The 57,671-nt window shown below is 71.5% G+C and carries 48 protein-coding genes; 17 read left to right on the top strand and 31 right to left on the bottom strand.

From position 1 onward, the window contains the following. Positions 1-702: 702 nt before the first annotated feature. The 3 genes from CX1_RS03195 to CX1_RS03185 are packed head-to-tail and all read left to right on the top strand — an operon-like array spanning position 703 to position 3,399. A complete protein-coding gene (locus tag CX1_RS03195; protein WP_046650812.1) occupies positions 703-1,599 on the top strand; it encodes a MetQ/NlpA family ABC transporter substrate-binding protein in 897 nt (298 codons plus the stop codon). Further along, entirely contained in the window at positions 1,589-2,698 is a 1,110-nt protein-coding gene (locus tag CX1_RS03190) for a methionine ABC transporter ATP-binding protein (RefSeq protein WP_046650813.1), read from the top strand. The genes CX1_RS03195 and CX1_RS03190 overlap by 11 nt, the downstream gene beginning before the upstream one ends. Continuing rightward, positions 2,695-3,399: a methionine ABC transporter permease gene (locus CX1_RS03185; protein WP_046650814.1), complete on the top strand. Its 705-nt coding sequence runs from the start codon at positions 2,695-2,697 to the stop codon at positions 3,397-3,399. Before CX1_RS03190 ends, CX1_RS03185 begins: the two co-directional genes overlap by 4 nt. On the opposite strand, the gene CX1_RS03180 is transcribed toward CX1_RS03185, so the two are convergent. After that, positions 3,396-4,427: a sucrase ferredoxin gene (locus CX1_RS03180; protein ID WP_060925278.1), complete on the bottom strand. Its 1,032-nt coding sequence runs from the start codon at positions 4,425-4,427 to the stop codon at positions 3,396-3,398. The genes CX1_RS03185 and CX1_RS03180 overlap by 4 nt on opposite strands. 149 nt (positions 4,428-4,576) lie before the next feature. Between CX1_RS03180 and CX1_RS03175 the strand changes: the two genes are divergently transcribed. Next, complete coding sequence (locus CX1_RS03175) at positions 4,577-5,278, top strand: AMIN-like domain-containing (lipo)protein (RefSeq protein WP_046650816.1); 702 nt, start codon at positions 4,577-4,579, stop codon at positions 5,276-5,278. Between the two features lie 74 nt (positions 5,279-5,352). Here the strand turns inward: CX1_RS03175 and CX1_RS03170 are convergent, their stop codons facing one another. The 3 genes from CX1_RS03170 to CX1_RS03160 all read right to left on the bottom strand — a co-directional run bounded on the left by CX1_RS03170 (position 5,353) and on the right by CX1_RS03160 (position 8,796). Continuing rightward, positions 5,353-7,059 carry a Y-family DNA polymerase gene (locus tag CX1_RS03170; protein WP_060925277.1) on the bottom strand — a complete coding sequence of 569 codons (1,707 nt, stop codon included), beginning with the start codon at positions 7,057-7,059 and terminating at the stop codon, positions 5,353-5,355. Between the two features lie 16 nt (positions 7,060-7,075). Then, entirely contained in the window at positions 7,076-7,768 is a 693-nt protein-coding gene (locus CX1_RS03165) for a hypothetical protein (protein WP_156425052.1), read from the bottom strand. A gap of 719 nt (positions 7,769-8,487) precedes the next feature. After that, positions 8,488-8,796 (bottom strand): antibiotic biosynthesis monooxygenase family protein, encoded by a 309-nt coding sequence (locus CX1_RS03160; protein ID WP_060925374.1) that lies wholly within the window; start codon positions 8,794-8,796, stop codon positions 8,488-8,490. A 217-nt stretch (positions 8,797-9,013) separates the two neighbouring features. Here CX1_RS03160 and CX1_RS12255 point away from each other — a divergent pair, with 217 nt between their 5' ends. Beyond that, complete coding sequence (locus CX1_RS12255; RefSeq protein ID WP_146780647.1) at positions 9,014-10,018, top strand: hypothetical protein; 1,005 nt, start codon at positions 9,014-9,016, stop codon at positions 10,016-10,018. Here CX1_RS12255 and guaA read toward each other — a convergent pair. The 4 genes from guaA to guaB all read right to left on the bottom strand — a co-directional run bounded on the left by guaA (position 9,907) and on the right by guaB (position 16,370). After that, on the bottom strand, positions 9,907-11,475 hold the full coding sequence (guaA, locus tag CX1_RS03155) for a glutamine-hydrolyzing GMP synthase (protein WP_046651377.1): 1,569 nt from the start codon (positions 11,473-11,475) through the stop codon (positions 9,907-9,909). The genes CX1_RS12255 and guaA overlap by 112 nt on opposite strands. Before the next feature lie 102 nt (positions 11,476-11,577). Further along, the gene (locus tag CX1_RS03150; protein ID WP_060925373.1) at positions 11,578-13,299 is read right to left on the bottom strand and encodes a GMC oxidoreductase; all 1,722 of its coding nucleotides are present in this window, start codon (positions 13,297-13,299) and stop codon (positions 11,578-11,580) included. 344 nt (positions 13,300-13,643) lie between these two features. Next, on the bottom strand, positions 13,644-14,783 hold the full coding sequence (locus CX1_RS03145) for a GuaB3 family IMP dehydrogenase-related protein (RefSeq protein WP_046651378.1): 1,140 nt from the start codon (positions 14,781-14,783) through the stop codon (positions 13,644-13,646). Between the two features lie 57 nt (positions 14,784-14,840). Further along, positions 14,841-16,370 carry an IMP dehydrogenase gene (guaB, locus tag CX1_RS03140; protein ID WP_046651379.1) on the bottom strand — a complete coding sequence of 510 codons (1,530 nt, stop codon included), beginning with the start codon at positions 16,368-16,370 and terminating at the stop codon, positions 14,841-14,843. A 109-nt stretch (positions 16,371-16,479) separates the two neighbouring features. On the opposite strand from guaB, the gene CX1_RS03135 reads away from it, so the two are divergent. Further along, the gene (locus CX1_RS03135; protein ID WP_231129683.1) at positions 16,480-16,857 is read left to right on the top strand and encodes a DUF5319 domain-containing protein; all 378 of its coding nucleotides are present in this window, start codon (positions 16,480-16,482) and stop codon (positions 16,855-16,857) included. A 5-nt stretch (positions 16,858-16,862) separates the two neighbouring features. Here the strand turns inward: CX1_RS03135 and CX1_RS03130 are convergent, their stop codons facing one another. Both CX1_RS03130 and shbA read right to left on the bottom strand, forming a co-directional pair. After that, positions 16,863-17,903 (bottom strand): hypothetical protein, encoded by a 1,041-nt coding sequence (locus CX1_RS03130; protein WP_060925275.1) that lies wholly within the window; start codon positions 17,901-17,903, stop codon positions 16,863-16,865. Positions 17,904-17,905: 2 nt separating this feature from the next. Then, positions 17,906-18,499: an RNA polymerase sigma factor ShbA gene (gene shbA / locus CX1_RS03125; protein WP_046650023.1), complete on the bottom strand. Its 594-nt coding sequence runs from the start codon at positions 18,497-18,499 to the stop codon at positions 17,906-17,908. A 508-nt stretch (positions 18,500-19,007) separates the two neighbouring features. On the opposite strand from shbA, the gene CX1_RS03120 reads away from it, so the two are divergent. After that, complete coding sequence (locus tag CX1_RS03120) at positions 19,008-19,325, top strand: WhiB family transcriptional regulator (protein ID WP_046650024.1); 318 nt, start codon at positions 19,008-19,010, stop codon at positions 19,323-19,325. Positions 19,326-19,464: 139 nt separating this feature from the next. On the opposite strand, the gene groL is transcribed toward CX1_RS03120, so the two are convergent. Together groL and groES are read right to left on the bottom strand one after the other, a co-directional pair. Further along, on the bottom strand, positions 19,465-21,072 hold the full coding sequence (gene groL / locus CX1_RS03115; RefSeq protein ID WP_046650025.1) for a chaperonin GroEL: 1,608 nt from the start codon (positions 21,070-21,072) through the stop codon (positions 19,465-19,467). A 12-nt stretch (positions 21,073-21,084) separates the two neighbouring features. After that, entirely contained in the window at positions 21,085-21,384 is a 300-nt protein-coding gene (gene groES / locus CX1_RS03110; protein ID WP_046650030.1) for a co-chaperone GroES, read from the bottom strand. Positions 21,385-21,669: 285 nt separating this feature from the next. On the opposite strand from groES, the gene CX1_RS12250 reads away from it, so the two are divergent. Then, positions 21,670-21,840 carry a hypothetical protein gene (locus CX1_RS12250; protein ID WP_156425051.1) on the top strand — a complete coding sequence of 57 codons (171 nt, stop codon included), beginning with the start codon at positions 21,670-21,672 and terminating at the stop codon, positions 21,838-21,840. Positions 21,841-21,853: 13 nt separating this feature from the next. Here CX1_RS12250 and tsaD read toward each other — a convergent pair whose 3' ends face one another. The 7 genes from tsaD to CX1_RS03075 form a co-directional block, all read right to left on the bottom strand. Continuing rightward, positions 21,854-22,993, bottom strand: a complete 1,140-nt coding sequence (tsaD, locus tag CX1_RS03105) for a tRNA (adenosine(37)-N6)-threonylcarbamoyltransferase complex transferase subunit TsaD (RefSeq protein ID WP_046650026.1) — start codon at positions 22,991-22,993, stop codon at positions 21,854-21,856. Positions 22,994-23,002: 9 nt separating this feature from the next. Then, positions 23,003-23,473 carry a ribosomal protein S18-alanine N-acetyltransferase gene (gene rimI, locus CX1_RS03100; RefSeq protein WP_174520147.1) on the bottom strand — a complete coding sequence of 157 codons (471 nt, stop codon included), beginning with the start codon at positions 23,471-23,473 and terminating at the stop codon, positions 23,003-23,005. A gap of 83 nt (positions 23,474-23,556) precedes the next feature. Continuing rightward, on the bottom strand, positions 23,557-24,444 hold the full coding sequence (gene tsaB / locus CX1_RS03095) for a tRNA (adenosine(37)-N6)-threonylcarbamoyltransferase complex dimerization subunit type 1 TsaB (RefSeq protein WP_082719126.1): 888 nt from the start codon (positions 24,442-24,444) through the stop codon (positions 23,557-23,559). A gap of 5 nt (positions 24,445-24,449) precedes the next feature. Further along, positions 24,450-24,971 carry a tRNA (adenosine(37)-N6)-threonylcarbamoyltransferase complex ATPase subunit type 1 TsaE gene (gene tsaE / locus CX1_RS03090; protein ID WP_046650027.1) on the bottom strand — a complete coding sequence of 174 codons (522 nt, stop codon included), beginning with the start codon at positions 24,969-24,971 and terminating at the stop codon, positions 24,450-24,452. Between the two features lie 104 nt (positions 24,972-25,075). Further along, entirely contained in the window at positions 25,076-26,128 is a 1,053-nt protein-coding gene (locus CX1_RS03085; RefSeq protein WP_046650028.1) for an alpha/beta fold hydrolase, read from the bottom strand. A 9-nt stretch (positions 26,129-26,137) separates the two neighbouring features. Continuing rightward, positions 26,138-27,382, bottom strand: coding sequence for an alanine racemase (gene alr / locus CX1_RS03080; RefSeq protein WP_082719125.1), 1,245 nt, complete (start codon positions 27,380-27,382; stop codon positions 26,138-26,140). A gap of 5 nt (positions 27,383-27,387) precedes the next feature. Next, positions 27,388-29,286 carry a bifunctional ADP-dependent NAD(P)H-hydrate dehydratase/NAD(P)H-hydrate epimerase gene (locus CX1_RS03075; RefSeq protein WP_046650029.1) on the bottom strand — a complete coding sequence of 633 codons (1,899 nt, stop codon included), beginning with the start codon at positions 29,284-29,286 and terminating at the stop codon, positions 27,388-27,390. Between the two features lie 152 nt (positions 29,287-29,438). Here CX1_RS03075 and CX1_RS03070 point away from each other — a divergent pair, with 152 nt between their 5' ends. The 5 genes from CX1_RS03070 (at position 29,439) to CX1_RS03050 (ending at position 35,753) form a co-directional block, all read left to right on the top strand. After that, positions 29,439-30,233 (top strand): MerR family transcriptional regulator, encoded by a 795-nt coding sequence (locus tag CX1_RS03070; protein WP_169793205.1) that lies wholly within the window; start codon positions 29,439-29,441, stop codon positions 30,231-30,233. Further along, on the top strand, positions 30,220-31,194 hold the full coding sequence (locus tag CX1_RS03065; protein ID WP_169747335.1) for an ABC transporter ATP-binding protein: 975 nt from the start codon (positions 30,220-30,222) through the stop codon (positions 31,192-31,194). The genes CX1_RS03070 and CX1_RS03065 overlap by 14 nt, the downstream gene beginning before the upstream one ends. Next, positions 31,191-32,789: an ABC transporter permease gene (locus tag CX1_RS03060; RefSeq protein WP_046650374.1), complete on the top strand. Its 1,599-nt coding sequence runs from the start codon at positions 31,191-31,193 to the stop codon at positions 32,787-32,789. Before CX1_RS03065 ends, CX1_RS03060 begins: the two co-directional genes overlap by 4 nt. Positions 32,790-32,937: 148 nt before the next feature. Further along, on the top strand, positions 32,938-34,776 hold the full coding sequence (locus CX1_RS03055; RefSeq protein ID WP_060925272.1) for an acyltransferase family protein: 1,839 nt from the start codon (positions 32,938-32,940) through the stop codon (positions 34,774-34,776). A gap of 89 nt (positions 34,777-34,865) precedes the next feature. Further along, on the top strand, positions 34,866-35,753 hold the full coding sequence (locus CX1_RS03050) for a DMT family transporter (protein ID WP_046650372.1): 888 nt from the start codon (positions 34,866-34,868) through the stop codon (positions 35,751-35,753). 86 nt (positions 35,754-35,839) lie between these two features. Here CX1_RS03050 and glmS read toward each other — a convergent pair whose 3' ends face one another. Further along, complete coding sequence (gene glmS / locus CX1_RS03045; protein ID WP_060925271.1) at positions 35,840-37,714, bottom strand: glutamine--fructose-6-phosphate transaminase (isomerizing); 1,875 nt, start codon at positions 37,712-37,714, stop codon at positions 35,840-35,842. A 116-nt stretch (positions 37,715-37,830) separates the two neighbouring features. Between glmS and CX1_RS03040 the strand changes: the two genes are divergently transcribed. After that, a complete protein-coding gene (locus CX1_RS03040; protein WP_046650371.1) occupies positions 37,831-38,688 on the top strand; it encodes a dienelactone hydrolase family protein in 858 nt (285 codons plus the stop codon). Between the two features lie 73 nt (positions 38,689-38,761). Here the strand turns inward: CX1_RS03040 and CX1_RS03035 are convergent, their stop codons facing one another. The 4 genes from CX1_RS03035 to glmM all read right to left on the bottom strand — a co-directional run bounded on the left by CX1_RS03035 (position 38,762) and on the right by glmM (position 42,320). After that, positions 38,762-39,058 (bottom strand): hypothetical protein, encoded by a 297-nt coding sequence (locus tag CX1_RS03035; RefSeq protein WP_146780649.1) that lies wholly within the window; start codon positions 39,056-39,058, stop codon positions 38,762-38,764. Next, a complete protein-coding gene (locus CX1_RS12600) occupies positions 39,058-40,422 on the bottom strand; it encodes a hypothetical protein (protein WP_176572983.1) in 1,365 nt (454 codons plus the stop codon). Before CX1_RS12600 ends, CX1_RS03035 begins: the two co-directional genes overlap by 1 nt. Continuing rightward, positions 40,419-40,760: a hypothetical protein gene (locus CX1_RS03025; RefSeq protein ID WP_146780651.1), complete on the bottom strand. Its 342-nt coding sequence runs from the start codon at positions 40,758-40,760 to the stop codon at positions 40,419-40,421. The genes CX1_RS12600 and CX1_RS03025 overlap by 4 nt, the downstream gene beginning before the upstream one ends. Positions 40,761-40,976: 216 nt before the next feature. After that, the gene (gene glmM, locus CX1_RS03020; RefSeq protein WP_060925268.1) at positions 40,977-42,320 is read right to left on the bottom strand and encodes a phosphoglucosamine mutase; all 1,344 of its coding nucleotides are present in this window, start codon (positions 42,318-42,320) and stop codon (positions 40,977-40,979) included. A gap of 227 nt (positions 42,321-42,547) precedes the next feature. Here glmM and CX1_RS03015 point away from each other — a divergent pair, with 227 nt between their 5' ends. Continuing rightward, positions 42,548-45,052, top strand: coding sequence for an excinuclease ABC subunit UvrA (locus CX1_RS03015; protein WP_046650885.1), 2,505 nt, complete (start codon positions 42,548-42,550; stop codon positions 45,050-45,052). A gap of 593 nt (positions 45,053-45,645) precedes the next feature. Here the strand turns inward: CX1_RS03015 and rpsI are convergent. The 6 genes from rpsI to eccCa form a co-directional block, all read right to left on the bottom strand. Next, complete coding sequence (gene rpsI / locus CX1_RS03010; RefSeq protein WP_052753262.1) at positions 45,646-46,215, bottom strand: 30S ribosomal protein S9; 570 nt, start codon at positions 46,213-46,215, stop codon at positions 45,646-45,648. Next, positions 46,212-46,655: a 50S ribosomal protein L13 gene (gene rplM / locus CX1_RS03005; protein ID WP_082719124.1), complete on the bottom strand. Its 444-nt coding sequence runs from the start codon at positions 46,653-46,655 to the stop codon at positions 46,212-46,214. Before rplM ends, rpsI begins: the two co-directional genes overlap by 4 nt. A 352-nt stretch (positions 46,656-47,007) precedes the next feature. After that, positions 47,008-47,298 carry a WXG100 family type VII secretion target gene (locus CX1_RS03000; protein ID WP_046650824.1) on the bottom strand — a complete coding sequence of 97 codons (291 nt, stop codon included), beginning with the start codon at positions 47,296-47,298 and terminating at the stop codon, positions 47,008-47,010. Between the two features lie 52 nt (positions 47,299-47,350). Further along, the gene (locus CX1_RS02995) at positions 47,351-47,680 is read right to left on the bottom strand and encodes a WXG100 family type VII secretion target (RefSeq protein WP_046650825.1); all 330 of its coding nucleotides are present in this window, start codon (positions 47,678-47,680) and stop codon (positions 47,351-47,353) included. Between the two features lie 261 nt (positions 47,681-47,941). Next, positions 47,942-49,351 (bottom strand): type VII secretion-associated protein, encoded by a 1,410-nt coding sequence (locus tag CX1_RS02990; RefSeq protein ID WP_082719061.1) that lies wholly within the window; start codon positions 49,349-49,351, stop codon positions 47,942-47,944. Further along, the gene (gene eccCa, locus CX1_RS02985; RefSeq protein ID WP_052753263.1) at positions 49,338-53,081 is read right to left on the bottom strand and encodes a type VII secretion protein EccCa; all 3,744 of its coding nucleotides are present in this window, start codon (positions 53,079-53,081) and stop codon (positions 49,338-49,340) included. Before eccCa ends, CX1_RS02990 begins: the two co-directional genes overlap by 14 nt. Positions 53,082-53,441: 360 nt before the next feature. Between eccCa and eccD the strand changes: the two genes are divergently transcribed. Both eccD and CX1_RS02975 read left to right on the top strand, forming a co-directional pair. Further along, positions 53,442-54,818 carry a type VII secretion integral membrane protein EccD gene (gene eccD, locus CX1_RS02980; protein ID WP_060925266.1) on the top strand — a complete coding sequence of 459 codons (1,377 nt, stop codon included), beginning with the start codon at positions 53,442-53,444 and terminating at the stop codon, positions 54,816-54,818. Between the two features lie 44 nt (positions 54,819-54,862). Further along, positions 54,863-56,107, top strand: a complete 1,245-nt coding sequence (locus CX1_RS02975) for a S8 family serine peptidase (RefSeq protein ID WP_052753264.1) — start codon at positions 54,863-54,865, stop codon at positions 56,105-56,107. On the opposite strand, the gene eccB is transcribed toward CX1_RS02975, so the two are convergent. Next, the gene (gene eccB, locus CX1_RS02970; protein WP_060925265.1) at positions 56,076-57,371 is read right to left on the bottom strand and encodes a type VII secretion protein EccB; all 1,296 of its coding nucleotides are present in this window, start codon (positions 57,369-57,371) and stop codon (positions 56,076-56,078) included. The two genes, CX1_RS02975 and eccB, sit on opposite strands and share 32 nt — an antisense overlap. Positions 57,372-57,671 lie beyond the last annotated feature (300 nt).

Genomic DNA, 57,671 nt, shown 5'->3' with positions numbered 1-57,671 from the left:
CGCCATCACGCAACGACGATGACGAATGAATTAACGTTGTTGCGCACCCGTTACACACACCTCAACATCACTTTTCGCCACCCGAAAGGGCTGCGCCTAAGCCACGGTCGCAGATGTCAATCAGCGGGCCTCGAATACCACCGCCGACACCCCAATGGGGAAATCGTTTCAAAGCAGCTAGTTAACCTCCGCAAAAGGCCAGCAGATGGAGGAATTAGAGACAATCGACCCACAAGGAGTCATACCAGCCTTGACACTCGCTTAGCACCCCACAGGATCCGCACTCCCAGCGTCGAACTGCGCCAGTCGCAGCTTTCGCCGAAAGCCCCCCCCCTGACCGCCCACGACTGCGATAGCGATTTCCCGCTAAACCCCTCTCCAGTACGGCACGAAGACACTGGACCCACCGCAGCACCGAGAAATTGCATTGCCTACAACCCAACGAAGCGACTCCGTCTCACGTCAACCACGCCGACATGATCGGTTGTGGAACAATGCACCTGACCTGGCCTTATGATCGAACAACTCCCTTTTTCAGCGCCGCTGAGACGTCCACTAGCGGCCACACTCGAGTAATTCACAAGCCGCACCCCCTGCGCCACTTTCCGTCCGATCCGCCCAGGGTGCTACGCTGATCCCACAACAAGACAGCTTGGTCTATTCGCGAACTGCGCGACGGGCCCCCACTGCAAGGAGAAGCACATGGCATTGCGACGATTCACAGCCGGCGCCGTCGCCCTGGCCTTCGCGGCCACCGGCCTGGTGGCCTGCGGCAACGACGAGGCCGCCGAGCCGCTCGCCGAGGGCGACACCATCCGCATCGGCACGACGGACTACCAGAAGGAAGCCTGGCGCGTGTTTGAACAGAAAGTTGCGGAAGCCGGCATCGACATGAAAATCGAGCCGTTCAACGAGTACGCCCCGGTGAACACCGCCCTCGACGAGGGCGACCTCGACGTCAACCTGTTCCAGCACATCAAGTACTTGGCGCAGTACAACGTCGGTTCCGACGCGGACCTGACTCCGATTGCATCCACCGAGATCGTTCCGCTGGGCCTGTACTGGACCGGCGGCGACAAGGTCGAGGACATCGCCGACGGCACCGAGGTGGTCATCCCCAACGACTCCACCAACCAGGGCCGCGCCCTGAGCGTCCTGGCGAAGGCGGGCCTCATCGAGCTCAAGGGCGGCTCCGTCAACCCGACGCCGCTGGACATCGACACGGAGAAGTCCCGCGTCAGCGTCACCCCGATCGACGCCGCCCAGACTCCCGCCGCCTACGGCGAGGGCACCCCGGCCGTCATCAACAACACCTTCCTCGATCGCGCGGACATCGACCCGAACTCGGCGATCTTCAAGGACGACCCGAACGACAAGGCCGCCGAGCCGTACATCAACGTTTTCGCCACCACCCAGGCCAACAAGGACAATGAGCAGCTGAAGAAGCTCGCCGAGATCTGGCACAGCCCGGAGGTCACCGAAGCCGTCGCCCGCGACTCCCGCGGCACCTCCATCCCGGTCAAGCGCCCCGTCGAGGACCTCGAAGCCATCCTCGAGGCGGCCGAGAAGGATGCCCGCGAGAACCCCGATGCCGAGTAATCACGGCACGCCCGACCAGCTCGACGCACCCGCCGCCGGCGGCCCCGCCACCGCGGACCGCCGGCCCGGCACCCGCGTCGAGCTGCGCGGCGTTTCCAAGGTCTTCGGCTCCGGCAAGTCCGCGACCCGCGCCCTCGACGACGTGACGCTGTCCGTCGAGCCGGGCGGTGTCCTGGGCGTCATCGGCTACTCGGGCGCCGGCAAGTCGACGCTGATCCGTCTGGTCAACGGCCTGGAGTCCCCCACCTCCGGCAGCGTGCTGCTCAACGGCACGGACATCGCCGGGATGAAGGAAAAGCAGCTGCGGGCGGTGCGCCGGGACATCGGCATGATCTTCCAGCAGTTCAACCTCTTCACCTCCCGCACGGTGGCCGGCAACGTCGCCTACCCGCTGGAACTGGCGGGCATGGGCCGCGCCGAGCGCAAGGCCCGCGTCGCCGAGCTCCTCGAGTTCGTCGGCCTCGGCGACCGCGGCGATTCCTACCCGGAGCAGCTGTCCGGCGGGCAGAAGCAGCGCGTCGGCATCGCCCGCGCGCTGGCCACGAACCCGTCGCTGCTGCTCGCCGACGAGGCCACCTCTGCCCTCGACCCGGAGACCACGGCGGATGTCCTGGAGCTGCTGCGCGAGGTCAACCGCACGTTCGGCGTGACCATCGTGCTGATCACCCACGAGATGTCGGTGGTGCGCGCCATCGCCGACCACGTCGCGGTGATGGAAAACGGCCGCGTCGTCGAGCACGCCTCCGTCCACGACCTGTTCGCGCACCCGACCACCGAGGTCGGCCGGCGTTTCGCCGCCACCGCGCTGCGGGACCGTCCGGAGGGCCGGGAGCTTGATTCGGCGAAGGGTTCGCTTGGCGACGCCACCGCCGCGCTGGTCACCGTCCGCGTCGACGACGACGTCCCCCTGGGCCGCGTGCTCGACATCGCGCGTGCCGAGGGGCTCGACGCCACCGTCGCGCACGGTTCCGTGACCAACGTGCAGGCCCGGTCCTTCGGCCGGTTGACTCTGCGCCTCAGCGGCGACGACGCCGCCGCGGCAGCCGGACGGGTCGTCGTGAAGCTCAACGAATTCACCGAAAGCGAGGTGATCCGATGATCGCCGCCACCTACGCCCCGGCCACCGAGATCCTCGCCCGCGACACCAACTGGGACCAGCTGCGGCCGCGCATGTTCGAGGCCTTCGGCGAAACCCTGTGGATGGTCGGCGTGACCATGATCGTCGGCGGCTTGATCGGGCTGGCGCTCGGCGTGCTGCTGTACGTCTCGCGCTCGTCGGGCGTCCTGCCGTCGGGCCCGCTGTACACGCTGCTCAACGTGGCCGTGAACTTCGTGCGCCCCATCCCGTTCATCATCCTGGTCACCGCCGTCGGCCCGCTGACCAAACTCGCGGTGGGCAAGACCATCGGCACCGAGGCGGCGATCTTCGTCATGGTCATCGCCGCGTCCTTCGCCGTGGCCCGCCTGGTGGAGCAGAACCTCATGGCCATCGACCCCGGCGTCATCGAGGCGGCGCGCGCGATGGGTGCCAGCCCCTGGCGGATCATCCGCACGGTCATCGTCCCCGAGGCTCTCGGCCCGCTGATCCTTGGCTACACCTTCGCGTTCATCGCGGTGGTCGACATGTCCGCCATGGCCGGCTACATCGGCGGCGGCGGGCTCGGCGACTTTGCCATCGTCTACGGCTACCGCGCCTTCGACTGGAACGTGACGCTGGTGACCACCCTGGTGATCATCCTCATCGTCCAGGCCGCCCAGCTGCTGGGCAACTTCCTGGCGAAGAAGGTCATGCGCCGCTAGATCCGCGCCGCGGCCAACGCCCTCCAGCCCTTCTTCGGGCCGGGGGCGTCACCGCAGGAGGACACCACGCCCTCGGTGACCGTCTTCCCCAGCGCCACCCCGAACGTCCGGCCGCCGTCGAACTCCACGACGGCGGCCGCGGCGGCGGCGGGGGCGTGCACCAGCACCCCGCGCAGGCGCTCGATCATCTCCGGCGAGTGGTGCTCCACCCCATGATCGGCCAGCACCGCGTCGGCGGCGTCGGACACGGTCACCGCCGCCACGGCATCCAGCGCCCACTCCCCCGCCTCCTCGCGCGCCGCGAGTTCGGCGACCTGCCCGCGGGCGTCCCACACCCCTCGGCCACGGCAGCCGCCGGAATGGAGGACGCCGGACGAGGCGTCGTGAAGCATCTGGTTCGTCTCCACCGCCGACAGCCGCCCGTACGAGTAGTTCCACGGCAGCAGCACCAGCGCCGGCGCGAACCGGTGGCCCTTGGAATGCGATGTCTCCCACACCACGTCCGGGTGGACGTTGTTGAGCGCCTGCGCGATCGGCCGGCCCTTCACCGCGCAGCAGCGGTCGCGTTTGCCGTGGGTGCACACGAGCAGCAGAGGCTTGTCGACGACCCGCGCCCCCTCCGTCGGCCGCCCCAGGCGAATGTCGAGCGAAAGCATCTCCTCGACGTCGCAGACCTGGCGCACCTCCAGGCGCGGGGACGTGATCGCGGCGGCGGCATCCGGTTCAGCCCCATCCGCGCCCGCCCCATCCGGCGCGGGAATCTGCGGCGGGCAGTGCGCCACGTACATGGTCACGCCGTCGCAGGGGATCTGGCCCAGGCGCCCCGGCTTGCGGATCAGCTGCAGCGAACCGCCGCGCTCCGCCAGCCACTCCTTGATGCGGGCGGTGAGCTCGTCGCCGAAGACCCCGCCGTCGAGGATGTCGTGGCTCCAGCCGTACTGGTGCTCGAGCGCGATGAACAACGTGCCCGCCTTCGCCGTGCCCGGCAGCGGCTCATGTCCCAGGTCAGAGCACACGGAATCCGTCATGGGATCAGCCTAACAAGGTGACGCGTCTCACGTTCGAGGCCCCCGTCAGGTAACCGTTTCACAACACTTTGCACACCGGCCGCCGCGACCTGGGGTTTTACAGGTTGGGCCAATTGCCAATCAAATCAGGCTTACCTACGGTCAGATGCATGAAGTCCCACCCCCGCACCTCGACCCGTTCGAACCGCGCCGCACTGCGTACCGCGGCGGCGGTGATCGCCGCAGGCTCCCTGGCCTTCGGTGCCGTCGCCTGCGCGCCCGGCGACGACGCGAACCCCGAAAATGCGGTGTCGATGCGATCGGAAGACGCGACGTCGTCCGCCGGCGTCTCGGGCAACGGCACTTCCGGGACCAGCGGCTCCAACGGCGGCGGTTCGCCGGCGACGCTCGAGTCGGATCCCGCCCCGGCGGGCGAGTTCTCCGCCGCCCCGGCCGAGGCCACGCCCGCGGATGGTTCCTACCTGGGCATCAAGGACGTGCGCATCGGTTCCCACGACGGCTTCGACCGCATCGTCATCGAGTTCATCGGCGAGGGCGAGCCGGGCTACTGGGTGCGTTACGAGGACATGCCGACCCAGCAGGGCAGCGGCAACCCGATCAGCGTCAGCGGCGCCCACAAGTTGGCCATCGACGTCCGCGGCACGGGCTACCCCTTCGACTTCAACCTGGAGGATTACCCGGTGGGCCCGGTGAAGCCGGAGGGCACGTCGGCCATTTCGGAGGTCCGCGGGTTCGGCACCTTCGAGGGTTCGACCCAGTACGTGGCGGGCATCGACGGCGAGCGCCGCCCGTTCAAGGTGTTCAAGGCGCAGAACCCGACCCGCCTGATCATCGACATCGAGACCGGCTAGTTTTTCGCCGCTTTTGCTTTACGACGCCCCGGCGCCCGGATTTCCGGCGCCGGGTCCGTCATTTGCCGGGCCCCTCAGCCGTATCTCCCTTCGATGCGCCACTTGCCGGCGTGGCCGATGAGCAGGAACGCCTGCGGCCCGGGGCCGCCGTCGCCGCCGGCCCCCTCCACGGCGACGTGCATGCGGGCGGCGCGGCGCGCGTCATCCGGGGTCCACCACCGTTCGTCGACGGGCCACGGCCCAGCCCACGCCGTGACGGCATGGTCCCGACCGCCCCAGCGCAGCACCGCCGGCGGCGCCGTGAGGGTGCCGCGGCCGGTGACGGCGATGGCGTTGCCGGAGGCGTCGCACAGCTCCACCTTCGACGCCGGATGCCGGGCCGACGGCGAATGCGGCGACGCGGAGCCGCCGGGTGTGACCGCCGGGTTCGGGGCGGGCAGCGCCCCGGGCCACCGGCCGGTGACGGGAGGGGCCTCTTCCCCCACCGGGACCATGGCCACGCGTTCGGTCGGGCCGCGGCCGCCGACGTCGACGGGCCGGCGCACCGCCTCCGGGCCGAGCAGGCCCTGCACGCGGGCGGCGGCGCGGCCGGCGCGTTCCGAGGCGGCGTCGGCTCCGCCCCACAACGCGTCGCGCTCGACGCCGGCGACGATGACCTCCAGCGGTTCCAGCGTCAGGGCGGCGATGCCGCGGGCGTCGGGGGCATCGTCGTCGAAGGCGTCGTCGAATGCCTCACCGAAGGCATCGCCCGGAGCATCGCCGAAGTCGCCGGCCCCCGCGCCCGCCGCACTCGATGCAGCCGCCGCCACATTGCGCCCGGTCAGCCAACCATCGAGCTGCCAGCGCACCCGATCGGCGGTGGCCGCCTCGTCGAGGGGCCCGGCGCAACGCCACACCCGGCGCAGCTCGGCGCCGTCGGTGAACTCGGCGGTGACCGCCAGCCGATGGCACGCCAGGCCGTGCTCGCGCAGCCGGTGATGCAGCTTCGCCGCCAGCGCACGGGCGATGAACGCCGCCGCGTCGACGCGGGTCAGCGTCTCCTCCGGCCGATGCACGATCGCAAGATCCCGCGGCGGCGTGCGCGGCGACACCCGCCGCTCCAGTTCACCCGCTGCGACCTTGCGCCACCGTGCGCCCTCCGCGCCGAATCGGCCCGCCACGTCGCACGCAGGCAACGCCGCGACGTCGCCGAGCGTCCTCAATCCCAGATCCCCCCACGCCCGGCCCAGTTCGATGGGGAAATCCAGCGCGGTTTCCGCGGCGACCTCCGCCAACGACACCCCGCGCAAGAACTCGGGTCCGCCGCCGACGGGCAGCTGCACCCCGCGGCGCGCGGCCAGCACCGCGGTGATGACGTCGTCGGCGATCCCGGCGAGGCAGTCAGCCCCGGCCAGGGCGGCGGCGTCGAGAAGCATCTCCACCGCCTTCGCCTCTCCCCCGTGGTACTTCGCGGGGCCGTCGGCGCCGAGGACCACCAGGCCCGGCCGCAGCGCCTCCACGCCCGCGGCGACGTCGCCGATGCGGGCGAGCACCGGCTCGAACTCCCGGGCGTCGCGCGCGGGATCGGCCTCCACCACGACCAGATCGGGGCACGCCGCCTGCGCATGGCGGCGCCCCTGGCCCCGGCGCACGCCCGCCCGGCGTGCGGCATCGGAGCAGGCGGCGATGGTCGTGTCGTCGACGATGGCGATCGGCGCCGTCGGCCCGGCATCGCCCGTCGCCCCGGACGCACGCGCCGCCTGGATCGGCCAATCCGGCAGCCACATGCCCAGGATCCGCATCAGCGCACCCCGCCCATCACTCGGCCCGCCGCAGCGGGAACGGGGACACGTTCGCGTCACCCGCCGCACCCACGTCCGCATCCGGCCCACCGGGTGCCGCGCCGTCGCCATCCCATACGGTGGCCGCGGCCTCCGATGCCGGGCAGTCGCCGACGGTCCATCGCACGCCGCGTTCGGGGCGGCCGGCCCCGCGCGCGGTGACGTGGAACTCCACGCCGCGGATGCGCCCGTGCCCCGCGCCGAGCCCGTGGATCGCCGTCACCCGCGACGCCACCGACACCTTCGACCCCGGCCAGCCGTCGCCGACGTACAGCAGCGCGCAGCCGGAGCCCCGCAGCCTGGCCATCACGGGACGTGCGGCCGAGGGCGGCGGGGTGCGGCCCAGCTTCACGACGACCATGTCCACCCCATCCGCCAGCAGCGCCACCACTTCGAGGGGCGAATCGCCGGGCTCCGGAACATCGAGGACCCGTGAGAGATCGCCCCCATGTTCGACGATGTTCAGCGGGGAGAAATCCGGGAGCCCGACGATCGCCACATGACCTCCGGCGGCCGTGATTTCGGCGACGATGCCCGCCGTCACCGCGCCCGCGGCGTCGATGGAGCTGACGGCACCCTTGAGCAGGCCACCGTCGAGAAGCCCCGACAGCCCGGCGGGAACGGGAACGCGCCCTTCGGCGACCCGCGCCATGGGAGGCACGCCGGCCACCCGGCCACCCCGAACACCACGGACGCCTCGGCCACCCCGATCACCGTCGGACGCCACAGAAAGACCGCGCCCACTTGCGATATCTCCAGGCACATCGGCAACTTCGGCCGCCGCAGACGCTCGCCCACCCCCGACCCCCATCGGGGAGCGATGCCCGTCCCCGACGGTTCCGCCGGGACCGTACCCCTCGTCGACGCCGTCGGCGGATTCGGGGACCGCGGCCCCCAGGCCCGCCATGGACTTCCGCAGCGCGGCGACGGTGGCCTCGCGGTCGAGGCCGGACAGATCCGGCACGGCGCGCAACGCGGACATGACGACCTCCCCGACGATCGGACCCGACCACAACGCGATCGAACAAGCTTCCTACGTTCGAAAGTGTATGCGCATGCGCGGAATGCCGTCAACAGCCCCGGTCACGTGCCCGACGCCCCGCCGGCGCCCCCGGCCGGCGCCCCGCCGGTACCCCACCCGCTCCCTGGCCCGGCATTCATCGACACCCCGGCAGATCTCTCGCGCGCACCTCGGTTTCGTGCACATATGGTGCCACCGCTTCACATATGAAGCCCTCCGCCTGCGGCAATGCAGTAGCCGTCGGAAGGGGTGTAACCGCATCTGCACGAAACCCCGGGACCACCGCACGGGAGCACGCGAAAGCCGCCGGCCATGACGGCCGACGGCGACGGTGCTGCGGGGCGAAGGTGCGGGGCGAACGCGAGCCCCTACTTCGTGGCGGGCACGTCCATGACGACGTCGAACTCGAGCAGCTGCGCACCCGAGGCGACCGGTTTGCCGTGGCCGCCGGCGTGGGCGGCGCGGGCGTCGCCGTCGCGCCAGGCCACGAAGGACTCCTCGTCGGCCCAGTGTGTGACCACGAAGTAACGGTCGTCGCCTGCGGTGGGGCGCAGCAGCTGGAAACCCTCGAAGCCGGGCTGGCCGTCGATGGAACCGGCGCGGGCGGCGAAGCGGCGCTCCAGCTCCTCGCCGGCGCCTTCGGGAACGGAAATGGCGTTGATCTTCACGATGCTCATGCCCGCGAGCATAGCCGCGCCCAACCTCGCACGGCCGCGGCTCATGGCTGCGACATGCGGCCCACCGGCCCGGCCCGCGCCCCAAGCAGTCCCAGTCCCCGTCACCGGCCCACAGCCCACAGCCCACAGCCCACCGGCCCACGACATGCGTCCACGGCGAATGTCACACTGGAGGCGACGGTAAACACGATGCGAGCACACCCCGTGAAAGGACGCCATGTCGGCCACCACGCCCCGGAGCACCACGTCCCCTGCCACGGCAGGTGAGGTGGCGGCGAGTCTCGCGCGCCGGATGTCCTCCCCGGTGCGCGCCGGCGTTCCAGCGGTACTGTTCGGGATCCTGACCGCGGCTTTGGCGTGGCCCGGCATCCCGGCGGCCGCGTGGGTCACGGCCATCACGGTTCTCGTGTTGTTGGTCATCCACGCGCTGACCCTCGACCGCAACCGCCCGGAGCGCCGGGCCCCGGACCCGGATCCGGCCTGGTCGTGGTCGGGCCGATCGGACGGCCCGATCACCATCGCGCTGCTGTTCGGTGGCCGAGTCGTGCGCTCCATTCTGGTCGGCACGTTCGACGTGCCCGTGCCCGCCGCAGTCGGCTTCGTCGGCGTCGCCGCCGCCGCGATCGTCTGGTGGGCCCTCCGCCGCCCCGGCTCCGACATGGCGCCCCCGCCGCTGCCGCTGCCGGACGGATTCCCCGCCGACTCCACCGCCCCGGCCGACCGCATCCGCGCCGTCCTCCACGTCGCCGGCGCCACGCCCGGCCGCCGCATAGTTTTCGCCGATCGCCTCCCCGACCTCACTTCGCTTTCCGACGCCGACGCCCACTCCGCCATGACCGAAATGCAGCGGAGCCGCGCCATCGACGTCCGCCGCAACGACTCCTCCTCACCGAGCGGCAGCGCCGCCGCGACACGGTGCAGCTCACCGAGTCCTCGGGAACAGCCGGAACGGCGGAAACTGCGGGAAAGGCCGAACCGGAGGCGACGTGAGCGTCGTCAAGCAAGCGCGGAAACGAGCAGCAACCGCAACGAAGAACGCGAAAGCCGGCCCCCGGAAAACGGGGGCCGGCTTTCGGCTTCGCGGGAAGGCGCGCGCGGACTACGCGGGGCCTACTCCCACTCGATGGTTCCCGGCGGCTTGGACGTGATGTCCAGGACCACGCGGTTGACCTCCGCGACCTCGTTGGTGATGCGGGTGGAGATGCGCTCGAGCACCTCGTAGGGCACGCGCGTCCAGTCGGCGGTCATGGCGTCCTCGGACGTGACGGGGCGCAGCACGATCGGGTGGCCGTAGGTGCGGCCGTCGCCCTGCACGCCCACGGAACGGACGTCGGCGAGCAGCACCACCGGGCACTGCCAGACGATGTCGTCCAGGCCGGCGGCGGTCATCTCCTCGCGGGCGATGGCGTCGGCGCGGCGCAGGGTGTCCAGGCGCTCCTCGTCGACGGCGCCGATGATGCGGATGCCCAGGCCCGGGCCCGGGAACGGCTGGCGGCCGACGATGGCCTCCGGCAGCCCCAGCTCGCGGCCCACGGCGCGGACCTCGTCCTTGAACAGCAGGCGCAGCGGCTCGACGAGGGTGAACTCGACGTCGTCCGGCAGGCCGCCCACGTTGTGGTGGCTCTTGATGTTCGCGGTGCCGGACCCGCCGCCGGACTCGACGACGTCCGGGTACAGGGTGCCCTGGACCAGGAAGTCCACGGTCTCGCCCTCCGGCGCGCCCTCCAGAGCCTGGGCCACGGCGCGTTCGAAGGAGCGGATGAACTCGCGGCCGATGGTCTTGCGCTTGGTCTCCGGGTCGGTGATGCCGGCCAGCGCGTCGAGGAAGACCTTGCGGTCGTCGACGGTGATCAGCTTCGCACCGGTGGCCGCGACGAAATCGGTCTCGACCTGCTCGCGCTCGCCCTGGCGCAGCAGACCGTGGTCCACGAACACGCAGGTGAGACGGTCTCCGATGGCGCGCTGCACCAGCGCGGCGGCGACCGCGGAGTCCACGCCGCCGGACAGGCCGCAAATCGCGCGGCCCTCGCCGACCTGCTCGCGCACGCCCTCGATCAGCTCCTCGGCGATGTTCGCGGCGGTCCAGTTCTGCTCCAGGCCCGCGATCTCGGTGAGGAAGCGCTGCAGCACCTGCTGGCCGTACGGCGAGTGATTGACCTCCGGGTGGTACTGCACGCCGGCCATCTTGCGCTCGCGGCACTCGAAGGCCGCGACCGGCGCGCCCTTCGTGGTGGCGGTGACGGTGAAGCCCTCGGGGGCGACGGACACGGCGTCGCCGTGGCTCATCCACACCTCGTGGCTCTCCGGGGCGCCGGCGTGGAGCACGTCGTCGCCCTCCACCGTCAGCGTGGTGCGGCCGTATTCGCGGTCGCCGGTGGCGGCGACGGTGCCGCCCAGCGCGCGGGCCATGGCCTGGAAGCCGTAGCAGATGCCGAACACCGGGATGCCCAGCTCCAGCAGCTGCGGGTCCAGCGCCGGGGCGCCGTCCTCGTTGACGCTGGACGGGCCGCCGGAAAGCACCAGCGCACGCGGGTTCTTGGCGCGGATTTCCTCGATCGGCGCGTCATGCGGCACGACCTCGGAGTAGATGTTGGCCTCGCGGACGCGGCGGGCGATGAGCTGCGCATACTGAGCGCCGAAGTCGACGACGAGTACGGGGTGATTTACCTGTTCAGACACACCGCGATCTTAGCGCACCCGCGGGGGCGGGCCGTTTTCGGCTCCGCCCCCGCTCCGGGTCGGCATCTTGCTTGACGACGCCCGCGTGGTGTCCCTCCACCGTCACCTGCGGGTGGGCATCCCCAGATTCAGTGCGCCCGGGGCGCCGGCGGGCACCGTCGGGGCGACGGGCGCCACCGGGGCGACGTCGCGGTAGGCCTCGTCCTGGGCCGGTCGCGGGTCGGCCTCGCCCTTGTTCGGCCACAGCGCGGCGGCGCGTTCGGCGATGGCGGTGATGGACAGCGACGGGTTGACGCCGGGGTTGGCCGGCATGGCCGCGCCGTCGGTGATGTGCAGCGTCGGGTGGCCCCACACACGGTTGTACGGGTCGATGACGCCACGTTCCGGCGACTCCGAGATCGGCGCGCCGCCGATGAAGTGGGCGGTCAGCGGGATGTTGAAGATCTCGCCCCACGTGCCACCGGCGATGCCGCCGATCTTGTCCGCCACCCGCCGGGTGGCGTCGTTGCCGACGGGGATCCACGACGGGTTCGGCTCGCCCTCGCCCTGGCTCGACGACAGCATCCGCAGCGGTCCCCACGCGCGCAGGTACGTGGTCAGGCTGTTGCTGGAGTTCTGCATCACCAGCGAGATGACGGTGCGCTGCGACCACTTGCGCAGGTTGAGCAGCTGCAGCGCGACCTTCGGGTCCTTCGACACGTCCTTGATCAGCTTCCACCAGCGCGGCCCGCCCGGCCCGCCGTCGGTCATCAGCGTCTGCAGCAGCGCGATGGCGTTGGAGCCCTTGCCGTAGCGCACCGGCTCGATGTGGGTGTGCGGCTCGGGGAAGAACGACGACGTGATGGCCACGCCCTCCGAGTAGTCCGCCTCCGGGTCGAGGGTGGGGCGCATCGCGCCGAGGATCGCCTCGGAGTTCGTCCGCGTCAAATGGCCCAGGCGCGGCGACATGTTGGGCAGGTGGCCGTCGGAAAGCTGCCGGTGCAGGAGGTTCTGCGTGCCCCAGCTGCCCGCCGCGACGATGACGTGATCGGCGGTCAGCGTCCGGCGCCGCTTGTTCACCCACGCGCCGGTGCGCTCGGCGACGACGTCCCACGACCCGTCGGCCCGCGGGTGCAGCTCGCGGACGGTGGTGCGCGGGATGATGTGCGCCCCGCCCTTCTCCGCCAGGTACAGGTAGTTCTTCAGCAGCGTGTTCTTCGCGTTGTGGCGGCAGCCCGTCATGCATTCGCCGCATTCCGTGCACGCCGCACGGTCGGGCCCGGCGCCGCCGAAGTACGGGTCCGGCACCAGCTCGCCGGGCTCGCCCTCCCCGCCGGTCTTCGCGCCGAAGAACACGCCCACCGGCGTCGGGCGGAACGTGTCGCCCACGCCCATGTCGTCGGCGACCTCCTTGAACACGCGGTCCGACGGGGTGACCGTCGGGTTGTCCACCACGCCGAGCATCTTCCGCGCCTGCTCGTAATACGGGGTCAGCTCTCGCTCCCAGTCGGTGATGCCCGCCCACTGCTCGTTCCGGAAGAACGGCGACGGGGGCTTGTACAGCGTGTTCGCGTAATTCAGGGAGCCGCCGCCGACGCCGGCGCCCGCGAGGATCATCACGTCCTTGAGCAGGTGCACGCGCTGCACGCCGAACAGCCCCAGCTTCGGGGCCCACAGGTACTTGTTCAGCCGCCAGCTGGTCTTCGCGAACTCATGGTCCTCGAACCGACGCCCCGCCTCGATCACGCCGACGCGGTAGCCCTTCTCCGTCAGCCGCAGCGCGGCGACCGACCCGCCGAAGCCGGAGCCGATCACCAGCACGTCGTAGTCGCGCCGAACACCCATCGCCATCTCCTTCGCGGCCGCACCCGGCCAACCGTCGCCGGCGCCGGAATCCGTTCCCGCGCCCTCGTTTGCGAAGAAGGCTAGCAGTGGCCGCTGGTCGCCGACCCCGCTTTACGACGCCTTCATGTCCCCGCCAAAGTTTTTCACCCCGAACAATGCCCCCGGTGCAGGCATGGGCCGTGGTCGCGCACGAGCCGGGGGCCACGAGTCAGCGCCCACGAGCCGAGACCACGAGCCGCGGCGCGGGGAGCCCGGGGCCGGCGGTGTCGCAAAGCAAAAAAGGGCGGCCCCGGGAAAACCCGGGGCCGCCCCGCGACCGGAAGAGGCCGCGAACGCCGCGAACCTTAGCGGATGGACAGATCCACGCGCTGGAAGGACTTCACGTCGGTGAAACCGCACTTTGCCATGGCGCGCTTGATGCCGCCGACCAGATTGCGGGTGCCGAACGGATCGGCGGTGGGGCCGAAGAGCAGCTCCTCCATCGACGGGGCGTCGGCCGCCTCGACGTCGAGGTTGCGGTTGTCCACGTAACCGCGCGGGTACTTCGGGTGCGCGGCCGCCGACGGCCAGTGCCAGCCCTTGCCCGGCGCCTCGGCGGCGTCGGCCAGCAGCTGCGACAGCGCCACCGCGTCCGCGCCGCAGGCGATGGCCTTGGCGATGCAGCCTGCGGTGTCGATGCCGCCGTCGGCGATGACGTGGACGTAACGGCCACCGGTCTCGTCCAGGTAATCCCGGCGGGCCGCGGCGGCGTCCGCGATCGCGGTGGCCATGGGCACCTCGATGCCCAGAGCCTCCGGCGTCGTGGTCGTGCCGGGGCCGACGATGACGCCGGCCGCGCCGGTGCGCATCAGGTGCAACGCGGTGCGGTAGTCCACGACGCCGCCGACGATGACCGGCACGTCGAGGGAGCCGATGAAGTCCTTCAGGTTCAGCGGCTCGCCGTCGGAAGTGACGTGCTCCGCGGAAATCAGGGTGCCCTGGATGACCAGCAGATCGATGCCCGCCTTGACCAGGATCGGGGTCAGCTCGCGGCAGCGCTGCGGGCTGACGCGCACCGCCGTGATCGCGCCGGACTCGCGCAGCTCCGTGATGCGGCGGACCAGCAGGTCCTCGTCGATGGGCGCCGAATGGAGCTCCTGGAGCACCTTGTTCGCGGCCTCCGCCGACGGCCACTCCGACTCGGAGGCGGCCTCGACGACTTTCGCGATCGCCGCATCGCCGTCCTCGTGGCGCGCCCAAATGCCCTCCGCGTTGAGCACCGCCAGGCCACCGAGGCGGGCGAACTCCGCCGCCGACTCCGGGCCCGACACCGAATCGGTGGGGTGCATCATCAACGGGAAGCCGAACTCGTAGGCGTCGATGCTCCACCGCGGGTCCACGTCCTTCGATGAACGGGTGCGGCGGGACGGCACGATGGCGACGTCCTCGAGCTCGTAGGTGCGGCGGGCCTCGCGGCCCATGCCGATTTCGACCATGTCACGCAATTGGGGATTCCTTAAGAGTCAGCGCTGCAAGCGAGAGGCTTGAAACGAGGGGGCGTTCTAGCGCTGGTAGTAGTTCGGCGCCTCGACGGTCATCTGGATGTCGTGCGGGTGCGACTCGCGCAGGCCGGCGGCCGTGATCTGCACGAACTTGGCCTCGTTGAGCTGCTCGATGGTCGCCGAACCGGTGTAGCCCATCGCGGCGCGCAGGCCGCCGACGAGCTGGTGGACGATGGCGTCCAGGTGGCCGCGGAAGGGCACGCGGCCCTCGATGCCCTCCGGCACCAGCTTCTCCTCGGACAGGACGTCGGCCTGGAAGTAGCGGTCCTTGGAGTAGGAGCGCTTCTCGCCCGTCAGGCCGCGGCCCTGCATGGCGCCCAGCGAGCCCATGCCGCGGTACATCTTGTACTGCTTGCCGTTGACCACGACGGTCTCGCCCGGGGCCTCCGCGGTGCCGGCCAGCAGGGAGCCGAGCATGACGGTCGACGCGCCGGCGGCCAGGGCCTTGGCGATGTCGCCCGAGAACTGCATGCCGCCGTCGGCGATGATCGGCACGCCGGCCTTCTTCGCCGGCACGGCCGCCTCCATGATGGCGGTGATCTGCGGGGCGCCCACGCCCGCGACGACGCGGGTGGTGCAGATGGAGCCCGGGCCGATGCCGACCTTGATGGCGTCGGCGCCGGCCTCGATCATGGCCTCGGCCGCGGCGCGGGTGGCCAGGTTGCCGCCGATGACCTGCACGCGGTCCCCGAACTCCTTCTTCACGCGCGACACCATCTCCAGCACGCCCGTGTTGTGCGCGTGGGCGGTGTCGACGACCAGAGCGTCCACGCCGGCGTCGGCCAGCGCATGGGCGCGGTTCCAGGAGTCCTCGCCGGTGCCGATGCCCGCGCCGACCAGCAGACGGCCGGAGCCGTCCTTGGAGGAGTTGGGGTACTGGTCCTGCTTGACGAAGTCCTTGACCGTGATCAGGCCGGTCAGCTTGCCTTCGCCGTCGACGATCGGCAGCTTCTCCACCTTGTGGGTGCGCAGCAGGTTCAGGGCGGCGTCACCGGAGACGCCCTGCTCCGCGACGACCAGCGGCATGGGGGTCATAACCTCGCGGACCGGGCGGTTCGGGTCCGTCTCGAAGCGCATGTCGCGGTTGGTGCAGATGCCCACCAGCTTGCCGTCCTCGTCGACGACCGGCAGGCCGGAGATGCGGAAACGGGCGCACTTGGCGTCGACCTCGCCGATGGTCTCGTCCGGGGTGCAGGTGACCGGGTTGGAGACCATGCCGGCCTCGGAGCGCTTGACGATCTCCACCTGCTGCGCCTGGTCCTCCACCGACAGGTTGCGGTGCAGGATGCCCATGCCGCCCTGGCGCGCCATGGCGATGGCCATGCGCGACTCGGTGACGGTGTCCATGGCCGCGGAGATGATGGGGACGTTGAGCCGCAGCTCGCGGGTCAGCTGGGTGGACGTGTCCACCGCCGACGGAATCACGTCCGAGGCGTCCGGGATGAGCAGGACATCGTCGAATGTGAGGCCGATGAGGGGGATCTTCCCCGTGTCATCGCCACCCAGGCTGATTCCGGTGGGGTTCGTCATGGATAGTCGTCCTCCTGGTCGCGCCGCCGAAAGTTCGGATTACCGTACAGGGTAATCCCAATCCGGGACGGGTAGTAACTTGGCCCCGGCCCCCGCTACGGTGGGCGGTGTGAATCGTGATTTCTGGTCGTCCATGCCGCGTGACCCCTTCGAGGGCGACCCCGACGACCCGTCGCACCTGCTCGACCCCGACGAGCCGTTCGAGCCACTGTCGGATCAGGAACGCGTCGAGGTCACCGAGGACCTCGAGGCCGTGCGCGAATTCCGCGCGGTCCTGGCGCCCGAGGGCCTGTGGGGCGTGTCCATGATGTGCGACGACTGCGCCGAAATGCACTTCTACAACTGGGACGTGCTCGAGACGCATTACAAACTGCTTCTCGACGGCCAGCAGTCGCCCGTCCACGAGCCCCAGTTCGACCCCGACCCGTCCCGCTACGCGCCGTGGGACTACTGCGCGGGATTCGTCGACGGCCGCCGGGGGCGCTGAGCCGGTTACTGGCCCGGGATGGGAGGAATCGGCCCCAGGGGTTCCGGGTCGATGGTGGGCACCGGCGCGTGCCCGTTGTTCAACGGGGTCCCCTCCGACTCGGAGGTGGCCGACGACGACGGGTCCGCGGACCGGGTGACGGTCTCGGTCACCGTTTCCGTGCGGACCTCGGTGTGCGTGACCGTTCCGGGCTCGAGGGTCTGCGTCTCGCGGCGCGTGGTCGTGCGCTCGTTGGTCACGGTCTCCGGGGCGCGGGTGACGGTGCGCACCTTCTCCACCGTTTCGCGCATCTGGCTTTCCAGCGCGGGACGGTCGGCCTCGCCGACTTCCGCCATGAGGCGCTCTGCGCGCTCGAGGAGCTCCTGCGCACGTTCGACGTCGCCGGCGTCGCTGGCCGCGCCCGCCTCGTCGAGCGTCGACGCGAGTTCCATTTCCACGGAACGATCGCCGAACATCGCGGTGCGGGCGGGCCACAGGGCGCTGCCCGGGGCGGCCGAGTGCACGGCGGACAGGCCGCCGGCGACCAGGGCCAACGACGCCGCCGCGCCGATCAGGGCACTGCCCATGCGCGACGGCTTCCACCAGGAGGAGGGCCCGCGGACCACGGCGCCGCCGCCGTTGGCGGCCCCGCCCGGGACGGTGCCACCGGAGACGGAATCCGCATCGGCGTCGGCGTCCACATCCACGACTGCGTCCGAGTCTGCGTCTGCGTCTGAATCTGCGGGCACGACCTCGACGTCGACGACGTCGCGATGCGCGACGGCGACGCCCGGATCGATGGCGGGCAGCGGCGGCAGCTCGGAGTCGACGGCGTCGCGGGCATCCGCGATCAACGACGCGAGGTAGGAGTCGGTGCCGTAGACGCCGGCACCGGACACGTCGCGGCGGCCGGCCGCGAGATCGTCGAGGAAACGATCGTCCGCCGCCAGTTCCTGCGGAGTGGGCATCCTCTCGACGCCCGAGACGGCGTCGTCCCGTCCGGCGTACCGGCGGTCACGGCGATCGACCATCTCTGCCTCCTTCTCGTGCTTCCCGAGCTCGTCCATGGTCAGCGCGCCCTCCGGTTTTCACCCGGATGTTCACGCGACGCTTCTTCTTCGACCACCGCGCGCAGCTTCGCCAACGCACGGTGTTGGGCGACGCGGACCGCACCCGGCGTGCTTCCGACGAGCTGCGCGACCTCTTCGGCCGGCAGCCCCTCGAACACGCGAAGAATGATGATGTCGCGGGCCTTGTCACTCAATGAATCGAGCAGTCGGCTGACTTCGTTACCCGCATCGCCCAGGAGCACCGCTTCTTCCGGGCCATTACCCGAAACGGGGGTATCGGGAAGCGTTTCGTAGGGGTGGGACAGGTCCCTCGCCCCCGCGCGATGGGCATCCGCGACCTTGTGGGAGGCGACCCCGTACACGTAGGCCATGAACGGGCGGCCGCGATCGGTGTACCGGCTCAAGGAATTGGCCACGGCGAAAAGCGTGTCCTGTGCGACGTCGTCGGCCGAGATGGTGCCGTTCTGCCCGATGCGGGCTCGGCAGTAGCGGACGATTGGCCCGTGGATGTGGCGCATCAGGGAATCGAAGGCCCCGGAATCGCCGTCGACGGCGCGCCGCACCAAACCGCGGATCACGTCATCGTCGGACATGCCTTTCCTTCCCTCCCCGTTACCGGCGGGGGCCACCGCGTCCGCCGGGGCTGCGGCGGATCCAGGCGTTCGGCGGCGGCCCGACCGATCGGCCCCACGTTCCGGGCGCCGGCCCGGGAACGCGCTCCGATGGAGGCCCGGGAACGGGGCCGGAATCGAAACCGGAGACGAAACCGTGCGAAACCGATGGTGCACGCTCGCACCGCCAATGCAAGCCGATTCTACCCCACGGGTAACGTCGCACTCGGCACATCTGCGACACCGGCACCATCGACGGTGACCCAGAACACTTTCGGCGAGCCCATTTTCGGCACGCACCGGAAGTTCTCCCAAACTGCGCCCCGAATCTTCCGATTCGTTCCCGGGACTTAACCAATGGTTAACAATTCCGGCCCACACTGGCCGCCGTGGACGCCCCGACCCGGGGCGACGCACCCGGGGCCCGCGATCGCGGGCGCCGATCCGTGCCTTGCGCACACACGAGTGTTTCCCTAGGAGATTTCCGGCCATGACGCACATCGACCACCTTCCCGGACCGAACGCGGACCTGTGGGACTGGCAGCTCCACGGCTCCTGCCGGGGCGCCGACTCGTCCGTGTTCTTCCATCCCGAGGGTGAGCGCGGCCGCGCCCGCGCCATGCGGGAGATGCGGGCCAAGTCGATCTGCCAAGCGTGCCCGGTGCTCGAGCAGTGCCGCGCCCACGCCCTGGCCGTCGGCGAGCCCTACGGCATCTGGGGCGGCATGAGCGAAGCCGAGCGCTCCGAGATCCTCCGCAGCCGCCCGCGCCGCCGCCGCGACAAGGTCCGCGAAACGGTCCTGGCCTGAGATCCCCGCCGCACCCCCTTCGGGTGCGGCTTTTTCGTTGCCCCGGTGCCGCGCCATCGGATCACCCCGAAACGCGACGGCGCCCCACCCGACCTATAGGCCGGATGGGGCGTCGTGAAGCCAAGGGGTCGACCCGCGGTTAATGCGCGTGGCCGTGGCCCTGCGGCTCCGCCTCGGGCTTGTCCACCACGGACACCTCCGTGGTGAGCAGCATGCGGGCCACCGACGCGGCGTTGACCACCGCGGAGTGGGTGACCTTGACCGGGTCGATGACGCCGGCGCCGATGAGGTCGCCGTACTCGCCGGTCGCGGCGTTGTAGCCCTGGCCGTTCGGCAGCTCGCCGATGTGGTGGACCACCACGGCGCCGTCGACGCCGGCGTTGTGGCCGATCCAGTAGGCGGGCTTGGTCAGCGCGCGGGCCAGGGCGCGGACGCCCACGGCCTCGTCGCCGGTGAACTCCTCGGCGAAGGTCTCGAGCTCGCGGGAGATCTGCACCAGCACCGAACCGCCGCCGGCGATGACGCCCTCCTGCACCGCGGCGCGCGCGGCGTTGATGGCGTCCTCGACGCGCAGCTTGCGCTCGTTGACCTCGGTCTCGGTGGCCGCGCCGACGCGGATGACGGCGACGCCTCCGGACAGCTTGGCCAGGCGCTCCTCCAGCTTCTCGCGATCCCAGGTGGAATCGGTGCGCTCGATCTCGTTGCGCAGGTGCTGGCGGCGCTCCTCGACGGCCTCGGCGGTGCCGGCGCCGTCGACGATGACGGTCTCGTCCTTGGTGATGGTGATGCGGCGGGCGTTGCCCAGCACCTCCAGGCCGACCTCCTTCAGCTGCATGCCGGTGTCCGCGGTGACCACGGTGCCGTCGGTGACGACGGCGAGGTCCTCCATGAACTCCTTGCGGCGGTCACCGAAGTACGGGGCCTTCACGGCCGCGACCTTCAGGGTCTTGCGCATGGCGTTGATGACCAGGGCGGACAGGGCCTCGCCCTCGATGTCCTCGGCCATGATCAGGGTCGGCTTGCCCGACTCCGCGATCTTCTCCAGCAGAGGGAGGAAGTCCGGCAGCGAGGAGATCTTCTCGCGGACGAGCAGCACCTGCGCGTCCTCGAGGATCGCCTGCTGGGCGTCGACGTCGGTGATGAAGTACGGGGACAGGTAGCCCTTGTTGAAGGACACGCCCTCGGTCACCAGTAGCTCGGTGGCGATGGTCTGGGACTCCTCCACGGAGACCACGCCATCCTTGCCGACCTTGTCCATGGCGCCGGCGACGAGCTCGCCGATCTCCTCGTCGCGCGAGGACACGGTGGCCACCTGCGCGATGGACGCGGAGTCGGTGACGGCCGTGGCCTTGGACTTCAGCAGCTCGACGGTCTTCTCCGCCGCGACGGCGATGCCGCGGTTGAGGGCGACCGGGTTGGCGCCGGCCGCGACGTTGCGCAGGCCCTCGTGGACGAGCGCCTGGGCCAGCAGCGTGGCGGTGGTGGTGCCGTCGCCGGCGATGTCGTTCGTCTTCACGGCGACGGACTTCACCAGCTGGGCGCCGAGGTCCTCGAAGGGGTCCTCGACGTCGATGTCGCGGGCGATGGTCACGCCGTCGTTGGTCACCAGCGGACCGCCGAACGCCTTGTCCAGCACCACGTTGCGGCCCTTGGGGCCCAGCGTCACCTTGACGGCGTCGGCCAGCGTGTCCACGCCCCGCTTGAGGCCTTCGCGGGCCTCTTCGTTGAATGCAATGAGCTTGGCCATATGGGTGTCGCCTTACTTCTCGATGACCGCGAGGATGTCGCGCTGGGACAGGAGCAGGAACTCCTCGCCCTGGTACTTCAGCTCGGTGCCGCCGTACTTGGAGAAGATGACGACGTCACCCTCCTTGACGTCCATCGGGATGCGGTCGTCGTCGTCCGCCCAGCGGCCGGGGCCCACGGCGATGACGGTGGCCTCCTGCGGCTTCTCCTTCGCGGAGTCGGGGATGACCAGGCCGGATGCGGTGGTGGTCTCGGCCTCGTTGATCTGGACCAGGACGCGGTCCTCGAGCGGCTTGATGTTGACGTTCGCCACGATGAATTCCTCCATGAGCGGGGCACCCGCCGCGGCCCGAGTCATCGGGCGGGGCGTCGGGCGCCTGGTTGATGTTCTTGTGCCGGTTGGTCTGCCGTGCACAGCCGTCGTCGCGGGTGAACAACTGTGTGTCAAACAACCTTGGCTGGCACTCTACTCGCGCGAGTGCCAGCACTCAACATGGGCGGGTGCAGGGCTTTGCGACGGCCCGCGCAATCGCGGTTACCGTGGACGTCGTACGCGCCCCCACCCCGACCGGGCCCGATCCCGGCCAAGGAGCACATCATGTCCACGACCGTCCTCGTCATCGCGATGATCGTCATCGCCGTCTTCATCGTCGGTTTCGCGGTGGTCGCGCGCCTGTTCATCGGAAAGCAGAAGGGCTACGACGCCGAAGTCGCGGAGGCGGCCGAAGAGGGCCGCCGCCCCGACGAGGACAACGTCGACACCCGCTAGCCGACCGCGACCGTCAACCGGCCACCACGATGGGTTCCTCCACCGGCATCGACGGGTCCGTCGCGCAGCCGTAGCCGGAGGGCTCGGCGCCGGCGGCGATGAGGTGGGCGGCGATGGCGCCGATCATCACGCCGTTGTCGGTGCACAGCCGCATCGGCGGCACGTGCAGCGTCAGACCGGCCTCGGCGCAGCGCTGCGCCGCGAGTTCGCGCAGCCGCGAATTGGCGGCCACTCCCCCGCCCAGCAGCAGCGTCGTGGCGCCGACGTCCTTCGCGGCACGCACCGCCTTGAAGGTGAGCACGTCGCACACCGCCTCCTGGAACGACGCGCACGTGTCGGCCATGTCGATGACCCGACCCTCGCGTTCGGCCGACTCGACGTAGCGGGCCACGGAGGTCTTCAGCCCGGAGAAGGAGAAATCGTGGCGGGAGTCCTGCGGGCGCATCATGCCGCGGGGGAACTTCACCGCAGCCGGGTCGCCCTGCTTGGCCAGCCGGTCGATGACCGGGCCACCGGGGTAGCCCAGGCCCAGCAGCCGCGAGACCTTGTCGTACGCCTCGCCGGCGGCATCGTCGAGCGTCGAACCCAGCTCCGTCATCGGGCGGCCCGCCCCGCGCACGTGCAGCAGCTGCGTGTGGCCGCCGGAGACCAGCAGCGCCACCGCGTTGGTCAGGTCCGCGCCGTCGAGCGCGCCGATCGCCACGTGCCCGCCGAGGTGGTTGACCCCGTAGAACGGCACGTCCCACGCCGCCGCATACGCCTTGGCGCCGGCGGAGCCGACCAACAGCGCACCCGCCAGACCTGGCCCGACGGTGGCGGCCACGCAATCCGGAATGAAACGCCCCTGGCCCGCGGCCGGGCCGAGAGCCTCCCCGGCCCGTCGCAAAGCCTCCCGGACCACCGGCTGCAGGGCCTCGAGATGCGCGCGCGAGGCGATCTCCGGCACCACGCCGCCGAAGCGGGCGTGCTGCTCCATCGACGAAGCGACGACGTCGGACAACGTCTCCACGCGGGGGCGGACCGCCGACCCTTCCTCCTCCGCGGGCAGCGCCTCGTCCCAGGTCACGCGCATCACGGCGGCGCCGGTCTCGTCGCAGGAACTCTCGACGGCCAGGATCGTGCGGGACTGCGTGCCGGGGCTGGTGGTGGTCATGCCCGGATTCTACGACTCGCCGGGGGCGGGACGGCACATCGTGTACGCGTCGGCGCCGGACTGGCGGTAGTAGCGCTTGCGCACGCCGATGGTCTCGAAGCCGTGCGCGGAGTACATGCCGATCGCCGGCTCGTTGTCCGTGCGGACCTCCAGGAACACCGGGCCGGGCGCGGCGTCGGCGGCGGCGAGCAGCGCCTCCAGCAACTCGCGGCCCAGGCCACGGCCGCGCAGCACCGGGTCGACGGCGATGGTGTGGATCTCGTACTCCGGCGAAGACTCCGGCCCCAGCCGCGTGATGCCGCCGTAGGCCAGCACCCGGTCCTCCCCCTCCGCCGCGCCGCCGCCGGGAATGACCCAGCCGAGATACAGGTTGGACGGGATGGCCAGCTCCGAGGCGAACGCCGACTCCGGCCACGGGTCGTCGCCGGCGAAAATCAGGGCTTCCAACGCCGCGCAACCGGCCGCGGCGCCCACCGACAGGCGGCCGAAAGTGGCGGCGGCGAGCAGTTCATCCGGGTTCGCGCCCGGGCCGGCACACGGGTTGGCGCCCGAGACGGGGCCGGTCACGGGGCCTCCGGGGACGAAAGGCCGACATCGGCCGGAACATCGGGGATCGCCGGCGACTTCGGTTTCGGCTTCGGCGGCGTCGCGTCGGGGCGCCGCAGATACAGCGGCACCAGCGGCGCGGCCGGGGCGGCCAACGCCTCTGTGGCGCGGAAGGGCACGTCATCGGGTTCCCCGTCGCCGTCGGCGTCCGGGCCCTCGTCGTCATGTTCGTGCGCGAGCTCCGCGACGGCCGCGGCGACCAGGCCCGCCGGGGTCGGATACGCGGCGATGATCCGCGGGGCCGGGGCATCCTCCAACGCCCCGGCGAACCCGGCGGCGACGTCGGCGCATTTGGCTTCGTCGCCCACCAGCGCGGCGGGATCGAAGTCCGGCACGTCCTCCAGCACGGCGTCGGCGCAGGCCGCGGCGGACATGACGGCGGGACCCCAGATCCGGTGCCCGTCGCGGTAGGCGGCGACGTACACCTCGCGCCGCCGCGCGTCGGTGACGGCCATGACGTCGCCGGACAGCGGATCGCCCCCGGGGAGCGCCAGGGCGTCGAGGGAACAGGCGCCATGCGCGGGCACTCCCCACGCATCGGCGAAGGAGGCGGCGGTGGCCATGCCGACCCGCAACCCCGTGAACGGTCCCGGGCCGCAACCGACCACGACCGCGCCAACGGCCGTCGCGGCCGTGCCCGCCAGCCCGGCGTCGTCCAGGCACCGCCGGATCAACGGCGTGAGCACTTCGTTGTGCGCGCGGGCATCCACGTGCCCCGCCGACGACAGCTCCTCGATGATGGGGGCCACCCGGCCGGTGGCCAGGTCAGCGCCGGGCAGCTCGGCCACGCGGACGAGACCGGCGGTGACCTGCGGCGTGGACGTGTCGACGGCGAGTACGAACATGCCCGTCACGATACCCGCCGCCACGTCACCTTCCGGGAGTCGTCGGCCGCGGAACGGTCGATGCTCACCAGCAGGTGCGAGTCGGACAGTTGCTCCACCAGACCGGCGCCCCATTCCGCCACGACGACGCAGGCTTCCAGGTCGGTGTCCAAATCGAGGGAATCCAGCGCATCGAGGGCGTCGAGGCCACCGGCCGCGGCGCCCCCCGCTCCGTCCCCTTCCCCGCCGGGGCCCTCCTCGCCGAACAGCCGGTACGCGTCGACGTGGACCAGATCCGGGCCACCGCCGAGCCCACGGTGATGGCGGGCGATGGTGAAGGTCGGGCTGGTCACGCGTCCCCGGACGTCCATCCCCGCGGCGATGCCCTGGGTCAGCGTCGTCTTGCCCGCCCCCAGGGGCCCGTCGAGGATGACCAGGTCGCCGGCGACCAGCGCGGCTCCGAGTTCTTCGCCGAAGGCGCGCATGTCCTCGGCGGTCGGCAGGACGCGCTCACCGGAATCCGGGAAAGTGCTGGGGCGGGAAGTCATGGGGACATCGTAATGCCCGTGAATGCCGACCCCGGATCCGCTCCGCCACCGTTGCGCTCCGGTTCGAACTCCGCCGTCCGACGCCGCCGCCGACGCCAGCGGCGCTACACCGGCCAGTTCTCGCGCACGAGGGTCTCGATGGTCTCGCCGACCAGCTTCGGCTGCTCCAGCTGCACCATGTGGCCGGCGCCGGGCACCCTCACCAGGCGGGCGCCGGGCCAGCCCTCGATGATGTCCACGGCCCTCTCGTACGGGATCATCCGGTCCTTGTCCCCGGCGATGACCACGCCGGGATGACCCTCCAACGCCGCGACACCCTCCGATTCGTCGTGAAGCTGCAGTGCGCCGAAGAAATTGATGATGGTCGTCGCCGAGGTGTCATCGATCATCTGCTCGTTGAGCTGCACGATCGCGTGCGGCGTCCGCTGGTCCCCGAAGGACGCGCCGCGGATGAAGGGCATCTCGCCGATCGTGGCCAACTGCCGGACCTGATTGGCCAGCTGCGGCAGGGACTTCGCGGTCTTGGTCAGCACCTGCCCCACGGGCCCGAGCATCATCTGCGGGATGCCGCCCTTGGACAGGCCCGCCGACGCCGTGGCCAGCAGCGCCACGCCCGACACCCGCTTCATCAGGTCGGGGTACTGGCGGGCGAAGGACATCACGGTCATGCCGCCCATCGAATGCCCGACCAGGAAGATGCGCCCGGCCGGGATGCGCTCCCGGATGATGCTCGCCAGGTCCGCGGCCGTGTGGCCGATGGTGCAGGCCTCGGCCTCGGGGTAATCGGAATCGCCGTGGCCGCGCTGGTCCCAGAACAGCAGCCGCGCCTCGTCGCCGAAGCTCTTGCGGAACTGGTGCGACAGCAGGCACCAGGAATCCTTGCGCTGGCAGTAACCGTGGGTGAACACGATGGTCACCGGCGCCGTCTGGAATCCGCGCTCGACGACGGCCAGCTTCAGGCCGTCGAGGGACTCCACGGTCCCCGACCAGGTGGCGTCGCCCAGTGTCAGCAGCTCGGGCGGGGTGGCCGGGGCGTGGCGGGCGAGCCAGTGCTCGCGCCAGCCGATGACGCCCGCGCCGGCCGCCGTGGCCAGGGCACCCGCGCCCGCCACGAGTCCCCATCCGGGGATCGCGCCGCGCCCGCTATTTCCTGCCATGGGCCAATCTTAGTCAAGGCCCCCCAGGTGCCGTCTGCGAGTTCGGCCACGAGGTGCGGTCAAAATCTCGTAGTTGATGGTGCCGGCCGCGGCGGCGAGCTCGTCGGCGGTGGGCTCGCCCTCGCGCGTGCCCACGATGACGGCGACGTCGCCGGGGCGCACCGGAGCGTCGGGCCCGAGGTCGACGACGAACTGGTCCATGCACACGCGCCCGACCTGCGGGTAGCGCACGCCGTTGATGGACACCTCGAACTTCCCGGACGCCGATCGCAGCATGCCGTCGGCGTAGCCGCAGGGGATGATCGCCGTGCGCGTGTCCCGCTCGGCGGTCCACGTGCGGCCGTAGCTGACGGCCTCGCCGGCGGGGACGTCCTTGATCACGGGAATCCGCGCCTCCCACCGCATCACGGGCTTCAGGCCGTGGGTGCGGCCGGCGACGGGCTCGAGGCCGTAGATGGACAGGCCGGGGCGGACCATGTCGAAGGACAGGTCGGGGCGGGTCAGGGCGCCGGGCGAATTGGACAGGTGGTTGATCTGCTTGACGACGCCCGCCTTCGACAGCAGTTCGGCCGCCTCGCGGAACCTGGCCGCCTGCATGTCATTGGCGGGATTGTCGGGTTCGTCGGCGCAGGCCAGGTGCGAGAACACGCCCGTGCAGTCGATCTCGCCGCGCATGTGGGCCTCGCCGAACTGGGGCGCGACGCGCTCGAACGTGCCGTTGACCACCGAGATGCCGGAGCGGTTGAGCCCGGTGTCGGCGATGGCGGTGACGCGCGGGCGGACGTTGGCGCGGCGGCCGGCGGCGATGACGGCGGCGAGGTGCTCCTCCGACGGCACGCCGACGTGGATGCCCGAGGCGACGGCCGCTTCCAGCTCGAGGGCCTCGTGGGTGTGCCACAGCCAGGCGAGGATCGTCGCCGACGTGCCGCGCAGTTCCAGCGACTCGCGCAGGTCCAGCGATTCCTGCAGGGTGGCCACGCCGAGCTGGTCGGCGCCGCCGTTCAGCGCCGCGCATGCGACCTCGGGGGCGCCCTGGGAGTAGCCGTCGGCCTTGACCACGGCCATCAGGCGGTGGGCGCCGGAGGCCTTCTTGATCGCCGCGATGTTGTGCCGCACCGCCGCCAGATCGACCGTCTGCGCGAGCAGGCCCGGGAACGTGGGATCGGCGGCCGCGACGTCCCCGTCGGCGGGCGCGCCCCGTTCCCCGGTCAGGTCCCGTTCATCCGATGCGTTGTCTCCGTGTGCGGCGTCCATGCCGGTCATTCTGCCACCGAGGGCCACGCGGTCTCCGCAGCCAGTGCCGCGGTGGCTTCCCGGATGGCCTCCGCGATGAGCGACGCCGACGTCGGCGCGTACCCGGCGGGCGTGCGCGCGGCGATCTCCGCGGCGCGGGCGTGGACGGTCACGGCGGGGGCGATCCCGGCCATGCCGTCCTTCGCCATCCACGCCCCGACCAGGCCGGACAGCACGTCGCCGCTGCCGGGCGTCGCCGCCCAGGAGGTGCCGGCGTCGATGATGCGCACCGTTCCGGCGCGGTGGCCGTGCTCGGCGGGCATGGCCACGACCGTGCGGCGGCCCTTGAGCAAGACCACGCAATCCAGGGCCGTGGCCATTGCCTTCGCGGCGTCGATGGGGTGCTCGACGGGATCGGGGATCTCCCCGGCCGACCGGTCGGCGCCGGCCTCTTCCCCCGCCATGGCCTCGGCCAGGCGGCGGAACTCCCCGGCGTGCGGGGTCAGCAGCGTCTCCGCGTCACGGGCGACGAGCTTCTCGCGCAGCTCCGGGCGCTGCGCCAGCAGGGTGATGGCGTCGGCGTCGACGAGCAGGGGCTCGTCGCGGCCCAGCAACTCCGACAGCTCCACGGCTGCCGCATCGTCGGTGCCGCGGCCCGAACCGACCACCCAGGCGTCGACGCGGCGGGCGTCGTCAAGCGAGGGATGCGCGACCACCTCCGGCAGCGCGCGCACCACTTCCGACGCCCCGGAACCGACGTAGCGGACCATCGCCGACGTCGCGCGCACGGCCGCCGTGGTGGCCAGCACGCCCGCGCCCGGATAGCGCTCGCCGCCGGCGCAGATGCCGACGACGCCGCCCGAATACTTGTCGTCGTCCGCGCCCGGCTCCAGATCGCGCGGGAAACCCGGGCGGGGCGGGCGCGGATGATCGCCGACCGAGGTCCAGACGTCGCCGGGATCGACGTCGTAGAGCGTCGGCCACGTGAAGGCGTTGCGCGGCGGCACCGCCAGGGAGCGGTAATACGTCCACGTCGGCGTGGTGCCGTCGGCGGCGTCGCTGGCCAGGTCCCGGTGCAGCTGGACGTGCAGGCTGCGGCCGGCCTCCGCGCCCGCGGGCCACTTCTCCTTCGGCAGCAGGTAGAGCTCGGGGCTGTCGCCGTCCAGCGCGATGTCCGCGACGACGACCTCACCGCACTGATCGGACAGCGCATGGGCGAAGCGCAGACCGCCGAAGGTCACGGTGACGTCGGCGGTGACGTGGCCCGGCAGATCCAACGTGCGCGGCGACGGCTCATCCGGGTCGCCCGGCTCCCACTGCGGATCGGCGATCGACGCGCCCGGCTCGACCGCGCCCGTGTCCGCGGCGACGCCCGAAGGGACGTCGATGGCCAGGAACCGCGCGTGGTTCTTCGCCGCCACCCGCACGATCCGCGCGGCCTTCTCCCGCAGCGCCCCCGCACCGCCGAGACCCGCGATGCCGTCGATGACCAGCGAATACTCCCACGGCCCCGCCGACTCCGGGCTGGCCGGGTCCAGCGGCTCGGGGTTGCCGCCGCCGCGCAGGCTCGCCGGGAAATCCGGCAGCCCGTCGACGAGCACCGCCCCACCGCGGCGGCGGAACGTGGCCAGCGCGCGCTCGTGCGGGGCGTCGCCCAGCAGCACCGCGTCGACGCCGATGCCCTCGGCGGCCAACAGCGACCCCGCGTACAGGGCGTCGCCGCCGTTGCCGCCCGAGCCGACCAGCAGCAGAACGCGCGTGGCGTACCGGCCCAGGAAATACGGTTTCGGGGCGGCGAGCATCACCTTCGCCGCGTCGGCGACGGCCTTGGCCGCGTGCCTCATCAATTCATCCGGTTCATCCTGCGCCCTCAGCAGGGGCCCTTCGGCACGGCGGATCTGGTCGACGGTGAAGACGGCTTCCATGACCCGAGGTTACGTCGGCCCAGGAAAACCTGCCCCCGGCACGTTCACGGGACCGCGGGAACGGTGCCGAAGTGCTGCCGGAACCCCGCCCGCGCCACGCCCCGAAACTCGCCCTTGACTGTGACGCGACGTAACAGAGGATGATCGGGGGCATGAGGGTTTCAGAGCTCGCCGGGGTCGCCGGGGTGTCCGTGCGCACCATCCGGCACTATCACGCGATCGGGCTGATGCCCGTGCCGCCGCGGGCCGGCGCCTGGCGCGACTACGGGGTCGACGACGCCGCGCGCCTGCTGCGGATCCGGGCGCTGGCCGACGCCGGCATCGCCCTGGCCGACATGCCCGCCCACCTCGGCGGCGACGCCCCGGTCCCCGACGCCGACGGCCTCGACGCGGCCATCGCCTCCATCGACGAGCGCATCGCCGAGCTGGAGGAGCACCGGTCCCGGCTGGCCCGCCTGCGCGACGCCGCCGCCGACGGCGCCCCCGCAGAGGCCCTCCCCGCCCGCTTGTCCGCGGTCTACGACGCAATCGAAACGGCGATCGAGGCCACGGGCGACCGCCGCGCGCTGACGCTCATGCGCCGCGAGCGCCGCCTGTCCGACATCGCCGCACGCCTGGGGCACATCAACGACGACGTCGTGGAGCTCCTCGACCACGCCGACCCGGCCGAGATCGCCGACTATTACCTCCGCATCGCCGCCCTGGCCGATCCCGGCTGGACCGACGACGACGCCCGCGACCTCGTCGACCGCGGCTTCGCCATCGTCGAGCAATACGGCGAACTGCCGCCGTCGCTCATCCCCTCCCTCCGTTTCTTCGCGGCCAATCGCCCGGCCCGCGCGCTGGTCACCGCCGCATACCCCGCCCCGGGCCAGCGCCGCTTCGTCGAGCTCGCCTTCGACCGGCTCGGCTCCTACATCGAGGAGTATTCCCGTGACCTCAGCTGATTCCACGCCCCGTCCCCGCACCGATTCGCTTCACGACGCCCACGCCCCCGCCATCACCGTGCGCGGCCTGACCAAGCGCTTCGGGTCGTTCACCGCGGTCGATGACCTGGATCTCACGGTCCGCCGGGGCACCGTGCACGGGTTCCTGGGCCCCAACGGCGCCGGCAAGTCGACGGCGATCCGGGCGATTCTCGGCATGCTCCGCCCGGACGGGGGCACCATCGATGTCCTGGGCCACGACCCGGTGCGCGATCCGGCGGCGGCGACGGCACGCGTCGCGTACGTTCCGGGCGACGTCGCCCTGTGGCCGCAGCTCACCGGCGGGCAGACGCTGGCCACGCTGGCGAAACTCCGGGCCGGCGGCGCGGGCGATTCCCGCGGCGACGACCCCGCCGTGCGCGCCGAACTGATCGAGCGTTTCCGCCTCGACCCGACGAAGAAGAACCGCGAATACTCCAAGGGCAACCGCCAGAAGGTCATGCTCGTCGCGGCGCTGGCGGCCGACGTCGATGCGCTGGTCCTCGACGAACCGACGTCGGGCCTCGACCCGCTCATGGAGCGGGAGTTCGCCGCAGGCGTCCGCGAGCGCGTCGCCGCGGGAGCCTCGGTCCTGCTGTCCAGCCACATCCTGTCGGAGGTCCAGGATCTGGCCGACGACATCACCATCATCCGCGAGGGCCGCCTCGTCGAATCCGGGTCGCTGGCGGATCTGACGCACCTGCGCGGCTCCAAGCTCGCGGCCACGCTGCCGGACGGATCCCGCGTCGAGCGCCTGCTCCCCCGCGACGACGTCCCCGCCGCCCTGTCCGATCTGCTCTCCCGCGGCGCGACCGACATCTCCTGCACCGACGCCGGGCTCGAGGACATCTTCCTCGACCACTACTCCGGTGAGGCGCGGGCGGGCCACGGCCCCTCCGGAGCGTCGTCAAGCACCCGCGAACAAGCCGGTGACCAGCGATGACCACCCTGCTGCGCCTGCACCTGCGCACCCGCCGGGGATTCCTCATCGGGTGGCTGACCCCGCTCATCGCATTCATGGCGGTCACCCCGCCCGCCTACCGCGCGACCTACCCGAACCAGACCGAACTCGAGGTCCTCGCCGAGCCGATGCGCGTCAATCTCGGCCTGCGCGCGATGTACGGCATCGTCCCCGACCCGTTCACCTTCGGCGCGTTCACGCAGTGGGAAACCGGGATGTGGGTGTCCATCCTCGGCTCCGTCATGGCGATCCTGCTGGCCGTGAGGCTGACTCGCGCGACCGAGGACGACGGCATCGCCGAGATCGTGCGGTCCTCGGGCTTGACGACGCGCACCCACGCCGCCTCCGCCGCCATCGTCGTCATCGGCGCCTGCGCGGCGCTCGGGCTCGGGTCGACGCTGGCGTTGTTGGCGTGCTCCACCGCCATCGAAGGCATGTCCGCCATCGGCTGCATGCTCACCGGGGCCATCGTGGCGGCGGCGACGTCGGCGGCCGGGGCGATCGGTCTGCTGGCGGGGCACGCGGCGAAAACCGCGCGCGGCGCCCGTGGCCTGGGCATGGCCTATCTCGGGCTCGCTTTCGCCGTGCGCGCCATCGCGGATGTACGCGAACTCGACTGGCTGCGGCCGCTGTCGCCGCTGGGGTGGCGCGACGTCGTGGCCCCCTTCAGCGAGAACCGGGCGTGGGCGTTGATCCCCATGGCCGCGGTGGTGCTCGTCATGGTGTGGGCGTCGATGACCGTCGCCGCCCGGCGCGATCTCGGGGCGACGTGGCCGGCCCGCGGCGAGCGGGGCTCGGCGCGGCGCACGACGCAGTGGCGAGGACACGGATCGTGGGGCCTGCGGGCCCGGCTGGAATGGCCGACGTTGCTTGGCTGGGCGGTGGCCACGATCGCGCTGACCATCTTCTTCATGTCCATGACCGGCGAGATGACCTCCATGCTCGAGTCCTCCCCCGGCACCGCCGAGCTCGCCCGGCAGATGGCCGGCGGCTCGACGATGGAGGACGTGTTCACCGAGCTGATGGGCACGTGGCTGGGTCTCCTCGTCGCGTGCACCGCCGTGCAGGCGACGCTGTCCGTCCACGGCGACGAGGCCGCCGGGCGTTTGACGCCGGAGCTCGCCTCCGGAGTCCGGCGCCCGCGGCCCTACGTCGTCGCGTGGGCGGTGGCGGTCGCCGCGGTGACCGTGATCATCGCCATCGCCGCACCGCTCGGCGCGACCGCCGCGCAGGCGTCGACGGACACTCCCGACATCGCCTCCGGCGCCCTGTGGTCGCTCGGCGGGCAGTGGCCCGCCGCCATCGCCGCGGCCGGCATCGCGGCCTTCTTCGCCGCCGTGCTTCCGAAGGTCGCGTGGCTGGCGTGGATCCCCGTCGCCTGGTCCGGCGTGACCACCTTCTTCGGCGGGATCTTCGGCTACCCCGACTGGCTGATGGACGTTTCGCTGTTCGCCCATGCCCCGCACGCCGCGGACGGAACGGTCGACTGGACCGGCGCCATCGTCCTCGCCGCAATCGGCGTTCTGGGCATGGTTCTGGGTGCGGTGGCCGTCGGCAAGCGCGACCTGGTGGGGTAGGCACCCCCGAAATCGGCGGGCGGCCGGCGACGACTAACGCCGGTGCGACGGCGGCGGGGACAATGTTGCAGTCGTGCGCCGGCCACCATGCCGGCGGCTCCCCGTCGCGCCCCACTCCGCACGTGCCCCAAAAAGGAAGCGCCGCCAGATGCCCAAACCCGTAGATTCCCGCACCACGTACATCCCGGCGCTCGATGGTCTGCGCACCATCGCCGTGATGGCGGTGCTCTTCTACCACCTCGGCGCGTCATGGGCGCCGGGCGGTCTGCTGGGCGTGGCGGTGTTCTTCACGCTGTCGGGCTACCTGATCAGCACGAACCTGCTGCGGGCGAAGTACCGGCACGATTCCTTCCGGCTGAGCACCTTCTGGCTGCGCAGATTCCGGCGGCTCGTGCCGGCGGTGGTGGTGACGGTCGCCGCGGTCTTCCTGGTCACGGCCCTGTCGACGCCGGGCGAGCTCGGCGACCGCGTCGGCGAATCGATCAGCTCGCTGCTGTACGTGAACAACTGGTACGTGATCCTCCAGGGCCAGTCCTACTTCGACCAATTCGAATCGACCGGGCCGCTGGACCACATGTGGTCGTTGTCCATCGAGGAGCAGTTCTACCTGGTCTGGCCGCTGGTGCTGGCCCTGCTGTTCATGCTCTTCGGGCGGAAGAAGAAGTCGAAGTGGCTCATCGGCGCAGCGACGGTTGCGCTGGCCGCGGCGAGCTTCGCCTGGATGGCCCATCTGTCGAACGCGGGCGCGGACGCCACCCGCATCTACGAGGGCACCGACACCCGCGCCGGCGGCCTGCTGCTCGGCGCGGTGCTGGCGATCCTGCTGGTCCGCGCGACGGGCACCGCCGAGCTCAAGCGTTTCCCCGCCGAGGTGCTGGGGCTGGCCGGCGTCGCGGTGATCATCGTCCTGGTCGCGACCATGCCGGACGACTCGCCGTTCCTGTTCGGCGGTGGCCTGATGGTGCTCAGCTTTGCGACGATGGCCGCGATCTACTCCATCCTGGACCGGAAGACGATCGTCTCCCGGGTGCTGGCCGTCGCTCCGATGCGGTGGATCGGCGAGCGGTCCTACGGCATCTACCTCTGGCACCTGCCGGTGACCGTGTACCTGCCGGAGCAGCTCGACGACTTGCCGCTGGCCCGTGGCGCGGCCGTCATCGCCCTGTCCTTCCTGCTGGCCGCGATGTCGTGGACGCTGGTCGAGGACCCGATCCGCCGCAACGGGGTCATCGAACCGCTGCGCAACTGGCGCGCCGCCCGCCGCCGCGCCAAGCGCGACGAGGTGCCGGGGCCGGGCACGCCCCGCACGGTCTTCGCCGGCGCGACCGTCGTGCTCGTCGCGGTGGCGCTGATGGGCCTGCCCGCCGCCGTCGCCGGCGGCGTGCGCCCGGGTGATTCCCTGGAGAAGGACCTCGAGGCCCTCGCGCAGCGCCAGGAGGCCGCACAGGCCGCGGCGCCGACGCTGCCCGAGCGGAAGATGCCGACGGGCGACCGCATCACGGCGCTCGGCGACTCGGTCCTGTTGGCCAGCGCCGCGGCCCTCGACGAGGAGTTCCCCGGCATCTACGTCGACGGTGCAGTCTCGCGCCACTACGAGGCGCTGCCGACGATCATCGCCGACATGGAGGCGGCCGGCACCCTCGACCAGTTCGTGGTCCTGGGCTTCGGCACCAACGGTGCGGCCCGCGAGGGCGAGTTCGAGCAGATCGTCGACCTCCTCGGCGACGACCGCGTGATCATCCTGGTGATGCCCTACGGCGACCGCTGGTACATGCCGGAGGCCAAGGACCAGGTCATCGAGTTCGCGAAAGAATACGACAACGTCTACGCCGCCGAGTGGTGCCGGGCCGCCACGGCGGACACCACCCTGCTGCGCGACGACTACATCCACCCCACGCTCACGGGCGCCACGGCGTACGCGGATGCGATCCGTGATGCGCTGCAGCAGTGGGTCGACCGGGAAGACGGCGTGCCGTCGAAATGCTGACGCGCGGGGCGTCGCAAAGCAACATGTAACGCCGCAGAGCAACCTGTAAAGTCCCCGGGGTTCCCCGGACACCCCGAAAGGCCACCGCATTGACCATTTCGCCCATTCGCCTGGCCGCGTTGACGCTGGTGTGGGCGACGCTGTGGTCCGGCGCATTCGTCGCGATGAAGGTCGCCAGCGATCACGCCGGCGCGTACACGATCGTCGGCATCCGCTGCACCATCGCGGGCGCCGTCATGATCGCCGCCGCCTGGGGCGCCCGAAAGGCGTTGACCCGCCGCGGGTTGGCGGGCACGGCCGTCGTCGGGCTGCTCAACAACGCGGGGTACCTCGGCCTGATGGCCACCGCCATGCCGAACCTGTCCGCGGGCATGGGCGCCATCGTCACGGCGCTGACGCCGCTGGCCGTCCTGGTGATCTCCGCCCTGCGCGGCCGCGCACTGCTGTGGACGCAGTGGATCGGCTGCGTCCTGGGTTTCCTCGGCGTCGTCGGCTCGGCGTGGACGAGGCTGGAATCCGGCGAAACATCGTGGACCGGCGTGGCCACCAGCCTCTTCGCGGTCTCCTGCCTGGTCGTGGGCACCATCCTCACCCCGAAACTGGTCCCGCCGGGCAGCCCATGGCTGTCGACCGGCATCCAGAGCCTCGCCGCGGGCGTGCCCGCTCTCGCCGTCGCCTTGCTCTTCGAGGACGCCCCGGAGTTGACCACGCGTTTCCTCGTCGCCGAGGCGTACCTCATCGTCGGCGCCTCCGTGCTGGCCATGACCATGTGGCTGACGCTGATCCGCCAGGCCGGCCCCGACCGCGCCGCCGTCGCCCACTTCCTGCCGCCGCTGATCAGCATCGCCCTCGGCGCGCTGCTCCTCGGCGAGGACGCCTCCCCGCTGGCGCTGGCCATGTGCATCCCCGTCGCCATCGGCGTCGCCCTGGCCACCCGGCGGCCACGCTCCACCGCAGTGCCCCGAAAGCTCGACTGAAAAACGGCGAAGGGCCGGGACGCGGACCGTCGTGAAGCAGCCCGGGCCCCGGCCCGAGCCGACCTGAAGCGCAAAAGCGGGCGGAATTACTCCACCGTCACCGACTTGGCCAGGTTGCGCGGCTTGTCGATGTCCTCGTTGCCGCACTGGCGCGCGATCTCCGCGGCCAGGAACTGCAGCGGGATGGTCGACAGCAGCGGCTGCAGCAGCGTCGACGACTCCGGGATCTCGATGAGGTAGTTGGCGAACGGGCGGACCTTCGCGTCGCCTTCCTCCGCGATGACGATGGTCTTCGCGCCGCGGGCCCGGATCTCCTGGATGTTGGACACGATCTTCGAGTGCAGCACCGCGCGGCCCTTCGGCGACGGCACGACCACGACGACCGGCAGGTCATCCTCGATCAGGGCGATCGGGCCGTGCTTGAGCTCGCCGGCCGGGAAACCCTCGGCGTGGATGTAGGCCAGCTCCTTGAGCTTCAGCGCACCCTCCAGCGCCACCGGGTAACCGACGTGGCGGCCCAGGAACAGCATGGTCGGGATCGCGCCGAGCTCGCGGGCGATGTCGTAGATCTGCTCCTGCATCTCCACGACCTGCGCGATCTTCTCCGGGATCGCCTCCAGCTCGCGGTACTCGCGGGTGACCTCGTCGGGGTACTTCGTGCCGCGGGCCTGCGCCAGCGCCAGGCCGACGATGTAGTTCGCCGCGACCTGCGCCAGGAAGGACTTCGTCGCCGCGACGCCGATCTCCGGGCCGGCGTGCGTGTAGAGCACCGCGTCCGACTCGCGCGGGATCTGCGCGCCGTTGGTGTTGCACACCGCCAGCACGCGGGCACCCTGCGACTTCGCGTGGCGCACCGCCTCGAGGGTGTCGGCGGTCTCGCCGGACTGGGAAATGGCCACCACCAGCGTCTGGCGGTCCAGCACCGGGTCGCGGTAGCGGAACTCCGAGGCGACCTCGATCTCCACCGGGATGCGCACCCAATGCTCGATGGCGTACTTGGCCAGCAGGCCCGAGTGGTACGCCGTGCCGCAGGCGACGACGAAGACCTTCTCGATGTCGCGCAGATCCTGATCCGTCATCCGCTGCTCGTCGAGGACGATGCGGCCGTCGACGAGGTGACCGGCCAGGGTGTCGCGGACGGCGGCGGGCTGCTCGTGGATCTCCTTGATCATGAAGGAGTCGTATCCGCCCTTCTCCGCGGCGGCGAGGTCCCAGTCGATGGTGAACGGGCGGCCGGGCTGCTCGACGCCGTCGAAGCCCATGATCTTGTAGTCGTCGGCGGTGATCACCACGACGTTGTCCTGTCCCAGCTCCACGGCCTCCTTGGTGTGGGCGATGAACGCCGCCACATCGGAGCCGAGGTACATGCCGTCGCCGCCGACGCCGACGATCAGCGGGGTGGAGCGGCGCGCCGCGATGATGCGGTCGGCGTGATCGGCATGGGTGAACAGCAGGGTGAACGCGCCCTCGAGGCGTCCCAGCACGGCCAGGGCGGAGGCCTCGAAGTCGCCGGCGGTGCCGGATTCGTCCTCGCCGTTGTAAGCGCGGGCCAGCAGGTGGCAGGCGACCTCGGAGTCGGTGTCGGACTTCAGCTCGACGCCGGCGTCCTCCAGCTCGGCGCGCAGCGGGGCGAAGTTCTCGATGATGCCGTTGTGGACGATGGCGACCTTGCCGTCGTAGGAGACGTGCGGGTGCGCGTTCGCGTCGGTCGGTCGGCCGTGGGTGGCCCAGCGGGTGTGGCCGATGCCGGTGGAGCCGACGAAGCGGGCGCGGTCGCCGGCGTCGAGCTCGTTTTCCAGGTTGGCCAGCTTGCCGGCCTTCTTCTCGACGTTGACGCCGCCGGCCCCGTCCAGGACGGCAATGCCCGCCGAGTCGTAACCCCGGTACTCCATCCGTCGCAGCGCCTCCACCGCAATGTCGAGCGCCGACTGCCGTCCCACGTATCCCACGATTCCACACATGCCTGACAGCATAAACGCGCCCGGACCCGTTTTTCGCATCGAGATGCGCGGAAATTCCCCGCCGGGTTTCCCGTGGTGGCGCACATGGGGTTCACCATTGCCGATATGCTGGCTGCGTGGCTGAGAATCTGAAGACCCTCGTCTCCAACCTGTCCAAGCGCGGCCCGCACCGCGTCCTGGTCGGCGATCTTTCCTACGTCGGTTTGCCCGGCGTCGTGTACACGCCGGCGAAGGGCAAGGGCGTCCCCGGCATCGCGTTCGGGCACGACTGGCGCGCGCCGGTCGAGGATTACCATGCGACTCTGCGCCACCTGGCGTCGTGGGGCATCGCCGTCGCCGCGCCGAACACCGAGACCGGTTTCGTCCCGGATCACCGGGGCTTGGCCAACGATCTGGAGTCGGCGCTGCAGATCCTCGGCGGCGTGCGGTTGGGTGAAGGCGAGGTGACCGTCTCCCCGGCGAAGCTGGGCTTGGCCGGTCATGGCATGGGCGCCGGCGCCGCGGTGCTGGCCGCCGCGGGCCGCGGCCACATCAAGTCCGTCACCTGCGTTTACCCCGCCGATACCGCACCGTCGGCGGAGGCCGCCGCCACGAACGTCGATTGCCCGGGCCTGGTGCTCGGCCCCGGCGAGAACCAGTGGCTCGATCGCGGCAACCCGAAGCGCCTGGCCGTCAACTGGGCGGGCGACGTGATCTTCCGCGAGGTCGACGACGCCGAGCAGGCCGGTTTCTCCGAGACCTCGCTGGGCCGCCGCCTCCTCGGTTTCTCCAAGTCGAGCGTGAAGCAGCAGGAGATCGCCCGTGCGGCGATCACCGGGTTCATCCTGGCCACCGTCGGCGGCGACAAGAAGTACTCCGATTTCGCCGAGCCGGACACCAAGATGAAGGGCGTCACCAACCGCAGCCTGGAGTGGCTGCGCGATCAGCTCCCGGAAACCGCGTATCACCCCATCGCGGGCCAGCCGCACGAGTAGCCGGTCCCGCCCCTGATTGAACCCGTCGCCTTCGTGCGGCGGGTTCTTGCTTTGCGACGCCGCCGTCCCCGCCTCACCCGCCCTTGTTGAGAATCGACCGCACGGGTCCGGCGGCGGCTGCGCCGGGGCGTGCGTTCCCGTGGTCGCGTGCCGTCCCAGCGTTGGCTCCCGGGTTGCCGTCGCGTGCCGTTTCACCGTCGTGACGGCGCTTCTTATCGGGCGTGCGCGACAGCTCCGCGATCGTGTCCTTCGCCTTGCGCAGTTCCGATTCGAGGCGGTCGCGGTGGATCGCCACCGCGTCGTGATAACGCTGGACCGCTGCGTCGTACCGCGCCCTTTTCAGCGGGTCGATGCCGGCCGGAGCCTCCATCAGGACCACCCGCCCGCGGACGGCGCATGCACCGTGCCCGAGCCGGTTCCGGAACCGGAACCGGAACCGGCGTCGGGGCCCGAACCGGCGTCGGGGCCCGGCGCTTCAGCTGCGGGAGCCTGCGGGGCCTGCACCGGATTGGTCGGCGTTGCCGGCGCAGGTGCAGGTTCGGGCGCCGGTGCAGGTTCCGCCGTTGCCGTGTCACCCGCGATGTTCATGTTCTCCAGCTTCCCGGCCGGAGGCGGCGGCTCCCACGGCTCGGGCGCGGGTGCTGGTTCCGGCTCCGGCTCCGGCTCGGGTGCGGGGGCGGGTTCGGGCTCGGGCTCAGGTGCGGGTTCTGGTTCCGCGCACTCGTCGACCGCCGGTGCGGGTGCGCATTCCGCGGGCACGGCTTCCACCGGCGCGGACGGGCACTCCGCGGCGGTCGGGGGCATGCACAGGTCGAGCATCCCTCCGGCGCCGATGCCTCCCGTCCCGTTGACGGCACCGTTCACCGCACCGGACACCGCACCAGACACGGCCCCGGTGATCGAACCGCCGACCTGGGCGGTCACCTCCCCGACGATGCCCCCAACGATGCCGCCGACGATCTGCCCGATCCCCGGGCCCGGCGCAGCCGGCGGTGCGGGCGCCGTGCCGACCGCCACCGGCGTCATCGCGCCCGCACCAGCTCCCGTGCCCGCACCGGCTCCCGCTCCCGCCACCGGCGGGCACTCATCGGCGACGACGTCCGGGCACTCCGGCACCGGCGCCATGTCCGACTCCGCGACGCACGTCTCGACGTCCGCGATCGCGCAGTCCAGGACCTCCCCGACGCACGCATCACGCGCGGCGATGATGCCGTTGACGCACTGGACCAACGCCCCGGACACCTGACCCGCCACCTGCGCCGCCCCGGGGCCCACCCCCGGCAGGGCGGCCACCGTCTCGCAACCGCCGATGACGCCGCCGGCGGCGCCGATGGCCCCGCGCATCGCTTCATCGGCCGCGGCCGCGACTCCCCCGGCGGCGTCGCCCGCACAGCGCACGCCGAATCCCGCGTCCGCCGCCGAGCTCCACTGCCCCAGGCACGCGACATCCGCGGCCCCCACCGCATCGGACATCGCTTCGGCGGCAGCACCGCCCAATCCCGCGAAGTCAACGGCCCCATTGCCCGCCGCCCCGAGGCACCCCAGGTCCACGCCGTCGGCCACCGCGGAAAACGCTCCCGGGTCGAATCCGTCGACCGCAGCTGCCGCCATGGTCACCTCCGGCACGGCCACCGGAGCCACCGGCGCCGCCCCATACGGCACGGCACACGCGTCGGCAGCCCCGAGCACCGCCCCGAGCCCCGCGGCCCCCGTGCTGACGAATCCCCCGTTCACGCCCGCTCACCGCCCGGCACCCCGATGCGGCCCACGGCCGACCCCGACGACGCATCCACGCCGTCCAGTGCCGCGAACTGCGCGGCCACCGCCGGCGCGTAGTCCGACAACCCGTCATGCGCACGCCGCCCCCGGCCGCGCATCGCCTCCACCGCGGCCTCCAGCCGTGCACCCCGGTCGAGGAACGCCGCCCCCGCCGCCACTGGCCGGAACCCGGGCACCGCGGCCCACGATCCCTCACCCGCCACGGCCCGCCCGGTCACCTCGGCGGCGACGCCCGCCACCCGGTCCCCCGACATTCTCACGCCATCCCCCGGCGCACCCATGTTTCCGTTCATGCCGATTCTCCCCCTCCGCTCGCGCGTCATCGCTCGTCGATGCCTGACGTTCCCTTTAGACGCGCCCCGAGGCCAATCGGTTCCATCCGTTTTCCCCGGGTGGGCCGTCCGGGGGTGAACGGCCCGATTCGGGCACGAAAAAGCTTGACGACGCCTCCGCGCGAACGCGGGGACGTCGTCAAGCAAAAAGAAGCGTGCAGGCGAAGCTGGCGGGCACTACACCGCGGCGACCACCGCGGCGAGCTCGCCGGCGATGCGGCGGGCGGTCTCGGCATCCGGGGCCTCGACCATCACGCGGAAGAGCTCCTCGGTGCCCGAGGGGCGCAGCAGCACGCGGCCGGTGTCGCCCAGCTGCTCCTCGGCGGCCGCGATGGCGTCCTTGACCTCGGCGGCGTCCGCGATGGCCGCCTTGTCCGAGACCGGGACGTTGATCAGGGTCTGCGGCAGCACCGTCATCACCGACGCCAGCTCCGCCAGCGACTTGCCGGTGTTCGCCATGCGCGACATCAGGTACAGGCCCGTCAGGGTGCCGTCGCCCGTCGTGGCGAAATCCGGGATGACCAGGTGCCCCGACTGCTCGCCGCCCAGCGAGTAGCCGCCGGCGTTGAGGTCGGCCAGCACGTAGCGGTCGCCGACCTTCGTGGTGCGCAGCTCGATGCCGTTGTCCTGCATGGCCAGCTTCAGGCCCAGGTTCGACATCACCGTGGCCACCAGCGTGTTGTGGTGCAGCAGGCCCTGCTCCTTCATGGCCACCGCCAGGACGGCCATGATCTGGTCGCCGTCGATGACGTTGCCCTCGGAGTCGACGGCCAGGCAGCGGTCGGCGTCGCCGTCGTGGGCCAGGCCCAGGTCGGCGCCATGCTCGAGGACGGCCTTCTGCAGCACGTCGATGTGCGTGGAACCGCAGCCGTCGTTGATGTTGTACGAGTTCGGCGAGTTGTGGATGGCCACCACCTCGGCGCCGGCGGCGGCGTAGGCCAGCGGCGCGGCCTCGGAGGCGGCGCCGTTGGCGCAGTCGACCACCACGCGGATGCCGTCGATCTTCGACGGCACGGCCTTGGCCAGGTGGAACAGGTAGCGGTCCAGGCCGTCCGGGGCCTCCTCGATGACCCGGCCGACGCCGGTGCCCGTCGGGCCGTCGTCCTCCAGGTGCAGCAGCGCGTGCTCGATCTCCTTCTCCACGGTGTCGTCGAGCTTCGTGCCGCCGGCGGCGAAGAACTTGATGCCGTTGTCGGGCATCGGGTTGTGCGACGCGGAGATCATGACACCCATGTCGGCCCCGTAATCGTCGGTCAGGTACGCCACGGCCGGGGTCGGCAGCACGCCGACGCGCAGCACGTCGACGCCCTTCGACGCCATGCCCGCGGCCATCGCGGCGGCGAGCATCTCGCCGGAGACGCGCGGGTCGCGGCCGATGATCGCCGTCGGGCGGCGCTTGGCAGGGTTCGATCCCCGGGTCAGGACGGTGGCGGCCGCGGCCCCCAATTTCATCGCCAAAGGCGCGGTGAGGGTCTTGTTCGCGAGACCGCGGACACCGTCGGTGCCGAAGAGACGGGCCATGTCAGATGCAACTCCTGATCGTCGGGTGCCGGCGCCGGGTTCGCAACGCCGGATTTCCGTATCCCGACATTGTGCCACCCGCGGGGCCCGCCCACACCAGCGACCCGCGCCGACCGTTGCCGACTCACCCCCAACCGGTGGACAATGGATCGTTCCCGTCCGCCGCCCCGCGCCCGACCCCGATCGGCGCGCCGGCCCGGACCGTCCCGCCCCACCCCGGAGGACCCATGACCGACCCGCACCCGGCCGACGCCCACGACCTCATTTCCGTGCGCGGCGCCCGCGCCAACAACCTGCGCGGCGTCGACCTGGACCTGCCCAAGCGCCGCCTGACCGTGTTCACCGGCGTGTCCGGGTCCGGCAAGTCCTCGTTGGTCTTCGACACCATCGCCGCGGAGTCGCAGCGCCTGATCAACGAGACCTACCCGTCGTTCATCCAGGGCTTCATGCCCACGCCGGCGCGCCCGGAGGTCGACGTGCTGTCCGGCTTGACGACGGCCATCGTCGTCGACCAGGAGCCCATGGGCTCCAACGCCCGCTCGACCGTGGGCACCGCCACCGACGTCGGCGCGCTGCTGCGCATCCTCTTTTCCCGCCTCGGCGACCCCCAGATCGGGCCGCCCAACGCGTTTTCCTTCAACGTCGCCTCCGCTTCCGGCGCGGGCGCACTGACCAAGGCGGACGGCACGAAGGAGCGCCGCGAGTTTTCCGTCCTCGGCGGCCAGTGCCCCGGCTGCGAGGGCCGCGGCACGGTGTCCGACTTCGATCTGACGGCGCTTTTCGACGCCTCGAAGTCGCTGTCCGAAGGTGCCCTCACCGTGCCGAACTATTCGATGGACGGCTGGTACGGGCGCATTTTCGCGGGGTCCGGATACTTCGACATGGATAAGCCGCTGGGCGAATACACGGAGCAGGAGCTGGATGACCTGCTGTACCGCGAGGCCACGAAGATCAAGGTCGACGGCATCAACGTCACGTACGAGGGCGTGATCACCAAGATCCGCAAGTCCATGCTGGCCAAGGACGTCGAGTCGATGCAATCGCACGTCCGGGCCTTCGTCGAGCGTGCCATCGTGTTCCGACCCTGCCCCGACTGCGGCGGCACGCGGCTCAACGAGTCGGCGCGGTCGGTGACGGTGCACGGCAAGAACATCGCCGAGCTGTCGGCCATGCAGATCACCGACCTGGCCGACTGGGTGCGCGATTTCGCCGCCACCGACGCCTCGAAGTCCATGGCCCCGCTGCTGCGCACGCTGCAGGAGACGCTCGACTCCTTCGATTCCATTGGCCTGGGTTACCTGTCGCTCGACCGGGCCAGCGGCACCCTGTCCGGCGGCGAGGCCCAGCGCGTGAAGATGATCCGCCACCTCGGCTCCGCCCTGACCGACGTCACCTATGTCTTCGACGAGCCGACCGTCGGCCTGCACCCGCACGACATCGACCGGATGAACGACCTCCTGTTGCAGCTGCGCGACAAGGGCAACACCGTGCTCGTCGTCGAGCACAAGCCGGAGACCATCGCCATCGCCGACCACGTCGTCGACGTCGGGCCCGGCGCCGGATCCGCCGGCGGCGAAATCCGTTTCCAGGGAGACCTGGCCGGGTTGGCCGCCTCCGACACGATCACCGGCCGCCACCTCGACCACCGCGCCGAGCTGAAGGAGGACGTGCGCGAACGCACCGGGGCGCTGGCCATCCGCGGGGCCAACCGGCACAACCTCCACGACGTCGACGTCGACGTCCCGCTGGGCGTGCTCACCGTGGTCACCGGCGTCGCCGGCTCCGGAAAGTCGTCGCTGATCCACGGCGAACTCGCCGACGGCGCACTGGGATCGGGCGGTGGAAACGGGGACGCGGGCGTCGCAAAGCAGACCGCCGGTGCTGGTGCGCCCGAGGTTATTTTCGTGGACCAGGCCCCCATCAAGGGTTCCCGGCGCTCCAACGTGGCCACCTACACCGGGCTGGCCGACCCGGTGCGCAAGGCGTTCGCGAAGGCCAACGGCGTCAAACCCGGCCTGTTCAGCGCCAACTCCGACGGCGCGTGCCCGACCTGCAAGGGCGCCGGGATGATCTACCCCGAGGTGTCCTTCCGCGGCGGCGCCGCCACCCCCTGCGAGGACTGCGGCGGCCGCGGTTTCCAGGACGCCGTGCTGGAGCACAAGCTCGGCGGGCGGGACATCGCCGAGGTGCTGGGGATGACCGTCGCCGAGGCGCTGGCGTTCTTCGCCGACGGTGAGGCACGGATCCCCGCCGCCGTCAAGATCCTGGCGACGCTCGGCGACGTCGGCCTGGGCTACCTGACCTTGAACCGCACCCTGCCGACCCTGTCCGGCGGCGAACGCCAGCGCCTGAAGCTGGCCACGCACCTGAAGGGGCGGAAGACCCCGGCGCGCGGGAAGAAGGCGGGGGCCAAGGGAGCGGCGGGTGCGGACGGCGGCCTCGGCGAGGTGTTCGTCCTCGACGAGCCGACCACCGGCCTGCACCTCGCCGACGTCGACAACCTGCTGGCGCTGCTGGATCGGCTGGTCGACGGCGGATCGTCGGTCATCGTCATCGAGCACCATCAGGCCGTGATGGCGCACGCCGACTGGATCATCGACCTCGGGCCCGGGGCGGGCCACGACGGCGGGCGCGTGGTGTTCGAGGGCACCCCGGCCGATCTCGTCGCGGCGGCCCGCGACGGGCGCGGCACCCTGACCGGCGAGCACCTGGCCAAGTACGCGGGGGCCTAGCGGGGGGCACGTGCGTCAATCGGGCGCAAAAACACGTCGAGCTGACGGATACATCGCTTCCCAGCAGGTGCATCTGTTCATAAGACGTGTTTTTGCCGTGGGCGCGGGCGATCACAGTGTCCGCAGTCCCCCACCGTGCCCGCTCTGCCCTCCGAGGCATCGACCAGTCACCGAAGGGGCACTGACGAAGTTCCGGCCGGGCGCCGACCAGGCACAGACCAGGCACAGACCAGGCACTGACGAGGCACTGGCGAGGCACTGGCGAGGCTCGATCTCGCAGAAAGATGCCAGGCGACCAGAAAGACGTGGCACACCACCACTTTCTGTTCACCCGGCCTCTTTCTGCGCGGGCCAACCTTCGGTCCGGCAGATCTGGCAGGTCCGGCACGGCCGGCGCCTCCGACCCCTCAGATCCCGCAGACCCCGGCCACGCCGACGCGAAAACGCCCCACCCCGGGCGAACCCGGGACAGGGCGTTTCGGTGAAGCTGGCCGCCTGAACGAGCCGGCGGCCGTGCGGGCCATCGGAACGAACCGGCGGCACTGCACCACCCCCGGCGAACCGGCGGCGGCGCCTGAAGCAGAAGCTTCGGTTTAGCGCTTCGAGTACTGCGGCGCGCGGCGGGCCTTGTGCAGACCGGCCTTCTTGCGCTCGACGGCGCGGGCGTCGCGGGTGAGGAAGCCGGCCTTCTTCAGCTGGCCGCGCTCCTCCGGGTTGTACTCGTTGAGGGCGCGGGCGATGGCCAGGCGCAGGGCGCCGGCCTGGCCGGACGGGCCGCCACCGTTGATGTTGGCGGCGATGTCGAACTGGTTCTCGCGCTCGAGCAGGACCAGCGGGTCCTTGATCTCCTGCTGGTGCAGCTTGTTCGGGAAGTAATCCTCGATGTCGCGGCCGTTGCAGGTGATCTTGCCGGTGCCGGCGGTGACGTTGACGCGCGCGATGGCGCGCTTGCGGCGGCCGACGGTCTGGATCGGGCGATCCAGGACGGCGGGCTCGGCGGCGACGGTCTCGTCGCCCTCGACCTCGGCGGTCTCATCGACGAGCGCGTCGCCGATGGTGGAGGTGAAGTCCTCGGTGGCGGCCTCGGCCGCAGCCTGGACGTCGTCGTAGGTGGCCTCGGTGTTCTCGACCTGGGCCTCGTTGGTGTCCTGGGGGTTGGTCACTGCGCCACCGCCTTGATCTCGTAGTTCTCGGGCTTCTGACCGGCGTAGGGGTGCTCGGAGCCGGCGTAGACGTGAAGCTTCTTGATGGACTGACGCGACAGCTTGTTGTGCGGCATCATGCCCTCGATGGCCTCGGCGATGACGCGCTCGGGGTGCAGCTCGAGGGAGCGGCCGAGGGTCATCGACTTCAGGCCACCCGGGAAGCCGGAGTGGCGGTAGCGCATCTCACGGTCCCGCTTGTTGGAGGAGATGTGGATCTTGTCGGCGTTGATCACGATGACGTGGTCGCCGCAGTCGACGTTGGGGGCGAAGTAGGCCTTGCCCTTGCCGCGCAGCAGGTCGGCGGCGTGGGTGGCGAGGCGACCGAGCACGACGTCAGTGGCGTCAATGACGTACCACTTGTGCTCGATGTCACCGTCCTTGGGGTGGAAAGTAGACAACATGACTCCTTTACGGGTCCGTGTGATTCTGCCGGCCGATGCGCGCCGCGTGCCCTGCCCCCGGCGGCCGGTGGAGACCCGGGGAGGTGATGCTCGCCGCTTTTCGCTTGACGACGGCCACCGCAGGAGGCCATGCGTCGTGCGCGTGCGGGAGACTGCGTGCACACAGAGGGTCAACTCTACCGGTCGGGGCGCCGGGGACCAAAACGCGTTGGCCTGGGCCGGGCCGCGGGAAAACAGGAGGGCCGGCGCCACCGTGTCCCGGGTGGGAGCGGTGGCGCCGGCCCGTCGTACGGCACGCCGGCCCGTCGCAAAGCCAACGAGCGATGGTGCCGTGTTGCGTGGTTGCCGATCAGCCCCAGCTGGCGGCGGCGCGGCGGTTGATGTCGGACATGCGGTCGTTGCCCTCTTCGACGGTGCGGGCGATGGTGTCGAGGATCTGGTTGAGCTCGCCGGCGGCCTCGTCCCATTCGCGCTGGGCTTCCTCGTACGCGACGGCCGATTCACCTTCCCAAGTGGAGGTCATCGGCGCGATGCGGGCCTTCAGGTCGCCGAGCAGGGTCTGGATGTGCCCGGAGGTGGTGCGAATGTCGGCGGCGCCGGTGGCGATGGAGCCGAACTGATAGCGGATGGTGTCGGTCATGTGATTCCCCCTGGTCGTGAAACCGATTGGTGCTTGTTGGTGTGCGTTGGTCTTACAGGTTGAGCAGCCCGCCGCCGGCTGCTCCGACGCGGTTGAAGTCGGCTGCACCGGACTCTTCGCCGGCGTCGAAGCTGCCCGCGTTGGCCCGGATGTTCTCCGCGATGTCGGTCAGCGCGCCGGACAACTTCGCCGCCGCCTCGTCCCACCGCAGCATGACGTCGTCGAACGCCAGCTTGGCCTGACCCTTCCAATCCCCCGCCAGCCCGTCGACGACGCCGCGCAGACGCGCCAGCTCGCCGGAGACTTCCTGGTTGACCCCGTCGACGTCGCCCGCCGTGGTGGTCATGGTGCTTGATTCGGTGGTGAAAACCCCGCCGTTCATGTGATTCCCCCTCTTTCGCGCTTTTCCGCGCTTTGTCGTGCACTTTCGTGGATTCCGGTGGAGTCCCATCGCCGGCCGATCGCCATTGGAGGACTCCCGTGTTTTCTGCCGGGCAACCGGATCCCGTTCATTCCGGCCGCCACATGATTGGACGCGCCCCGGCGCCAATCGGTTCCATCTTTTTTCGCCCCCTCCCCCACCCCACCCCCGGCGACGTCTCCTTCCCCCTCACCTCACGCGCATTCGCTTCTCGTATTCACGTCACCGGTGCGCGATCCCCGCCGTCCGCAGCGCCTGCCCGCACACCGGCCGCACCTGCGGGATGGTCGCGCCGCGGAACTGGCAACCCACCGACACCTGCCATCCGTCGACGAGCCGGTGCTGCCACAACACGACGGACCCGTCTCCGGGCCGCTCCTCGTGGATCACGACCTCGAGGCCGTCGATGACCTCCCTGCGCACCCGATCCATCGCCGGATCCCCGGCCGCGTGCGCGGTGAGGCCGGCGACCAAACCATCGGCACCCATCTCCGCGGGCACTTCCCCCGCCGTGACGAGGATCCGCATGGGCCCGCCATCGACGACGACCAGGGACCCGGATGCGGGGGCGGCGCCCTCGTCGATGCGCCAGCCCTCCGGCAGCTCGACGCGGACACCCTCTCCCACGAGTTCACGGAGCGGGGCGGGGGCGTCTTTCGGGGCACCCGGATCGCCTGGGGCGCCCGGGGCACGCGGGGAAACGGGATCGGCGTGGGACCGCGCCGGATCCTCGGTGGGCGGCCCCGGGTCTCCCGGGGACGCGCCCACCGCTTCACGGTCGTCCACGGCGGCGGCGAGCTCCGCTTCCTCGCGCCATACTTCCCCCACGGGACCATCGACGATCAGCACGATCGCCGCCACCGCAACCCCCACCACCAGCGCGGCGGCAAGAGCCGGTGCCGATTTCGCCAAGCCCCGGCCACGCGGCCGCCGTTCGATGGCGCGCGCCCTGCGCCGCAACGCCGCGACGTCCAAGCCGCCGCCGGCACGTTCTTCTTCCCGGCCGACTTCGAACTCCGAATCCGCGGCCCCGACACCACGCCCGCTCCCCGCACCGGCCACGCCCAACGCATGCACCGGCACGGGAAACGCCAGCCATCCCCGTCTGCGCATGTCCGCCACCAGTCTGTCGCCCTCGTCCGCGACAATGAACTCCACGTCATCGAAATCAACCGGGCCCGGCATGGCGCCGGCCGCCCCGGGTGCGGTGCCTCGGATGTCCCCGTCGGCGACGTCGGTAAGCAACTCGCCGACCACGTCGCCGATCACTTCCGTCGCATCGCCTCCCCGAAACGACAGCCGCGAATCGGCGAGCCCGGAATCGAAGTCGAGGCGGGACACGCAGATGCGGCCGGCCTCGATTTCGATGAGGAAGCTATGGCCGACCGTCGGGCGTTCCAGGCCCATCAGCTCGGTGGCGAGGTCGCCGATCCGCGGGTCGAAACCACGGCGGACCAGCTCCCCGGAAAGAAGCTCCCGGCGGCGGCCACCCCAGTAAGACGGCGTGACCACGACATCCGGAGGCGCCCCGAACCCGTCGATCAGCCCGGCATCACCGTCGGGCCCGCAGGCCGCCTGACCCCACGCGTGGAGGACCCTCGGCCCGCCCGCCGCTGCATCAACGGATTGCATCGCCGTCCCCTTCCTTTTCTTGCCCAGCCTCCGGCTCCGTCGCCGTCTCCGGCGGCAGTGCCACCTGCATCACCCGCGGCGCCCGGCCATGTTCCACCCACGTGCCCCGCCCCGGCGGCCGCTGCCCGAGCGCCACGCCGAGAATCGGCCCGTCCTCGCGCGTGCCGTCCAGGACCAGTCCCGTGGCGCCCTGGTCCTTCGCGGCGCCGAGCACCGGATCGTGCAGCGCCCGGGTCGCCGCTCCCGTGCGCCGGGCCAACACCACGTGCAGGCCGATGTCCGCCGCGTGCGGGATGAACTCGCCCAGCGGGGTCAGCGGCGATCCCCTGGAACCCGACACCAGGTCATAGTCGTCGACGACGACCGCGATGTCCGGCCCCTCCCACCAATCCCGGGCCCGCAACCGCTCCGGGGTGACGTCCGGGCCGGGCAACCGGCCCCGCAGCGCGGCGGCGAGCTCGGCGACCATGGGCTCCGCCACCGCCGGCGATCCGGCGTACCCGGCCAAGCGATCCTCCGGCACGGAGCCGAGCAATCCCCTGCGGTAATCGACGACCAGGAATTTGCACGTCGGCCGCGTCCGCAGCATTCCCTCGACGACCGTGCGCAGCGCCGTCGTCCGCCCGGAACCGGCCGCGCCGAAGACCAGCAGATGGCGGTCGCGGTCCGGGTCGAAACGCACCGGCGCGAGTGCTTCCTCGTCGAGGCCCACCGCCACCGACCCCGCGGCGACGGCCCCCGATACCGCCGCCCATTCGACTCGTTCCGGCAGCAGCTTGAGCTGCGGCACCCGTTCGTCTCCGCGGGCGAGGCACGCATGCGCGACCTCCGCGATGTCCGCGGGGCCCGAATCGGCGATCAGCGCCCCGCAACCGTCCGGCGACAGCCCCCGGCCCGGTGAATCGGGCACCAGCTTCGCGGCCTTGCGGTCGACGACGGAGTCGATCGCATCCGCCTGGCGCAGTTCGATGCGCGTCCCCATCAAATCGCGCACCGCCGGCCGCAGCTCGGTCCACCGATGTGCGGTCAGCGCGACGTGCACGCCCACGGCCAGCCCATCCGACAAAATCCCCTGCACCCGGTCGCCCAGGGCCTGGTGCTCCTGGCGCAGCGCGGGCCACCCGTCGACGACCAGCAGCACGTCGGGTTCGCCGCCGGCCCGCGCGTCGGCGATTGTGTGCCAGCCCTTCCGCCGGTGCCTTTCCTCGCGCGCGGCGACCTCCCCGGCCACCGCCGACACCACGCGGTTGAGCTTGTCGGCGTCGCCGCGGTGGGTCACCGACGCCACGTGCGGCAAGGCCGCGAGATCGGACAACCCACCCGCGCCGTAATCGATGACGTGGACGTGCAGCTTCCGCGCCGGGGTGGTCAACGCCAGCGACGCGACCATGGTCCGCACGGCCGTCGACTTGCCCGACCGCGGTGCCCCGACGATCGCCGCGTGGCCGCCGGTGCCGGACAGATCGACGAGGAACGGGTCCTGCCGTTGCTCCAGCGGCCGGTCGACGAGCCCCACCGACGCCGTCAACGGCGCCAGCGACGAATCCGCCGCATCCGCCAGCGCCGTGCGCGCGGGCAACGGCGGCAGCCACACCCGGTGGGCGGCATGGGCATGACCGGCCATCGCATCGACCGTGGCGCCCAAGATGCTTTGCGACGGCGTCCGGGGCGACGTGGTCTCCGGAGTGTCGTCAAGCGAACTGCCGTCCCCGACTGCCGTCCCGCCCATGGCCGCGAACTCGAGCACCCGCTCACCCGGGGCCCGGCGACGGGCGCTCGCGGGACGACCGGCGTCCTCCGGAACCGGCCCGGACACGTAGGCGGAATGGAACCGCACCGGCGCGCCGGCGTCGGTCTTGAGGAAACCCGCACCGGGCGTGGCCGGCAGGTGATGGGCGTCGGGGACGCCGAGGACGCTGCGGGACTCGGCGGCGGAGAAGGTCTTCAACCCGATGCGATAGGACAAGTGGCTGTCGAGGCCGCGCAGCCGCCCCTCCTCCAACCGCTGGCTGGCCAGCAGCAGATGCATGTGCAGTGACCGGCCGAGGCGGCCCACCGCCACGAAGAGCTCGGCGAACTCCGGGCGATGGCCGAGCAATTCCGAGAATTCGTCGACCACGATGACCAGCGCTGGCAGCGGTTTGAGATCCGTCCGCCCCGCCCGGCGCGCCGCCTCGTACTCCGCGACTCCCGGGAAGTTGCCCGACTGCCGCAGCAGCTCCTGGCGCCGGGTCATCTCGCCGCGGATGGCGTCCTGCATGCGGTCGACGAGGATCAGCTCGTCGGCGAGGTTCGTGATCACGGCCGACACGTGCGGCAGCCCCTCCACGCCGAGGAACGTCGCGCCGCCCTTGAAATCCACCAGCACCAGGTTCAGCTGGTCCGGGCCATGCGTGGCGGCCAGCGCCAGCACGATCGATTTCAGCAGCTCCGATTTGCCGGAGCCCGTCGCGCCTATGCACAGTCCGTGCGGGCCGACGCCGCCCTCCGCGGACTCCTTGAGATCCAGGTGCAGCACCTCCCCGCCGGCGGCGACGCCGATGGGGATGCGCAGGCGATCGGGGCCGAGGCGTTCCCGGAAGCGCAGGGTCCCCGGCGGCGGGGCCAGGCCCAGCTCCGCCAGCACCGGGTCGTGCAGCGGGCCCGCGTCGACCCGGGAGCGGGCCACGAACTGCCCGGCGAGTCGCCTGCCCAACGCTTCCGCCGCCGCGGCACCAAGTGCATCGGCGGCGGCGATGTCCTCTTCCCCGGCCGCAGTGATGGCGCGCACCCGACCATCGATCACGGACAGGGCCAACCCCGACGCAACGGCGGCCGCCGCGGTCTCGCCGCCTGGATCCGCGGGCACCGCGAGCACCGACGTCGTCCCGCCCTCCGCGCGCTGCGTACCCAGGAGCAGATCCAAGTGCTCCGGCGCGCGATCCAGGTCCCGGGCATCGGCGATGACCATGACCAGCTCCGCCTCCATTCCGTCCAGCATGTCCGCGAGCTCCGGAACCGTCGCCGCCCGCAGAAGTTCCGGCCCCGGCTTCTCTGACTTGCCCGATTGCCCCGGCCGGGCGTTGTGCGGCAGCCATTTGATCCACTCCCACTCCGGGCCCACGCCGGCGACGGCGATGGCCACGTCCTCGGGATGGTGCGACGCAGCCACCTGGGCGACGATCGCCCGCACGAGCGCACGCGCGGGTTCGGCGTCCCCGCCCACCGACACCACCGGGAAGGCGCGGAGGTCCACGGCCACCGGCAGATCCGGCACGGTCCGCGCCGACCGCACCACGTGGCGCAGCGCGACCGCGGACACCGGGTCGAGCTTCTCCGGCGCCGCGACCGCCGGGGGCGTCACCGGGGTCGCCGGCTGGTGCGGGCCGGTCCCGATGCGGGCGGCGCCGAAATCGTCGTCGCCGGGGCCGCGTTCCCACAGCCGGCGGGTGCCCGCGAACGTCCACGCGTCCCGGGGGTCGGGATGAACGTGAACCACGCTGGCCCGTTGCATCCCCACCGCGTCGGCCACCGCCCGGCGCACGCTGGCCAGGTGCCGCTGGTAGTCGCGCCGGGCGGGGCCGACGTCCGTCGTCCCGCCGGCGCCGCCCGCCATCATCCCCAGCGTCGACACCACCATGAGCAGGGGGAACATGAAGGTGATCGGGTTCCTGGCCGATCCGGAGACCACCATCACGGCCACCATCCCCACCACCGCGACGAGCATGACCACCGGCAGCAGCGCCCGCATCAAGGGCACGGGTTTGGGTTCCGGCGCCTCCGGCGGCGCATCGGGCCGGATGTCCCCCGCCCTGGGCCCGGGCCCGGGGATCCGGGGCAGGCGCCCCGGCCCGGACGCCCCGACCGTCGAAACGCCCGCGGAGCCGCCCGCCGTTCCAGTTTCGCCGCCGGGCGCCGTTTCCACGGCACGGTCGGTCATCGTGGTGCGCGAATGCGCTTCCCCCATCGTCGTCATCCCCCCGAGAATGAACCAGCCGTTTCGGCTGGACGCGACGCAGAGCATAGGCCACCCTGTGGGGGCGCGCCCGCCCAACGGGGGATGCGGGCGCACCGACACGTGGCGGGCCATGCCCGCGCGATTGGGGGAACCATGTCCATGACCGCGTCGATGATCCGCGTCCGCGTGGATTTCCTGCCGGGGCAGGGGCCGTCCCGGCGGGCGGATCTGCTCGTGCCCGCGGAAGTTCCCGTGGCGGCGTTGCTGCCGGAGCTGGTCGACGTCTTCGGCTCCGCCCCGGATCCGGGGGCGTCATGGCGGGTCCGGTTGCCCGGCGGATCCGTCGCCGATCCGGAGACCGGGTTGGCCGACGCCGGGGTGGTCGACGGAGATCGCCTGGTCATTGCGGATGATCCCGGACCGGCGCCTCCGCCGATGGTCGCCGACGTCGCGGACCTGCTCTCCGATGACGCACCCGGGGTGGCGGTGGTCGATTCGGGCGTCGGCCGGGCAGTGGCGGCCACGGCGACGATTGCGCTGGTGGCCGGCGTGCTGGGTATGTCCGAACATGATGCGGTTCTGGCCGCCGGGGTGGCCGGCGCCGCCGCGTTGATGGCCGCCGCAGGTCTGCGCATCGCCCTCCGGCGCGGCGGTTCCGCGCCCACGGCCCTGGTCCTGTCGTGGCAGGCTCTCGTGTTCTCCGCCATGGCGGGTGCCGCGGTGGCCGGGGTGCCCATCGACGGGGCCACGGCGGACTGGAGATTCGCCGCAGGCCTCGTGCCCGGCACTGCGGTCGCCTCGGCGGCGCTGCTGATCCTGCGCCCGACGGATCGCGCCGTCTTCGCGGCCGCCACCGCGACGGGGGCCGCGGGCATCGTCATGGCCGTCGGGGCCGCGGGGTTCGCGGCGGCGTCGGCCTGGCTCGGCGATGCCCGGTCCGCCGCGGCGATCGTCTCCGCCCTCGGCGTAATCGGATTGACCGTCGCGCCCGGCATCGGCGTCGCCGCAGCCGGGGTTCGCGTGCCGGGCATTCCCGCGGCCGGTGAGCCGTTTCCCGATGACCCGGACCCCGCCGATCCCGTCGACGTCATCGCGTCGCGGGCCGGCCGCCTGCTCGACGGATTGGTCGCCGGGTCGGCGGTTGTTCTGGTCGCCGCAGCCGCCCTGATCGCCACCCGTGCTCCGGACCGCTGGTCGGTGGGCCTCGTCGTGGCGCTCGCGGTGCTGTGCCTGATTCAGTCCCGGGGCCACGCACGGGCCGTGCCCTCCGCGGCGCTGGGCTGCGCGGGTGCCGCATTGCTGCTCCTCCTGGCCCTGGCCCAGTGGCACGTCGGCCGATGGCCCGCTTCGCTGTTGATCCTGGCCCCGCTGCTGGCGGCGACCGCGGTGGCGGCCGTGCCCGCCGGTCGCGTCACGCCGACCTTGCGCAGGGTCCTCGAGCTCGTCGAGGCGGTGGCGATCGCGGTCTCCCTGCCCTTGGCGGCGGTGGTGGCGGGCGTGCCGGGCCTGGCCCAGGAGCTGATCCCGTGAGTTCCCGATGGCGCCGTGCAACGTGCCTGGCCGGGGCCGTTTGCTTGGCGACGGCCATCGCCCCGATTCCCGCCGCCCATGCCCAGTCCCGCTGCACGGGCACGGCGGCCTCGTCGCCGGACCTGATGGCGGTACCGACGGTCGCCGAACGGGTGCTGCGGTTCCGCGACGCGTGGCCGATGTCGAACGGGGCGGGCGTGACCATCGCGATCATCGACACCGGCGTTGCCGATCATCCGCGTTTGGGCGGGGTCGCCGACGGCGGTGACGTCACCGGCGGCGCGGGCGCCTTCCACGACTGCGACGCCCACGGCACCTTCGTGGCGGGGCTCGCGGCGGGACGCCCGGGAGACGACTCCTTCGCCGGGGTCGCTCCCGGTGCCCGGGTGCTGAGCATCCGGCACACGACGGGAGAGGAAGGGACGCTGGCGTCGTTGGCCAGCGCCGTGGATTCCGCCGTCGGGCAGGGGGCGAGGGTCATCAACATCTCGCTGACCTCGTGCGCCCCGCCGGGAATGGTGCCGCCCGGGGCCCCGGAGATCACGGCCGCGGTGCAGCGGGCGGAGGAATCCGGAGCGTTGGTCGTCGCGGCGTCCGGGAACATCGGCGGCGAATGCCCCGACGGAGCGGTGGCATGGCCTGCGATCCTGGACGAGGTCATCGCCGTCACGGCCGTCGATCTCCCGGGAGATCCCGGCGCCCGGCACGCAGATGAGCCGGACGCGGTCGACCATGCGCCGGCGGGATATGCGGTGGCCGCCGAATGGGTGGACGTCGCCGCGCCGGGCGGTCCCGTCGCGGGTCCGTCGCCCAACGGCGAGACGTGGGCCGATCTGCACGTCAACGGCTCGAATGCGACGCCGATCGTCGGCACCAGCTTCGCCGCCCCGTTGGTGTCCGGCACGGCGGCGCTGATCCTGTCGCGGGCGCCCGAAACTTCGCCGGCCCGCGTCCGCGAGCTGATCCTGGCGACCGCGTCCCCCGCCCCGTCCACGATCGGGGTCGGGGCGGGGATCGTCGATCCCGTCGCCGCGGTCGCCCGCACGGGCATCGACGCCGATGCCGTCGCCGTTGCCGTCACGGGCGAGGCTGCGGCGACCGGCGAGGATGCGGCCGCCGGCCCGCATGCCGCTGCCCCGCCGACTCCCGCGGCCCGCGTCGACCATGCGCCGACGCACCGCATCATGGCGATCGCGCTGCTGACCGCGGTGGCCGTCATCGGCCGGGCGCTGTGGCTCGCCGGCGCGTCGTCCCCGGTCAGGGAGCGGACAGGGCCGAGTCCCTGGTGAGTTCGGGGCCCGCCCGGAAGGCGGCGAGCACACGCCAGGGCACCGTCACCGTCGCCGGATAGCCCATCGCCGACAACGTCCTCCGGTTTTCCACCAGATGCCGCATTCCTCCCGCGGCCACCAGATGGACCCCGCCCCCGGTGTCGACCGCGACGGTCGCGGAGGCCGGGGAAGAAAAGCCGTCGGCCGCGGGCCCGACGCCGTCCGCGCCCGGGTACGGCACGACGGCGGCGGGCGCCCGGCCATGGGTCACGGCGGTCCGCCGGTCGTCCGCATCGACGCACAGCCACCCCTCCGCCGGAGCCCACGACGGCACCTCACCGGGCAGGCTCCCATGGTCGACGCCCGGCGCGACCGGGACGTGAGCCAGTTCCACCTCGGTTGCCGCGGCCGTTCCGCCCTCGGCGGCCAGGACGTCGGCGACGACGGGCGGGACCTCCACGGCGCCGTCGGAAAGCACGAGCACCCGGCGCCCGCCGACGTCGACGATTCTTCCCACGACGTCGAAGGGCGCCGGGAAGCCGGACTGTTCGCCACGGCGCGGCACCGACGGTGCCCGCACGGCACCGGTTTCGGGGATGGCCTCAAGAAGATGCGCCCCCACCGGCCGGATCGGGGCGGTGGACAATCCGAGCGCGCGAGATAACGCCGGGTCCTGCACATCGATGGGGGCCCGGCGCCCGTCGTGGACGAGCCACGTCGATGCTCCGTCGGTGACCAGCGCGGAATCGCCGCCCTCGGGCAGCGGCCCCATGCGCGCCACCGTCGATCGCACCAGGACCGGCTCATGCAGCGCGGCCGAGGCTTCCTCGCAGATCCCCGCCGATGCCGGTGCCGGCGGCGGATCCGACACCGCGATGTCCGGGGCCGCCGGTATGCCGATCGGATGCCCCGCGACCACCTTCTCCAACGCCGCGGCGCTCACGCGCACCGGTTCGGCGGGTTGGCCCAGCACCAGCCGCGCCGACGCCAGGTTGGCCACCGGATGGACCCGGTCGTCGATGCGGACGTGCAGCGCGCCCGTGTCGCGCACGAGCACGAGGTCGGCATCGGCGGCTCCGTCGCGTGGCCGCAGCAGGCCGAGGATCACCGTCCCGGCGATGACCAGCACCAGCAGCGCCGCGCCGACGGCCACTGCCCTGCCGCGGGTACGCAAAGGATCGTGGAGCATGCGGGCGTCCGCGCGGACCAGCGCGTGTTCGACCCGGCGAACCAGGAACCGGTGCCCGCTGATCTGCGCGGGCGTGGTCGGAGTGCGAGGCATGTGACGTTCCCCCCGAATCGTCGTGACCCATGTCTTTCGCAGGGCAGCCTAGGCCAGCCGCCGATATGCTGCCCGTCGACGGCCGCCCGAGCGGGTGGCCCGGCGCGGGGGATGCGCCGCGGGAGAGCCGGGGGGTGGCGATGATGGATTGGGCATCGGTGTCGGGGTTCGTGGCGGACCATGCCGCGCCGTTGGCGGTGGGGGCGTCGGCGCTGGCCGTGGCGGGGCTGCACGTTCCGTTTCGCGGGCGATCGCTGCGCGACGCGTGGCGGGGACCGCACCCGGTGCCGACCGCCGGAG

This window comes from Corynebacterium xerosis NBRC 16721 = ATCC 373 (genome assembly GCF_001552415.1).
In the GTDB taxonomy this organism is placed as follows: Bacteria; Actinomycetota; Actinomycetes; order Mycobacteriales; family Mycobacteriaceae; genus Corynebacterium; species Corynebacterium xerosis.
This window is presented reverse-complemented; position numbering and strand designations above follow the sequence as displayed.

Excerpts from the sequence above, each read along its gene's own strand:
- CX1_RS03060 (WP_046650374.1), top strand. The coding sequence starts at position 31,191 with ATGACCACCCTGCTGCGCCTGCACCTGCGCACCCGCCGGGGATTCCTC.
- CX1_RS03160 (WP_060925374.1), bottom strand. The coding sequence starts at position 8,796 with ATGAGCATCGTGAAGATCAACGCCATTTCCGTTCCCGAAGGCGCCGGC.
- CX1_RS03185 (WP_046650814.1), top strand. The coding sequence starts at position 2,695 with ATGATCGCCGCCACCTACGCCCCGGCCACCGAGATCCTCGCCCGCGAC.
- CX1_RS03015 (WP_046650885.1), top strand. The coding sequence starts at position 42,548 with ATGACCGACCCGCACCCGGCCGACGCCCACGACCTCATTTCCGTGCGC.
- CX1_RS03085 (WP_046650028.1), bottom strand. The coding sequence starts at position 26,128 with ATGGCAGGAAATAGCGGGCGCGGCGCGATCCCCGGATGGGGACTCGTG.
- CX1_RS03175 (WP_046650816.1), top strand. The coding sequence starts at position 4,577 with ATGAAGTCCCACCCCCGCACCTCGACCCGTTCGAACCGCGCCGCACTG.
- eccB (WP_060925265.1), bottom strand. The coding sequence starts at position 57,371 with ATGCCTCGCACTCCGACCACGCCCGCGCAGATCAGCGGGCACCGGTTC.
- CX1_RS03170 (WP_060925277.1), bottom strand. The coding sequence starts at position 7,059 with ATGCGGATCCTGGGCATGTGGCTGCCGGATTGGCCGATCCAGGCGGCG.
- groL (WP_046650025.1), bottom strand. The coding sequence starts at position 21,072 with ATGGCCAAGCTCATTGCATTCAACGAAGAGGCCCGCGAAGGCCTCAAG.
- alr (WP_082719125.1), bottom strand. The coding sequence starts at position 27,382 with ATGGACGCCGCACACGGAGACAACGCATCGGATGAACGGGACCTGACC.
- CX1_RS02995 (WP_046650825.1), bottom strand. The coding sequence starts at position 47,680 with ATGAACGGCGGGGTTTTCACCACCGAATCAAGCACCATGACCACCACG.
- tsaD (WP_046650026.1), bottom strand. The coding sequence starts at position 22,993 with ATGACCACCACCAGCCCCGGCACGCAGTCCCGCACGATCCTGGCCGTC.
- CX1_RS12255 (WP_146780647.1), top strand. The coding sequence starts at position 9,014 with ATGTCGGCCACCACGCCCCGGAGCACCACGTCCCCTGCCACGGCAGGT.
- CX1_RS02990 (WP_082719061.1), bottom strand. The coding sequence starts at position 49,351 with ATGCAATCCGTTGATGCAGCGGCGGGCGGGCCGAGGGTCCTCCACGCG.
- eccCa (WP_052753263.1), bottom strand. The coding sequence starts at position 53,081 with ATGCGGGCGCTGCTGCCGGTGGTCATGCTCGTCGCGGTGGTGGGGATG.
- CX1_RS12250 (WP_156425051.1), top strand. The coding sequence starts at position 21,670 with ATGTCCACGACCGTCCTCGTCATCGCGATGATCGTCATCGCCGTCTTC.
- glmS (WP_060925271.1), bottom strand. The coding sequence starts at position 37,714 with ATGTGTGGAATCGTGGGATACGTGGGACGGCAGTCGGCGCTCGACATT.
- guaB (WP_046651379.1), bottom strand. The coding sequence starts at position 16,370 with ATGACGAACCCCACCGGAATCAGCCTGGGTGGCGATGACACGGGGAAG.
- CX1_RS03000 (WP_046650824.1), bottom strand. The coding sequence starts at position 47,298 with ATGACCGACACCATCCGCTATCAGTTCGGCTCCATCGCCACCGGCGCC.
- CX1_RS03025 (WP_146780651.1), bottom strand. The coding sequence starts at position 40,760 with ATGAACGGAAACATGGGTGCGCCGGGGGATGGCGTGAGAATGTCGGGG.
- CX1_RS03075 (WP_046650029.1), bottom strand. The coding sequence starts at position 29,286 with ATGGAAGCCGTCTTCACCGTCGACCAGATCCGCCGTGCCGAAGGGCCC.
- CX1_RS03070 (WP_169793205.1), top strand. The coding sequence starts at position 29,439 with ATGAGGGTTTCAGAGCTCGCCGGGGTCGCCGGGGTGTCCGTGCGCACC.
- tsaB (WP_082719126.1), bottom strand. The coding sequence starts at position 24,444 with ATGTTCGTACTCGCCGTCGACACGTCCACGCCGCAGGTCACCGCCGGT.
- CX1_RS03180 (WP_060925278.1), bottom strand. The coding sequence starts at position 4,427 with ATGACGGATTCCGTGTGCTCTGACCTGGGACATGAGCCGCTGCCGGGC.
- CX1_RS03150 (WP_060925373.1), bottom strand. The coding sequence starts at position 13,299 with ATGGGTGTTCGGCGCGACTACGACGTGCTGGTGATCGGCTCCGGCTTC.
- glmM (WP_060925268.1), bottom strand. The coding sequence starts at position 42,320 with ATGGCCCGTCTCTTCGGCACCGACGGTGTCCGCGGTCTCGCGAACAAG.
- CX1_RS03055 (WP_060925272.1), top strand. The coding sequence starts at position 32,938 with ATGCCCAAACCCGTAGATTCCCGCACCACGTACATCCCGGCGCTCGAT.
- CX1_RS03195 (WP_046650812.1), top strand. The coding sequence starts at position 703 with ATGGCATTGCGACGATTCACAGCCGGCGCCGTCGCCCTGGCCTTCGCG.
- shbA (WP_046650023.1), bottom strand. The coding sequence starts at position 18,499 with ATGTCCGACGATGACGTGATCCGCGGTTTGGTGCGGCGCGCCGTCGAC.
- CX1_RS03120 (WP_046650024.1), top strand. The coding sequence starts at position 19,008 with ATGACGCACATCGACCACCTTCCCGGACCGAACGCGGACCTGTGGGAC.
- CX1_RS03190 (WP_046650813.1), top strand. The coding sequence starts at position 1,589 with ATGCCGAGTAATCACGGCACGCCCGACCAGCTCGACGCACCCGCCGCC.
- eccD (WP_060925266.1), top strand. The coding sequence starts at position 53,442 with ATGTCCATGACCGCGTCGATGATCCGCGTCCGCGTGGATTTCCTGCCG.
- CX1_RS03035 (WP_146780649.1), bottom strand. The coding sequence starts at position 39,058 with ATGGAGGCTCCGGCCGGCATCGACCCGCTGAAAAGGGCGCGGTACGAC.
- tsaE (WP_046650027.1), bottom strand. The coding sequence starts at position 24,971 with ATGACTTCCCGCCCCAGCACTTTCCCGGATTCCGGTGAGCGCGTCCTG.
- CX1_RS03130 (WP_060925275.1), bottom strand. The coding sequence starts at position 17,903 with ATGGACGAGCTCGGGAAGCACGAGAAGGAGGCAGAGATGGTCGATCGC.